Raw genomic sequence first — 56,657 nt, forward strand, 5'->3', positions numbered from 1 at the left:
GAAGGCTGCGGCGGAAGCCGAGCGCCGCCGCCGGGAAGCCGAAGCCAAGGCCCGGGCCGAAGCGGAGAAGAAGGCGCGGGAGGAGGCCGAGCGCAGGCGGAAGGAAGAGCAAAAGAAGAAGGAGGAGGCCAAAAAGAAGGACGACGGCGCCGTCGTGCCGCCGGTGACCGATGGCGGCGGCAGCTCCGGGGCCGGGGACACCGGCACGGAGACGGCCACCCCCACGGAGACGGCTACCCCCACGGAGCCGGCCACCGAGTCCGGCACCGGCACGGCACCGGCCACCGAGCCCGGGGACGACGGCGGGGACGGGGAGCTCCGGCACCGGTTCGACAGCCAGGTGGACTTCAGCTCGGACCAGCTGGACCTGGAATTTCCGGAGACCGAATTCCTGCAGCCGGCCAGCACCTCCGTGAAGCTGAAGGTTTTCGGCCGGGACCTGCGCTTCGACGACCGCGCCGAGCACGAGATGTGGTCCTTTGAAACCGAGAACGGCGAACGCAGCTTCCCCGGCCCGCTGATCCGGGCCAGGGAAGGGCAAATCCTCCACGCCACGGTCAACCCGAGCATGGGCCCGCACACCGTGCACTGGCACGGACTGGAACCGGACCCGCGCAACGACGGGGTGGGGCACACCTCCTTCGAGATCGGCGGCACCTACACCTACCAGTGGAAGCCGGAACAGGGCGAGCCCGGGGACGCCAACTGCGGCACCGCCGGCACCTACTTCTACCACTGCCACGTCAACACCACCTTGCATGCCCAGATGGGCATGTTCGGGCCGCTCATTATCGACCCGGTGGCGCACCCGGACTATCCGGTCAGCCCCGGGGCGCGGCGGGCCTTCGTGGACGGACCCGAGTACGACATCGACACCGAGGCGATCCTGATCCCGTACTCGCTGGACCCGCGGTGGCACGAGCTGGGCCATGCCGCCGGACTGTCGGGGGAGGACGTGGGGCTGAACCGCTTCCAGCCGAAGCACTTCTACCTGCTCGGCGGCGAACTGGCCCGCCGGCCCACCGGCAGGGAACGGGTGTGGGGCCTGTCCGCGCTGCGCGCCAACGTCGAGGGCAACGGGCGCAAACCCACGCTGCTGCGGGTGCTCAACGCGAACTACCTGCCCAACCTGATCCGGATCACCGACGAGTCCGGCGCCCCGGCCCGGATCGCCGAGGTGATCTCCCACGACGGCAGGGCCTACCGGGACACCTCGGTCCCCGGTACGCCGGCCCGGCCGATCGCCGAAGCGGGCGCGCCGCTGATGACCAGCACGCTGGCCTTCGGGGCGGCGGAGCGCTACGACCTGCTGCTGCGTCCGCCGGCACCGGGCCGGTACCGGTTGGAGGTGTCGTGGAAGGACTGGATCACCGGCCGGGTGGTGGGCCGGCGGACGGTGACGATCACCGCCTCGTGAGTGTGTGCAGTACGGGGCGTAACCTTTTGGCCACGACCCGCGCTGCGGCCCGGACATATTGTTCTTTTCGGTATCCGGGGAATCTAGGCTTGATGAGTGATCTTCAAAGCTGTAGGCGATTCCCGACCGTACCCCGAGCATGGCTACCTGACGCCCCGGGACTGGGCGGCAGTGCCGCCGCGCCAGGTGCGGCTGGACGAACTGATCACTACCAAGAGCACCCTGGACCTGGGTGCCCTGCTGGCCGAGGACTCCACCTTCTTCGGCGACCTGTTCCCGCACGTGGTGCAGTGGCGCGGCCAGCTCTACCTGGAGGACGGACTGCACCGGGCAGTGCGCACCGCACTGCATCAACGGGCCTTGATGCATGCGAGGGTGTTGGTGCTCGATGACTGACCAGGACACCGGCCCGCGGGACGCCAGGCGGGACCCGGAGCTCGAGCCGGAACCGGGTCCGGACGAGGAGCCCGAGGAACCTGACGACGAGTACCACCTGCAGGGCCACAAGATCATGACCGAGGAGGACCTGGACGAGGTCTTCGCGGACGAGGACGACGTCGAGGTGAAGAAGTACCGGCGCTGGCGGCACGTCCTGCACGGCGCCGTCCTGGTGCTCCTGCTGGCCGGGCTGGTCGGCGCCGTCGTGGCGGCCCTGGCGGTCATGCGCGGGGAGCTGCAGATTCCCGGCTGGGGACCGCGCACCCAGGAACCGATCACCTGCCCGTCGGCCACCTATAAGTACCCGGCCAACGATTCCTTCACGCTGAACGTCTACAACAGCACCAACGAAGGCGGGCTGGCACGCCAGGCGGCCAGGGAACTGGCCGAGCGCGGATACCAGATCGGGGAAGTGGCGTCCAAGGACCTGAACTACTACGGGCTGAGCGCCGTCGTGATGTCCGGCCCGAAGGGCGAGGCGAACGCGATGAACCTGCAGCGGAATATTGCCGGCACGGAATATGTGGCCGACGACCGGCAGGACGAGAGCGTGGACGTGATCCTCGGCTCCCGGTATGAGGGCCTGGTGCCGGCCAATAAGGTGAACAAGGAGCCGGGCACGCTCAGCTGCCCGCGGCTGGAGTCTCCGGACCCGGGCCGGCCGGTCACCCCGGACGCGGCGAAGTAGGCGGTCCGGCCGCGCCTTTCCGTGTCCCTAGTCGCAGCCCTCGGGGCCGCAGGCCGGGCCGTCGGCGGAACCGGCCGGGCCGGCGAGCACGGTCAGCGGGCTGCGTTCGGCCCACGCCTGCTTGAGTGCCTGGCTGAAGACCTCGGCCGGCTGGGCTCCGGAGATGCCGTACTTGCGGTCCAGCACGAAGAACGGCACGCCGGTGATGCCGAGCGCGCGGGCCTCGGCAATGTCGGCGCGGACCTCCTCGGCGAACCGGTTGCCCTCCAGCGCGTCGCGGACCTCGCGCTCGTCCAGGCCGAGGGCGGCGCCGGTGCACACCAGGTACTCGATGTCGCCGATGTCCTCACCCTTTTCGAAGTGCCCGGAGAGCAGGGCCTCCTTGGCCTCGGCGCCCAAGCCGTGCTCCTTGGCCAGGTGGAGGAAACGGTGGGCGGTGAAGCTGTTGGCCACCACGATCTTGTCAAAGTCGAACGCCAGGCCCTCGCCGGCGGCCTGGGCCTTGACGTGCTCGAACATCTGCCGCACCTGGGGCTCGGGCATGCCCTTCATCTGGCTCAGGTACTGGGTCTCGGTGCCGTCGAAGTGCGCCGGCAGGGTGGGGTCCAGCTGGTAGCTGCGCCAGTGGACCTCGACGCCGTCCTTGTGCTCGAAGTCCGCCAGCGCGGCTTCGAACCGGCGCTTGCCAATAAAGCACCACGGGCACGCGACATCGGACCAGATTTCAACCTTCATGTCCGGGACAACATGGTGACGCGTCATCCTATTCCCGTCCCGGTCTTCCCCGCCCCACTCCGATTTTCACTCCGGTTTTCCCCCGAATTGGGAATCTGCTCCCGTTCCAGACATGGAGCAGATTCCCATTTCGGAGGAAATGGGGGAAGGGGGAAGGGGAATCGGGGGATTGGGACCAGGGGATCACGCGGCGGTGCGGGGGCCGCGGCGCTTGCGGCCGTGGACGAACCAGTACAGCACGGCGGCACCAAGCATGACGGCGCAGACCGCCAGGTACATTCCCTCATAGTTCACCGCCGGGATGAGCATGCCCAGGAACACCGGCCCCAGCCCGGTGCCGGCGTCGAGCATCAGGTAGAAGGTCGACGTCGCCGTGCCCACCCGCAGCTCCGGCGACTCGCTCACCGCGATCGCCTGGATGCAGGGCATCAGCGCGCCGAAGCCGAGGCCGCTGAGCACCGCCGCCCCGGCCAGGGTCCAGCCCGACGGCCCCGCGGCCAGCAGGGCCAGGCCCCCGGCGAACGCGAGGATGGTCGGATACATGACCAGGTTGTCCCCGCGGCGGTCCTGGATCCGCCCCATGAAGAGGCGGGAGACCAGGACGGTGCCTGCGTAGATCAGGAAGAAGGTGGCCGCCGCCGACGGCACGCCGCGGGCCTGGGTGTAGGAGGTCAGGAAGGCCAGGACGGTCGAGTAGGCCGCCCCGGCCAGGAAGATCACCGTGGAGACCGGCAGGGCCTTCGGCTCGACCAGGGCGGCCAGCCGGGCCAGGCGTGCCGGCCGGGCGCCGTGGGCCGGGGCGCGGTGCGGCTCGGGCAGGTTCAGGGCGAAGGCGACGGCGAAGGCCGCCAGCGAGCAGGCGGCGCAGAACCAGAAGATGCCCGCGTAGCCGCCGCTGCCGGCCAGGATCACCGCCAGCAGCGGCCCGACGGCGGTGGAGAGGGTGTTGGAGAGGCCGAAGTAGCCGGTTCCCTCGCTGCGCCGGCCCGGCGGGATCAGGGTCTGGACCGAAGCGGCGAGCGCGGTGTGGCCGGCGCCGAAGGCCACCCCGTGCAGCACGCGCAGGGTGACCAGCAGGACCAGTGAGTCCGCGGCAAAGTAGAGCAGGATGGCGGCCACGGAGGCCAGCAGGCTGGCCAGGAGCAGCCGGCGGCGGCCGACGACGTCGAACAGGCGCCCGGCGAAGAGCCGGGCGGCGACGGCGCCGATGACGAAGCCGCTGGCGGCCAGGCCGGCGGCGCTGTCCGAGGCCCGGAAGCGGTCCACGGCGTAGAGCGCCATGGAGGTCATGAGCAAAAAGAAGACCATCGAGATGAACAGGCTGGTGGCAAGGGCGAGGATGAAGTCCCTGGTCCAGAGTTTCCTGGACTGTTTGCCGCTGCCGTCCATCCACTATTCCTCTCGCCGCCGGCAGAGCATGCCTCCGGCCGGTACGTCCCATTATTGCCCTCGGGCACGGGCGTTCCGGCCGCTGCCTGCCGTGGTGGTGCATACAGAAGAGAGGGAGCCGTGCGCCGCACGGCTCCCTCTCTTCTGTGCCCGGCCTCTGCTGCGCCCGGCCGGACAGATTTAGGATTCGACCTTCTTCTGTTCGGCCTTTCCTTCGACGGCATCCCGGTGCCCGGCCATCACTTCGATCTTGCGCGGCTTGGCCGCTTCCTTGATCGGGATGGTCATGCTGAGCACGCCGTTCTCGTAGTGGGCGTGAATGTTGTCCACGTCGATGTCCTGGCCCATCGTGATCTGGCGAAGGAAGGTACCGCCGGTGCGCTCGCGCAGCAGCCACTTGGTGCCTTCGCCCTCCTTCATCGTCCGCTGGGCGCGGATGCTGAGCATCTGGCCGTCGACGTCCACGTCGACCGAGCCCGGATCAATGCCCGGCAGGTCGGCGTTCAGGATGTAGTGGTCGCCTTCGCGGTACACATCCATCGGCATCATCCGCGGTCCCTGCCGCTCGCCGAACAGGGCCTGGGAGAAACGCTCCAGTTCCTGGAACGGATCGAACCTGGCCACCATTGTTGTTGACTCCTTTCCGCTGTTGTTCTCTTGAGGTGTTGCCAAAGTTGAGCGCACTTCACTCAACTATTGATATGTTAGCTCGCTCACATTCGGAGGGGAAGGGGGTAATTGGCCAATAATGGATCCCGTGCAATTAGGAGAGCTGCTGGCGGCCCTGGGGGACTCCGTGCTGACCGGCGTGGTGCACCCTCGCGGGGTGGACGTGGAAGTCTTCCGGGTCGTGGTGCCGGAGGCGGGGCCGGACGTCGGGCCTGGGGACGTCGTCGTCCTGCCGCCCAGCCTGCACGGCGGTTCCGAAACCCCAAGCCAGGTCCAATGGATCCGGACGGCCGCAGACCGCGGCGCGGCCGCCGTCGCGGTCAAACTCCGGGAGGCGGCCGACGCCGGGGAACTGGTCCGTGCCGGGGAGGCAACGGGCGTGGCGGTCCTGGAAATCAACCCGGGCGTGGCCTGGCACCGGGCCCTGGCGCAGATGTCCGCGGTGCTGGAATCCTTCGGGCCAGCGGACGCCGAATCCGGGGACGAATTCCTCCGGGACCTCTTCACCCTGGCCGATGCGACCTCGATGGCCTTGGGCGGGGCAGTGGCGATCATGAACGCCTACAGCCAGATCCTCGCCTATTCCTCGCAGCCCGGACAGCCCATCGACAAGGTCCGGATGGACGGCATCCTGGGCCGCCGGGTACCGGCCGGGTTCGTCAGGTCCCACGGGGAGGTCCGCACCTGGAAGGCCGGCGAAGTCCGGCGGATGGACTCCCCGGGAACGCTGCCCCGCCTGGTTGCGCCGGTCCGGGCGGGGGACACCTTCCTCGGGTCAGTGTGGGTCATCCTCCCGTCCGAGGAAATCACGCCGAGCATGGAAGCTGTCCTGGCTGCCGCGGCGAAGACGGCGGCGGTGCACCTGCTCCGCTACGCCTCCACGACCTCGTCCTCGGCCTGGCGGGTGAACCAGGCGCAGGTGCGGGCCCGGCTGCTGGGCCACGCCGCGGCGGCGCAGGAGCGGTGCGTGGTGCTGGCCGTCGTCCCGTGCGGGGCGGACCGGGAGGAAGACGCCGTGCTCCGCGAGCAGCTGGCCTCCCTGGCGGGCCTGGTGGTCTCGGGGTGGGCCAAGGGCGGCTGCACGGTCCTGGACGGCGTCGTGTACGCGCTGCTTCCGCTGGGCAGCCGGCGAAGCGAGGACGCGCGGGCAATCGCGGAGACCATCGTCCGGCAAAGCGCTGAAAGCCTGCACCAGGCCGTGGCCGTGGGGCTCAGTTCCGCCACCGACAGTCCGCCGGCCGGCAGGCTGGAGAGCCTGGAGGCGGTGCGCTGGATCGCCGCCAACGGCGGGGGCAGCGGCTGGTTCGAGGAGATCAGGATCCAGGCCACGCTGAAGCGGGCCTCGGACGCACTCGCTGCCGGCGGCATTTCCCTGCCTGCCGTCGACGCGGTCGCGGCCTACGACAGCAGCCACGGCACGGATTACGCCGCCACCCTGCTGGCCTACCTCGAAAGCGGCCAGAACGTCGCCGCCGCCGCAGCCGCGCTCCTGCTGCATCCCAATACGCTGCGCTACCGGCTGCGGCGCATCGCCGAACTGTTCGACCTGTCCCTGGACGAGCCGGACGCGCGCCTGGCGGCGTGGATGTTCCTCCGGCTCGGCCGGGGGACCGGTGCGCCGCCGAACCCTTAGTCCAAATCGGATAAATGGTGGCAGCTTTTTCTCACATTCGGACATAGCCCGCGCGCTGTGATGCCGGACATACTGGCACAGGATTTCACCTGAACGCCGAGCCGGAGGAACAGCATGACCATCCAGACCGCCGCCCCCACCGCGGACGCGGTGCGTGCGGCACTGCAGGAAGCCCTCCGGCCGGAGTCCGTCACCTGGGACCCGGCCATACTCCAGGCGTACAGCCGCGACTACGGGCCGGTCGACGAGCCGCACACGCCGCTGGCGGTGGTCTTCGCCGGGAGCGCCGCCGACGTGCAGGCCACGCTCCGCCTGGCGAACACCCTGGGGTTCTCCGTGGTGGCCCGCGGCGCCGGCACGGGCGTTTCCGGCGGGGCGCACGCCACCGAAAACACCGTCGTGCTCAGCCTCGAACGGATGAACCGCATCCTGGAGCTGCGGCCCGAGGACGAGGTCGCCGTCGTCGAGCCAGGCGTGGTCAACGGGGACCTGAACGCCGCGGCTGCCGGCCACGGGCTGATGTACGCCCCGGACCCGGCGAGCTTCCGGCAGGCCACCATCGGGGGCAATATCGCCACCAATGCCGGCGGGCTGCGCTGTGCCAAGTACGGGGTTACCCGGGACTCGGTGCTGGGCCTGGACGTGGTGCTGGCCGACGGCACCCTCATCCACGTCGGACGCAACACCTTCAAGGGCGTGGCCGGCTACGACCTCACGAGTCTGTTCGTCGGCTCCGAAGGAACCCTGGGCATCGTCGTGGCCGCCACGGTCCGGCTGCGCTACCTCAGTGTCGTGCAAAAGTCCGTGGCCGCCCTGTTCCCGGACACCGCGCTCGCCGCCGCCGGGGTGCTGGCCATCGCCCGGGCCCGGGTCCAGCCGGCCATCCTCGAGCTGCTCGATGCCGGAACCCTGGAGGTCATCGACCAGGCGCACGGCACCAACCTGGCCGCGCGGGGCGGCACGCTGCTGCTGGTCCGCACCGACGGACACGGGGCCGCCATCGAGGAAGCCCTCATCCGCGAGGCCCTGGGAGCCTTGGGCGCGGAAATCAGCGCACCCGGCGACCCGGTCGCCGATCAGCTGGTCGAACTGCGCCGCAGCAGCCGCGGCGACGGCCAGGACGACGAGTTCCGCGTGGGCGAGGACGTGGCCGTGCCCCGCTCCCGGCTGGTCGGCTACATCACCGAACTCGGCGCCATCGCCGCCCGGCATGACGTGAAGGTGCGCGTGGTGGCGCATGCCGGCGACGGCAACCTGCATCCGACCTTCTGGGTGGACCCGGCCGAAGGACCCTCCGGCATCGGGCGCCTCCAGGTTGCGCTGGACGAGTCGGTGCGCGCCGCCCTGGACATGGGCGGGACCATCACCGGCGAACACGGCGTCGGCCAGTTCAAGCGCCGCTGGCTCGGCTGGGAACAGCAGGCCGAGGTCCTCGAGCTGCAGCGCCGCCTCAAGGACGTTTTCGACCCCCGGGGCATCCTGAACCCCGGCAAGGCCATCCAGTAACGGACATTCACGACCACCGTCTCCGCGCCGCATGCCGCCGGGAGAGGGCGCTCGCGGAACGCGGGGTAGCGGACGCGGAGTTGTGCCGCCGACTAACGGACCTGCAGGTCCGGCAACCGTTCCCCGGCAGCCGGGGGCTCCTCAGGCAAAGCTGCCAGATGTTCCCGAAGGGTGCCGATGAAGGCCTGCAGGTTCGCGGAACGGCAGTCCCGCCGCCACATCAGCCAGGTCTCGGCCTGGCCGAGTCGGCCCTCGATGCGATGGGCACGGACCCCGTTGGCGCCCGGCAGCGTCTCGAGCAGCGACAGCGGGATCATGCTGATGCCGGCTCCGGCCGCCACACAGGCCAGCATGCTGTAGTAGGAGGAAATCTCCACGACCCGGCTGGGCACGATGCCCTCCGCTTCCAGCCAGTCCTCGAACCGCTGGCGGTAGGAGCAGACCGTGCCGAAGACAAACACCGTGGGGTTGGAAGCGCGGAACCCTGCGCCCGCGACGTTGACACTGGGCGGCGAAATGATGACCAGGTCCTCGGTGAAGGCCCTGAGGCCAGTCAGGGATGGGGCCGCCGGCTTGCCGTCGGAGAAGGCGGCAGTCAGCTGCCCGCTGAGCAGATGGTCGAAGAGATTACCGGAGGAACTAGCCTCCAGTTCAAGTTCGACGGCCGGATACTCCAGATGGAACTGTGCCAGCAGCGCAGGGATACGGACCGCCGCCGTGCTTTCCAGGGCCCCCAGCCGGAACCGGCCGCGGGGTTCGCCGCGCCGGGTGAAGGACTTGGCCTCGTGGGCCAGGTCGACGATCTGGCGGGCATAGTCAAGGAACAGCTCCCCGTCCGCGGACAGCGAGGCCTGGCGCTTGTCCCGGACCAGGAGCTTGACGTTAAGCTCGCGCTCGAGCTGCTGGATCCGGGTGGAGACGTTCGACGGCGCGCGCAGTAGTGCCGAGGCCGCCTTGGTGATGCTGCCCGCCTCGGCCACAGCCACGAACATCTCCAGCTGCGCGATCTCCATCGTTCTCCTTTTGAGAAGTAAAGCTTCCAAAACTTCTTATTCAAAGAATGATTGCAGCTCCGTAGGCTTTTTCCAACGGGCCGGCGGTGACGCGGCCACTTGGAAGGAATGAAATCTTGAGCACTACAACCTTGAGCGGCGCTGTATCCATCAACCCGGCGACGGGGGAGCTGATTGCCAGCTATCCGTTCGCCGATGAGGCGGGGCTGCGCGAAGTCCTGGACCGGGCCACCGGTGGCTTCCGGCAGTGGCGGGCCTACACCCCGGCACAGCGGTGTGCCGTCTTTGCCCGAATGGCCGGACTGCTGCGGCGCGACGCCGCGATGCTGGCCGAGCTGCTGGTGGCCGAGGTCGGCAAGCCCATCACGCAGTCCCGGGCGGAGGTGGCCAAGGCCGCGGCCGCCTTGGACTGGTACGCCGACAACGGCGCCGCGCTCATCGCCGACGTTCCGACATCAATCGGCCCGGAAGCCTACGTCAGCTATTTGCCGCTGGGTCCGGTCCTGGCCGTGGAACCGTGGAACTTCCCGGTCTGGCAGGTCATGCGCGGGGGCATCGGCATCCTGCTGGCCGGCAATAGCTATGTCCTGAAGCCTGCCCCGAATGTGGTCGGCTGCGCCCTGGCCCTGGAGTCGCTCTGGCAGGCCGCAGGCCTTCCCGAGGGGACATTCTCGGTGCTGAACGCGCAGCCGGAGGTCGTCTCCGCAGCGATTGCGGACCCTGCCATTGCCGGGGTCACGGTTACCGGCAGCGTGGCCGCCGGCTCCGCCATCGCGGCGCAGGCCGGCAGTGCGGTCAAGCGCAGCGTGCTGGAACTTGGCGGCACGGACGCGCTGATCGTGCTGGCCGATGCAGACCTCAACGCCGCCGTGGAAGCCGCCGTCACCGGCCGCTTCCAGAACACCGGGCAGATCTGCATCGCTTCCAAGCGCATCATCCTGGAAAAGCCGGTCGCGGCAGAGTTCACCAGCAGGTTCGTGGCTAAGGTGGCCGGACTGCAGGTGGGCGATCCCCGGGACGAGTCCACCTACATCGGGCCGATCGCCCGCGCGGACATCCGCGACGAGATCGAGGCCCAGGTGTCCCGGACCGTGGCCGAGGGCGCCCGGCTGCTGCTCGGCGGCAACCGCCTCGACGGTCCCGGCAACTTCTTCGAGCCCACCGTACTGGCCGGCGTGCGTCCCGGCATGACGGCGTTCGAGGAGGAAATCTTCGGTCCCGTCGCCGCGCTGGTCACGGCCGAAGACCCCGAGGACGCCATCGCCCTGGCCAACAACTCCCAATACGGGCTGAGCGCCTCGCTGTGGACCCGGGACACGCGCCGCGCGGCCGAATTTGCCAGGCGGCTGGAGGTGGGCGGCGTTTTCATCAACAAGCCCTCCGTCTCGGACCCCCGGATCCCCATCGGCGGGGTCAAGAAGAGCGGCTTCGGCCGGGAACTGTCCGCCTACGGCGTGCACGAATTCACCAACATCCAGGCCGTGTGGATCAACGATCCGGCCGGCCATGCAGAGAACTAGGAACCACTCGATGAACCAGGAACTTTTCGAACAAGGCCTCGCGACGCGCAAAGCGGTGCTGGGCGATGACTACGTGGAGCGTAGCCTGGCCGGAGCTGACGATTTCTCCATGCCCATGCAGGAAATGGTCACCCAGTACTGCTGGGGCGACGTCTGGAGCCGTCCGGGCCTGGAGCGCGCCCAGCGCAGCCTGGTCAACTTGGGCATGATCAGCGCCCTGAACCGCCCACACGAGCTCAAGGTCCACGTCCGCGGCGCCCTGAACAACGGCGTCAGCAAGGAGCAGATCCAGGAGGTCTTCCTGCAGGTGGCCATCTACTGCGGCGCCCCCGCCGCACTGGAGAGCTTCCGCCTGGCCCGCGAGGTGTTCGCGGAAATGGACGCCGAGGCGGAGGCTGATACCGAGGTGGCCAGGGCATGAGCACCATCGGCTTCATCGGCCTGGGCAACATGGGCTTTCCCATGGCCGGACGGCTCGCCGCATCCGGGCACCGGCTGATCGTCCAGGACGTGGATGCCGGAGCCGTGGAACGGTTCCTGGCCGCCCATCCGTCCGCCGCCCCGGCCTCCGACGGCGCGTGGTCCGAAGCGGACATCATCATCACCATGCTGCCGAACTCCGCCATCGTCGAGCAGGTGCTGCTTGACGGCGGCGTGGCCGCCCGCGCGGCCTTGGATACCCTGTTCGTTGACATGTCCTCCTCGGAACCCGTGCGCTCGCGGCAGCTCGGCGCCGTGCTCCGCGACAGGGGGATGCGTTATGTGGACGCTCCGGTCTCCGGCGGAGTCCGCGGCGCCGCCAACGGACAGCTGGCGACCATGGCCGGCGGCACGGCAGCGGACGTGGAGCAGGTCTCGAAGTTGTTCGGGGTCCTCGGCAAGTCCACCATCCACGTCGGCGACGTCGGGGCCGGGCATGCCGCCAAGGCCCTGAACAACCTGGTCTCGGCAGCGTCGGTGCTCAGTACCGTGGAGGCGCTGCGGATCGGCGAGAAGTTCGGCATGGCCCCGGAAACCCTGGTGGACGTGCTCAATGCCTCCTCCGGGCGCAGCAACACCTCGGAGAACAAGGTCCGGCAGTTCATGCTCAACGGCAGCTTCGCCTCCGGCTTCCCCCTTGGTCTGATGGCCAAGGACGTGCGTATCGCCGTCGGCCTGGCCGAAACCCTGGGGGTCGGGGCGGAATTCGGCCGCGGCTGCGCGGCGTTGTGGGAGGCAGCCTGCGAGGCCGGTTTTGCCGCCGACGACCACACGAAAATGTATGAAGTCCTAGCCCGGCTGCAGCCGGCGGCCGCGGGGAAGCAGTGAAAGGAACACCGATGGGTGAGACCGAGTACGGCAGGGTTGCCGTCATGACCCGTCCCCGGGAGCTCGAATTTGCCGAATATCCCGTCCCTGCCCCGGGTGCCGGCGCCTTGGTGATGAAGGTGGACCGTGCCAATGTCTGCGGCTCCGAACTGCACATCTGGAACGGCAGGCACCCGGTCAAGAAGCGCGGCGGCCTGGGTCACGAGATGGTCGGCACCGTGACCGCCATCGGCGAGGGCCGCGGCACCGACAACCGCGGGGTCCCACTGGCCGTGGGGGACCGCATCGTCGCCACCTACTTCCAGACCTGCGACCGCTGCGACCAGTGCCTGGGCGGGCAGCCGAATCTGTGCGACAACGCCTACGAGTTCTTCGGCCGCCAGCCCGAGGAGGCCCCGCACTTCCACGCGGCCTTCGGCACCCACTACTACATCCACCCGCGCCAGCACGTCTACAAGGTGCCGGACGGCATCCCGGATGCAGTGGCCGCCAGCGCCAACTGTGCCTTGTCCCAGGTGATCTTCGGCATCGACCAGATCCAGCTGCGCTACGGCGAGACCTTCCTGATCCAGGGCGCCGGCGGGCTCGGCCTCAATGCGGTCGCAGTCGCCAAGGAACGCGGCACGAAGGTGCTCGTGATCGACGGCGTCGAAGGCCGGCTGGAGCAGGCGCGCGCCTTCGGCGCGGACCACACGATCAACCTGAGCGAAACCACCTCCGTGGAGGACCGGGTGGCCGAGGTCCAGCGGCTCACCGGCGGCCGCGGGGCCGACGTCGCGCTCGAGGTCACCGGCGTCCCCGCCGCCTTCGCCGAGGGGCTGCAGCAGGTCCGCCGCGGCGGCCGCTACCTGGTAATGGGCAACCTGTCCCCCGGGGCAACCGTCCCGTTCGACCCCGGCTACGTCACCCGCAAGGCCCTGACCATCAAGCACGTGGACCGGTACGAGGGCCGCTACCTCTGGCAGGCCCTGACCTTCCTGCAGACCCACCAGCACAAGTACCCCTTCGACCAGCTCGTCGACGCCATCTTCCCCCTGGATGGCGTGGAGACGGCGCTGGAGAAATCCCTGGCCCGCGAGGTCACCCGCGCCGCCATCGTCATGAACGGATAGCCCCATGTCTACCCGCAAATCCCCGCTGACCCCTGCGCCGAGGTCAGGCGCAAGAGCCTGGTCTCCGGTACCGTCGGTGCCATCATCGAATGGTACGAATACACCGTCTACGGCACCGCCGCCGCACTGGTCTTCGGCACACTGTTCTTCCCCACGGACGAACCCGGCGTCTCCCAGATTGCCGCCCTGGCCAGCTTCGGCGTCGGCTTCCTGGCCCGACCGGTCGGCGCCTTCGTCTCCGGCCACCTCGGCGACAAGATCGGCCGCAAGTCCACCCTGATCCTCACCTTCCTGATCATGAGCGGCTCGACGGCGGCCATCGGCCTGCTGCCCACCTACGACACCGTGGGCGTGCTGGCCCCCGTGCTGCTGTGTATCCTGCGCCTGACCCAGGGCTTCGCCGTCGGCGGCGAATGGGGCGGAGCTGCCATCATCGCCGTCGAAAATGCGCCGACGGGCCGGCGCGGCTTCTTCGGCGCCTGGCCGCAGATCGGCGTCTCCTGCGGCCTGCTGCTGGGCACCGGCGCCGTGGCACTGGCCCAGGCCGTCTCCGGCGATGCGTTCAACACCTGGGGCTGGCGCCTGCCCTTCCTGGTCAGCATCGTGCTGGCCGCCGTCGGCCTCTACATCCGCCTCAACGCCACCGAAAGCCCGGCATTCCTGGCCGCCAAGGTCGAGGCCGAGCGCAAGCAGGAGGCCCAGAAGGCACCGATTCCGGTGGTGTTCAAGCACCACCGCCGTCCGCTGATGATCGCGCTGTTTTCCCGTTTTGCCGAGGCCGGCAACTACTACCTGTTCACTGTCTTCCTGCTTTCCTACGTGGCGACCACCCTGGAGCTGCCCAAGTCCTACGGGCTGGTCGCGGTGATGATCGGCTCGGCCCTGAACATCGCGATGATCCCGGTCTTCGGCGCCGTCTCGGACCGCATCGGCCGGAAGAAGACCTTCTTCTTCGGCGCCACCGTGATCATCCTCAGCGCCTGGCCGATCTTCGCGATGATCCAGACCGGCCAGCAGGTCGCCATCGTGCTCGGTGTGGCCATCTTCCTGGCCCTCGGACACGCCGCCGTGTACTCGGTGCTGCCGGCCTTTTACTGTGAGCTGTTCCCCACCAATGTCCGCTACACCGGCATCTCGGTGGGCTACCAGACGGCCGCCATCCTGCTGGCCGGCTTCACCCCGATGATAGCCAGCGCCCTGGTCCTCTGGACCGGCGGGACCTGTCCCCTGGTCGCCATCATCGTGGTCACCACCCTGATTGCCGCGGGGGCCGTCGCCGCCGCCCGTGAAACGAAGGACCTCAACCTGGCCACCATCGGCGAGGTGTCGGCGCTGGACAAAAGCCGCCGGGAAATGAGCCACAGCTGACGGATCCTTTACCACCCCGGACGCATTGAGCGGGGGCGGCGCCTGCCGGCACCGCCCCCGTCCTTGGCCTGCCCGCCCTGTTCGAAGCGAATCCGGCTGGACGAGGTGGCCGCCGTCGACATTGCTTTCTACCGCCGGACCGTGGAAGCGCTTGAGGATGCCGAAGACGTGGCAGCAGTGAAGGCGGCCCGCGACGCGCAGGTTTAACCCCGAAATGGGTTTCTGCTCCCGGTCCGGACCGGGAGCAGAAACCCATTTCGGGGATTTTCAGATGGTGGTGGCGGGTTGGGGGTTCCGCAGGGCCGCCGGTCCGCCCGGCCTTCGGGCTGCCTGTGGCGGATGGCCTGGACCGGACGGCCCTGCGGAAAAGGATTGGGGCGCTCCCGCCGTGTCGGCTGCGCCGCCACGGCGGGAGCGCCCCCTCTCTTTTAGGCGGCGACCAGTTCCTCGTCGCGCTTTTCCTGCAGGAACCGCTCGTAGGCCGGGACCGTCAGGAAGGCCGGGAATTCGATGCCCAGGGCGACTTCCTCGAAGATCTCCCGGGCCTCGTCGAACTGGTCCCCGTCGAAGCGCGGCATCCTGGCGAACTCCTCCTCGAGCAGCTCGCGCACCCAGTGCTCGGTGACGACCTCGCCGTGGTCGGTCACGGCGTGGGAATGGATCCAGTGCCAGATCTGCGAGCGGGAGATCTCGGCGGTGGCCGCGTCCTCCATCAGGTTGTTCAGCGCCGCGGCGCCGTGCCCGCGCAGCCAGGACTCGATGTACTGGATGCCCACCCAGATATTGGTGCGGATCCCGGCCTCGGTGATCGAGCCCTTGGTGCCGGCGATGTTCAGCAGCTCCCTGTCATCCGGGGTAACGTCCTCGCGCTTGCGGTCCACCTGGTTGGGACGGTCCCCGATGACGGCGTCGAACACCTCGCGGGCCACCGGGACCAGGTCCGGGTGGGCCACCCAGGAGCCGTCGAAGCCGTCATTGGCCTCGCGGGTCTTGTCCGCACGCACCTGCTCGAAGGCGATCGCGTTGATTTCCGGGTCCCGGCGGTTGGGGATGAAGGCGGCCATGCCGCCGATCGCCAGGGCGCCGCGGCGGTGGCAGGCCCGCACCAGCTGCTCGGTGTAGGAGCGCATGAACGGGGCGGTCATGGTCACCTGGGTGCGGTCCGGGAGCACAAAGCGCGGGCCGCGGGTGCGGAAGTTCTTGATCACCGAGAAGATGTAGTCCCAGCGCCCGGCGTTCAGGCCGGAGGCGTGCTCGCGCAGTTCGTAGAGGATCTCCTCCATCTCAAAGGCGGCGGTGATGGTCTCGATCAGCACGGTGGCGCGGATGGTGCCCTGCGGGATGCCGAGCAGGTCCTGGGCCAGGATGAAGACGTCGTTCCAGAGCCGGGCCTCGAGGTGGCTCTCGATCTTGGGCAGGTAGAAGTACGGGCCGCGGCCCTGGCTGATGAGCCGCTGGGCGTTGTGGAAGAAGTACAGGCCGAAGTCCACGATCCCGCCGGCCACCGGCTCGCCCTTGATCAGCATGTGCTTCTCCGGCAGGTGCCAGCCGCGCGGGCGGACCACAATGGTGGGCAGGTCGGTGAGCTTCTGGCCGCGGACCTTGTATTCCTTGCCGGCCTCGGTGGTGAAGTCGATGGTGCGGTCCAGCGCATCGCGCAGGTTCAGCTGCCCGTTGACCACGTTGGCCCAGGACGGGGTGGAGGAGTCCTCCATGTCCGCCAGCCAGACCTTGGCCCTGGAGTTCAGCGCGTTAATGGTCATCTTCCTATCCACCGGGCCGGTGATTTCCACCCGGCGGTCCTCCAGTCCCGGGGCCGGCGGGGCCACCTGCCAGGAGTCATCCTCGCGGATGTGCCGGGTCTCCTCCAGGAAGGCCGGGTCCTGGCCGCGGGCGATCCGCCGGCGGCGCTCCTCGCGCAGCTGAAGCAGTTCGCGCCGTCGTTCGCTGGTGGCCCGGTGCAGCTTGGCCACGAACTCCAGGGCTTGCGGGGTCAGGATCTCCTCCTGCCGCCGCACCGGCACCGCCGTCAGTTCAATACCGTTCAAGGTGATCGGGTCGTTCATCGGAACTCACTCCTAAGGCAAATCGAGTTGGCACTTCCCGCCCGTTCAGGGACGTGAAACGGGCGGGAAGTGCACAGTCGATGGGAAGAAAAGGAAGGGAGGGGCGGCAGGGTCCCTACGTGGCGACGAAGTCGACACGAAAGGGCCCGCTCATCCCGTTAGTGGAACTGGCCTTCTTCGGTGGATCCCACCAGGGCCAGGGTGCTGCCGTTGGGGTTGAGGGCAGTGGCGATCTGGTCGAAGTAGCCGGTGCCCACTTCGCGCTGGTGCTTGGTGGCGGTGTAGCCGCGGTCTTCGGCGCCGAACTCGCGCTCCTGCAGGTCCACGTAGGCGGTCATGCCTTCGCGGGCGTAGCCGTGGGCCAGGTCGAACATCGAGTAGTTCAGGGCGTGGAAGCCGGCCAGGGTGATGAACTGGAAGGTGAAGCCCATGGCCCCGAGCTCGCGCTGGAACTTGGCGATGGTGGCATCGTCCAAGTGCTTCTTCCAGTTGAAGGACGGGGAGCAGTTGTAGGAGAGCATCTGGTCCGGGAACTCGGCCTTGACCGCCTCGGCGAACCTGCGGGCCAGCTCCAGGTCAGGGGTGCCGGTCTCCATCCAGATCAGGTCCGAGTACGGGGCGTAGGCCTTGGCGCGGGCGATGCAGGGCTCGATGCCGTTGCGGACCTTGTAGAAGCCCTCCGGGGTGCGCTCACCGGTAATGAACTCGCGGTCCCGCTCGTCCACGTCCGAGGTGATCAGGGTGGCGGCCTCGGCGTCGGTCCGGGCGATGATGACGCTCGGGGTGCCGGCGACGTCGGCGGCCAGGCGGGCGGCGTTCAGCGTGCGGATGTGCTGCTGGGTGGGGATGAGCACCTTGCCGCCCAGGTGGCCGCACTTCTTCTCGGAGGCGAGCTGGTCCTCCCAGTGCACGCCCGAGGCGCCGGACGCGATCATGGACTTCATCAGCTCGTAGGCGTTCAGGGGGCCGCCGAAGCCGGCCTCGGCGTCGGCCACGATCGGCACCAGCCAGTCCTCGACCGTCTGGATGCCCTCGGAGTACTCGATCTGGTCCGCGCGCAGCAGCGCGTTGTTGATCCGGCGGACCACCTGCGGGACCGAGTTGGCCGGGTAGAGGGACTGGTCCGGGTAGGTGTGGCCGGAGAGGTTCGCGTCCGCGGCGACCTGCCAGCCCGAGAGGTAGATGGCGCGCAGGCCGGCCTTGACCTGCTGCACCGCCTGGTTGCCGGTGAGGGCGCCGAGGGCGTTGGTGTAGCCGCCCGTCCTGGCTTCCTCGGTCAGCTGCTTCCACAGCTTCTGGGAACCGCGCTTGGCGAGGGTGTGCTCTTCCTGGACGCGGCCGCGGAGGCGGACGACGTCGGCTGCGCTGTAGTCGCGGGTGACGCCCTCCCAGCGGGGATCGGCGGACCACTCGAGCTCCAGGGCCTTGGCAGCTTCCTCGGCGGTCTGCGTGGGCTGCTGGCGGGGCTCAAAGGTTGCGCTCATTGCTGTTCTCCTTGGCTCTCCGGGCCGGTCCGGCCTCCCTTGGCCTTATCCGTTGGTACCCGGTTCTTCTTCGTGAAAACGACTATTCCGTACGTTGCAATAGGCTATCTAGACGAAAGTGCTGGAAAGATTTGCGTTTCTTCGCGTATCCTCAAGAAATGACTTCCGCCAGCTGGACCCGCCCCGGTACGCCCCCGCCGTCGTCCGCTTCCGCGGCCGACGACGGCGACCTGGACATCATCAGCCTCGGCCGCCGCGTGCGGCACCTGCGCAAGGCGCAGGGCAAGACGCTCGACGACGTCAGCGCCGCCGTCGGCACCGCGCCGAGCCAGCTCTCGCTGATCGAAAACGGCAAGCGCGAACCCAAGCTCGGCATGCTGCAGAAGCTGGCCAAGGCCCTGGACGTGAGCATGGACCAGCTGCTCGGCGCCGAGCCGCCCAGCCGCCGCGCGGCGCTGGAAATCGAGCTCGAGCGCGCCCAGCGCGGGCCGCTGTACGAGTCCCTCGGACTGCCCAAAGTCCGCATCTCCTCAAGGCTGCCGATGGATGTGCTCGAGTCCCTGGTGGGGCTGCAGCACGAGCTTGAGCGCCGGCTGGACGAGCAAGCCGCCACCCCCGAGGAGGCCCGCCGCGCCAACACCGAGCTGCGCGCCGAAATGCGCGCGCGGAACAACCACTACGAGGACATCGAGGCCGAGGCACAGAAGCTGCTCAAGGCCGTGGACTTCAAGGGCGGCCCGCTCTCCCACCACGTGGCCGCGGACATCGCCGAGCACCTCGGGTTCAGCCTGCAGTACGTGGGGGATTTGCCGCATTCCACCCGCTCCGTGACGGATTTGAAGAACCGCAGAATTTACCTCACCCAGGGTCACCGCGCCGAGCACGACCCCCGCTCGGTGCTGCTGCAGGCCGTGGGGCACTACGTGCTCGGGCACCAGGCGCCGGCGGACTACATGGAGTTTTTGCGCCAGCGCGTGAACACCAACTACTTCGCCGCCGCCCTCCTGATGCCCGAGCACGCCACGGTGGACTTCCTGCAGAAGGCCAAGGCGGCCAAGGAGCTGGCCATCGAGGACCTGCGCGACGCCTTCGCCGTTTCATATGAAACGGCCGCGCACCGGTTCACCAACCTGGCCACCCACCACCTGGGCATCCGCTGCCACTTCCAGAAGGTCCACGTCTCCGGGATCATCCACAAGGCCTATGAGAACGACGGCGTGAACTTCCCGGCCGATCACACCGGCGCGATCGAGGGCCAGCCGGTGTGCCGGTACTGGACTTCGCGGGCCGTGTTCGACGTGCCGGACAAGTTCCGGGCCTTCAACCAGTACACCGACACCGGGGTGGGCACCTTCTGGTGCACCGCCCGGACCGAGCGGCACTCCTCCGGGGAGTACTCGCTGAGCATCGGCGTGCCCTACGCGGACGTGAAGTGGTTCCGCGGCCGGGACACCACCGAGCGCTCCAAGTCCCGGTGCCCGGAGGAGACCTGCTGCCGCCGGCCGCCGGCGGAGCTGGCGGGGGAGTGGGCCGGCTACGCCTGGCCGGCCGCCCGGGCCAACACGCACCTGCTCGCCGCCCTGCCGCCAGGGGCGTTCCCGGGCGTGGACGAGACCGAGGTGTACTCGTTCCTGCAGGCGCACGCGGGGCGTTAACGGACATTGCGATCGGCCGTGGGTCTCACGGTTCTATTTGTCATATGCGCTGAGGTGAAACCAGGCGGGCCGTTCACGCGGCCGGGGCCTCCGCGGTGACGGTGTAGCCGAGGGTCGTGAGTTCGCCGGTCAGGCGCCGTGCCCGGCGTTCGGGATTGTGCCGCCTGGTGAAGTAGTCCGGACCGGGCTCGTGGAAGGGCTCGTCCCTGCCGGGGATGTGGACCGGTGCGGCGGGGATGGAATGCTGGGCGGCGCCTAGGGGCCTTGGCGTGACCGCGTCGGCCCCTGGTGCGTGCATACTGCGCGGCGTAGTACGTGTTCTTGCTGCGGACGGTCACGCTGGCGGGCTCGCGGAGTCAGGTCCGCAGCCATGTGTTGCCCTTGCGGGTCTTTTGCGGAGGTGGTGAAGGAACGTGATGCCGGCCGTGCCCCGGGCGCGGGCCAGGACCGCCCCCGGGTCATCGATGAATGGTTGCCGAAGATTGAGGAGTGGGTTGAGAAGTCCAGGGGCCGGATCCGTGCCGATGTCGTGCACGCCAAGCTCGCCGCCATGGGATACACCGGTTCCGGTCGTTCCACCCGCCGCGCGGTTGCCGCGGTCAAGGATGCCTGGCGGCGCGGGAACCGGCGCGTGCACCGGCCCTGGATCGCGGAGCCCGGGGCTTGGCTCCAGTACGACTTCGGAGACGGCCCGGTCATCGGCGGAGCCAGGACCGTCCTGTTCGTCGTGTGGCTGGCCTGGTCCCGGTTCCCCAACGTGGTTCCGCTGGGCGACCGGACGGCGCCGAGTGTGTTCGCCGCCCTGGACCGGGCCTTCCGGATCCTTGGGGGTGCGCCGACCTACGTGCTGACCGACAACGAGAAGACGGTCACCACCGATGCACGTGGCCGGGGTGCCGGTACGCAACCAGGCCACGCTGGCGTTCGCGAAGCACTATTCCGTCCAGGTGCTCACCTGCCGGCCGGCCGACCCTGCCACCAAGGGCGGGGTGGAGAACGCGGTGAAGATCGCCAAGGCCGACATCGTGCCGACGAAAACCAACCTGCTGCCGGCCTACGTCTCGTTCGCCGAATTGGAGGCCGCCTGCAGGCAGTTCATGGAACAGGTCAATACCCGGGAGCACCGCATCACCCGGCGACGCCCGGCCGACATGCTCGCTGAGGAAGCCAAGGCACTGCACCGCATTCTGGAGGCAGCGTATACGGTCGCGTACGGGGTGGGGCGCCGGGTGCCGGAGAACACCCCGATGGTCTCCTTCGAAAACGCCCAGTACTCGGTGCCCGCGCACCTGCTCGGGGAAGAGGTCTTCGTCCGGTTCCACGGCACCGGAACCGATGCGCAGGCGGTGATCGTGCATGCCGGGCGCGACGGGCCGGTCGAGGTTGCCCGGCACGGCCCGGCACCGGGGGCAGCTTCAGTGGCCGTTTGATGAGGCCTTGCGGGCCGTCGGCGCTTTTCAAGCGGTTCGGCTAGTTTCCGGGCATCGTTCGGACTGATCAGGATGCACAATGTCGGGTTTGCCCGGCAAGTTTTTGGCGTTGATCCGGTAGCGGAAGCCCCGGCGGTGCAGTTCCTTGCGGATGAGCACCTCACCCGTGGTGTTGCGGTCCCGGATGCCGGCCCTCACCCGGGACCGCACCTCAGGGCCGACAATGTAGGCCACGGCTCAGGCCGACAGGCTCTGTGGGCTGACCGGTGCGATGATCTTGGCCACGTGCGGGGTCATGATCCGGGCGACCTCGGACATCACCGGGGTGACGACACTGTTGCCGAACTGCTTGTAGGCCTGGGTGTCACTGACTGGGATCCTAAACGAGTCATCAAAGCCCATCAGCCGGGCGCACTCGCGCGGGGTGAGCCGGCGCGGCCGGCCGGCTCCCTGGGCGACGAGGATTTCCGAGCCGTCCTTGTAATAGCGGGCCGACAGGGTGCGGGAGGTGCCAGAGGGGTGGACCAGGCCAAAACCGAAGCCGTTGCCGGCGGCCTTGTGCTTGGCTGCATACGCCTGCAGGTACGCCCACAGCTTCGGGGTTAGCGTGTACTTGGGCTGCACTTCCAGGTTGTCGTGGTCGAAGAACCGGTCCCCGTCCCACTCCAAAAACGGCTCGGTGCCGTCGGTGCGATGCAGGATCGTATCCAGCTTCGGGCCCACCGGCGGCAGCTCCAGATCCTCCCAGCTGAAGTCGGTCGGCTTGCGGAAGCCGACAATGATGATGCGTTCGCGGTGTTGAGGGGTGAAGTAGATCCCGTCAATGACCCGGGTGTGAACCTCGTAGCCAAGCTCCTCCTGCAGGGTCTCCATGATCACCGCGAAGGTCTTGCCCTTGTCGTGGGAGCGCAGGTTCTTCACGTTCTCCAGCATGAAGGCGGCCGGCCGCTTCTGGTTGATAATCCGGGCCACATCAAAGAACAGCGTGCCCTGGGTCGCGTCCTCGAACCCGTGGGCCCGGCCCAGCGCGTTCTTCTTGCTCACCCCGGCAATGGAAAACGGCTGGCAGGGGAAACCGCCCAGCAGCACGTCATGGTCCGGGACCTCCTCGGCCGGGAAGGGCTGGATGTCCCCGACAAAGGTATGGGACTCCTCGTTGTCATCCGGAAAGTTCGCCAGATAGGTCTTCTGCGCCCAGCTGTTCCACTCACTGGTGAACACGCACCGGCCACCGTGGGCCTCGAAGCCCTTGCGGATGCCGCCGATGCCGGCAAACAGGTCAATAAAGGTGAAATCCCCGGCCGACGCCGGGATATGCAGGTTCAGGATCTCCCGCAGGGCCGGAGCCACCATGGTAGGCATAGGGCTCTCGCCCTTTTCCCACCGGGCCACGGTGCGGTCGGAAACATTGAGCTGCTCGGCCAGCTGCGACTGGGTGTAGCGGGCGCGGGCTTGGGCGAGCAGTTCGGTGGGCGATTCCATCATGTCCTCTCTGGGTTATCTGTATGACATCATGTCGCATGTTTGACCCAGCGCCGGGAGTGCCACGCCGACTGTCAGCATCTGTTGGCCCTCCTAGACAAGACTTCTTGTCTAGCTACCGAAGGTGGCCAGTCCCAGGCTGGAGTGCCGTAATCCATCCATGAGCGGAGCTTATGATCTGCCACTGACAGTTCGGCCTCCGTGGGCTGGCTGCCCGAAAACGGTCGGATTCGACCTGTGATGGTCGTGGGAAGGCAGGTCATTAGTACGAGCAGTTCCAGCCCGGAGGACGTGTTGCGGCCTGAATGTCCCTAGTCGTCGATAAGCTTGGACAGCGGTAGATGGGGCTTCGGATGAAAGGGTGTTGCGGTTGGGGGACCGATGGGAGCGGGATGATGCTGGCCGGCGCATCTACCTGCGTACTTCCGATGATTACTGTATCCAGGTCAGCGCTGAGGATATCTGGGCTTGCGAGTACGAAGGCTTGACCTCAGTGCAGGGCATCGACGTCCGCAGGCCCAGCAGTGATCTTCCCGGCCTGGATCTCTCCATGTCTCCACTCGATCTATCCCTGCAGATCCGGCATGGCCACAACGACGTGCCGTTTTTGGTCGCGGTTCCCAGCGATGACCCATCAGGCCCGGAACTTACAGAGCTGCCGACGGGAGACCAGCTCATCCATGCAGACACCTGGTACTTCGTAGATGTTGAGCAGACAATGCGCTTGTCTTCCCAGCTGGAAGCCCATCAGATTCGTCTGGGCAGTACATTGTCCGATCAGGCATGGTTGTGGCTCTTATGGCAGCAGGATCTTGAAGTGGTGGATTCAAAGACGCATCCAGCTATCAATACTGCAGCAGCATCTGGAACTGATGATGGCGTCCCGGTTCCCGAAATCGCCGGCCGTCTCTATCCCTATCAGACTGACGGCTATGGCAAGCTTCTTCGTCTAAATCATCAGGGCATTGGCTGCTTGCTAGCCGATGAAATGGGATTGGGAAAAACACTCCAGGTCATTGCGACCCTAGCTGCTGTCAGGGATACCGGCCCCAGTCTGGTGGTGTGTCCGGCATCGACGATGTCTAACTGGCTCCGGGAGCTGCGCCGTTTTGCCCCCCAGTTGTCCTGTCTGGAACATCGTGGCCAGTTCCGCTCAGGAAGCCCTGCAACCCTGCGTCTGTATGACGTGGTCGTGACAACCTATGAAACGCTGAATCGCGACATCTTCATGTTCGAGGCGACCAAGTGGTCCATCGTTGCCTTGGATGAGGCACAGTACATCAAAAACGGGAGTACCAGCAGGTCCCAGAACGTAAAAAGACTGCCCCGCGTCCAAGGGATTGCAGTATCCGGAACCCCCATCGAGAACTCGCTAACAGACTTGTGGTCAATTTCGGAGTTTGTAGCCCCGCAGTTTCTCCCGAAATTCGAGGATTTTTGCGCCCAGTTCCCTGATGAGACATGGGCGGCCAAAGAAGTCGGACGAAGGGTAGCGCCACTTACCATCCGCCGGACCGTCGATCAGGTTGCCGATGATCTTCCCGAACGGACCGACACCTATTTTCCGATTCACTGCGGGGGACCACTTGCCCATGAGTACCAAAGCATCCTTACAGCCGGGGAATCACCGCTTGCCACCGTTACCCGCCTCAGGGTTGCATGTGCTTCCCTGGTTCCGGAGAAGCTGGACGCTTTAGGGTCAATTCTTGAAGGAGCATTCGCCAGAAACGATAAGGTGATCATTTTCGCACCGTTTACAGAGACGATCGATGGTCTGCTCACCCATGCGCGGCAAAATTTTCCAGGAATTTTCGTCGAGAAAATTGACGGGCGCACAAATGTGCGGGACAGGCAAAAGATCATCGATGAATTTACTGGATATGGGGAGCATGCCATTCTGGTGCTCAACCCTCGCGCTGCCGGTGTCGGAATCAATATTCAGGCAGCCAACGTGGTGGTTCACTGGTCGCCTGAGTGGAACCCCGCGATCATTGACCAAGCTTCGGCTCGAGCCTACAGACGCGGCCAAGCCAAGCCCGTTTTTGTTTACTACTTCTATTTCGAGCAAACGGTTGAGGAATACATGATTGACAAGCTATCCGGCAAGAGAGAACTGAGCGCCGCGGGTTTGACTGCGGCCACGGACACTCCGGAAATATCAGAGCTGAAGTCGATGCTGTCAATGTCTCCGGTGGAGGATTCCGATGAGAGTTAGCATCCATACCGTCACCAAGACCCTGTCTAGGAACGACATTGGATTAACCGGCGGTCATCAGGCAGGCATTACAGTCCCGAAGGTCTCCCGGATGTTAGAGTTCTTTCCCCAGCTCGACGCGACGGAATTCAATCCCAGCGTGAAACTCACCGGCATAGATACGGCCGATGGAACGGAGTTTCTGATGACTTACATCTATTACAACGGCAAGACATTGGGCAGGAGCACGAGAAACGAGTATCGACTGACCGGCCTTACCGCGTTTATGCGCCGCCATCAGGCAACCGAAGGCGACGTGTTATGGATTGAACGAGTCCGTACATCTATTTACCGCCTTTCACTGGAGCGCATGCTCATGCCCCGGACGGAACTGCCGCAAAAGATATTGCTGAAAGGTACCTGGTCAACCATACGAAAGGCCGCACGATGAGTGAAGAGTTCTACGAAGTAACACCGGACCCGGCACGTATCACCGAGAGCCTGCGGGATACTGGATACGTACTCAACACTGCTGTCGCGGACATCATTGATAACTCGATCGCGGCCGAAGCGGACACGGTTCATATTCAGCTTGCCCAAGACATTAGGGGAAACGTCCTGTTCAGTGTGGCGGATAACGGCCACGGCATGACGGGAGAAGGACTGGTAAATGCCCTGCGCTATGGTTCGGCGCACCGGGAGGATCCTGCAAGTCTGGGAAAGTTCGGGCTGGGACTGAAAACAGCCTCCACAGCGTTTGCCAGGAGGATCCGGCTGACTTCTCGGACCGCGACTTCCGAGGACATTCTTACTGCTGTCTGGGATTTGGACAGGGTGGCCGAGCTTGGGTGGAGAGTACCCTTGGGGAACTCCCCGATACCCGCCGACAGGAAACTCCTCGATAGCGTCAGCAACGGCGGTCCTGGGACCGTCGTCCGTTGGGAAACAGTCGACCGCGTAATCCGGGAATATAAAGAACCCGGAGGACAGCGTGCAAAGAACGCCCTAAAGAAGGCCGCCCAGCAGCTCCGTGACCATTTGGCGATGGTCTTTCAACGGTTCCTTGACCACTCCGACCACCGTGCGCCGAATGTCACCATGGTGTTAAACGGAGAACCGATTCAGGCGTGGAACCCCTTTGGTTTTGGCGCGGAACTGCTCCTGAACCTTGACACCCCCGTTGATACGGGGAACGGCGATGCGAACCTGACCGTTCGTGCTTTCGTATTGCCCAGAAAAGCAGAGATGCAGGCCCAACTCGGCGAGGGATCGTACGCAGAGTCCCGGTCGGGTAACAAGACCCAGGGCATTTACGTTTACCGGGAGAACCGCCTCATTCATGGCCCGGACTGGCTGGGAATGTGGGTTCAGGAACCGCACTTCACTCTCTGCCGGGTCGAGTTGTCTTTTGACCACCGCTTGGACCTAGCATTCCAAATCGATATCAAGAAATCCCAGATCGTCCTAGACTCCGGCCTGACCGAATTTCTCCAGCAAGCCCTTACTCCGCCGCGGCGCGAAGCCGAGATCCGCTATCGGGCCGGCCAGCGGAAAGTTGTCGAAGCTGCCAGTGACAAGACCATGCACAATCCCTCGAACGCGGCCATCGAAGAAAAGTCCCAAAGCATTCCCAAACCTGAACTGAAGTCAACTGACAAGACCACTGGAAAAGCGGAGATCCGCAACCCCCACGGCATAGTCAAGGTCGATTTTGTCGAGTCCGAGAATCAAAGGATCTTTCTGGAGACAGTCGAGCAGCTGGATGATGGACTTCTATACAAGCCCTCGTACATTGGGCCGAATCCTGGCGTTCTGATCAGCCGCTCTCATCCGTATTATGAAAAGGTTTATCTTCCTAATAGGGCTTCCGGTGTCACCGTTCAGGCCTTAGACTCCCTGTTGTGGGCCTTGGCAGCGGCCGAATTCCGTTCAGCTCAGGAATCCACTCGCGAAGTCTTTGAAGACATTCGATATGACGTCTCCAAGGCGCTCCGGAAGCTGGTCGAGGACCTGCCATCTCCTGAACTGGACAACTAGACGTGTTCTCGTCAGCGAGCTTGGTCAACAGTCTGGCGGATCGCCTTCAATTGCCGCTCAGCCATACTCTGGCCGACACAGGAGGCGCATTTGATGTTCGGGTGGCCGGTATTGATCGGCCTCACGGCTTTCGAATCCATACCCGTCTGATGCTTTCATGGGTTGATTCAACACTGGTGTACGACTCGTTGGCAGCAGACATCCGCGTTGCACTGGAAAATAAGAATTCTCAGGGCAACGCACGGCTTGGCGCCATAGTGGCCGACTTCCGGGAACTCGGCGTAAATTACATTGCCGGAACAACCAACAGCGGCCAGCATGAAACTGAAAATCGCGTGCCAACAAGGTCCAAGGTTTGGATCGAGGACCGTGCACGCGTTGACGCAGCGGTTCGGCTAGCCATTGAAAGTTTGTTGATTCCGCTCGTCGCGGTCCTGCAGATCGAGGGAACAGACGACGTACTGGACGATGGAGTGCAGGGTAGGTTTGAGGTAGAAGGCGAACAATACACAAAAATTTCAAGAGCCTACGAGCGAAGTCGCGCCAATCGAGCGATTGCTATCGAGTTCCATGGAACAACATGCAAAGTATGCGGATTCAACTTCACAGCCGCGTTCGGTCCCGCTGCCAAGGATTACATCGAGATACATCATCTCGTCCCAGTCAGCAGCATGGAAGGGCCAGGCATTGTGAATCCCCGCTCCGATCTGGTTCCGTTATGCGCCAATTGCCATCGAATGGCCCACCGTAGGTGGCCCCCGTTTACGCCCTCCGAACTCCAAAGGATGCTACACGCTCCTGAACCCGCCAAGGAGAACGATCCGCGGTGAACAATTTCTTCGATCCTGAAAAAACCGCCGAGCCCATTCGGTTGTCCGGAGAATATGGCACTACACGTCGGAGAGCCTCTCCATCTGCTGCCCCTAATCAGCCCCATGCAAGTGGAGTTCCTGTGACTGATGAGCTCGTTCCGAGCCAGCGCATCACAGAAGTCGACCGGGCAGCAGGCCGCATACGCTTCCCGAACGGTTCGAAAAGGATCTTTCCCGAGGTGCCTTCAATCGTCGACGTAGAAATCGAGGGGAAGCGTGTTAGCTGCCGCTGGAATCCACGCAACGGGCCTGACCGGTCGCGCTCAGGTGTCCTGTTCGTCGGGAAAAGCTGGGCCACGTCACGCGCGCTGTCCGTCGACAGGCTGCACATTCGGCGGTCAGGTTCACGCTACCTCATCGAGACATAAGGGTGTCCTTGCTACGCGAGGAATGACTTGGCCTTCATTTGCAGCCGAGGCTAGTAGTCCTGCTCGCAGAGGGTAGGCGAGAGAAAACGCCGCTTCTTAGGACAGTCACAGATTCCGAACTTGTTCCTCTGCAACAGCCAACCCTAAATCCAACATTACCCAGTGGGGTTTTGTAGGCCCTTGACGGAACTTGCAAACGTTACGGATAAAGTAACAGTCGGGGCAGTTCCCAGCTCTCTTAATCAAGGCAAAGCTGAATCAGTCTGTTAATGGGGCAAAATTCTAAGCATCCTCAACAGGGGACGGAACTCAGCAGGGTCGAATTGAAAGCCATGCTGTTGAGCGACTACCTTTAAAGGCTCTTCGCGCTTCGTGGGGAAATCCCTGGTGAATGAGCATTCATGCCGCCGTTCTGGCGGCACTGGTCATCAGGATACGTGATTGGTAGTTCCACCGGTTACGGTAGCCTCGCGCTTTGCGCTTGATGTTCTTGATCGTGGTGTTGTTGGCCTCGACCTTGGCGGTGGTGGCCCCGGTGACGATGAGGACCTCGATCTCCTTCCACCACTTGTTCGCCGTGCGCCAGAGCCTGTTCGTTTCCGGCATCGCAGCGGCCTCGACGTAGCCGTGCAGCTTCTGCTTCGCCGCGGCGGCGTCGGCCAGGGAGCCGGTGCGCAGCAGCAGGCGCAGCTGTTCCTTGACCTCCCAGGCCGCCTGCAGCTTTCCGGTGGGGTCGTCGGCGGCGAAGACGCCGGCCAGGCGGTCCAGGCCGGCTGCGGAGAGATCGGACCCGGCGCGCAGCAGCAGCTGCCGGTGGGCCTAGGCCGGATCCGCTGCCCGGCCGCGGCGTCCGCGCACCTCTTGGGAGAGGCGCTGACGGACCCCGGTGAGGCGTCGTTGGCCAGCTTGATCAGATGGAAGGCATCGACCGACACGGCGGTGCGCGGCAGCCACATGGCCAGCGTCCTGCGGAACGCGGCCGACGGGTCGATCGCCACGACCTGCACGCCGAGCCGCCAGGCTAGGGGACGCTTGAACAGCCAGTTCCCGACGCCGGTGCTGTCCCGGCCGTCCACGATGCCCAGGACCTGGCCGGTGTCCAAGTCCACGATGGTGCTCATCCAAGGCTCGTACCGGGTCCAGGCCCCGGTGTCCGGGTAGCGGAAGTAGTGCACGGAACGGAACCGGTGCTCGTCGATGCCGAGCATCCGCGGCCGCAGCCGGTCCACATCCGGCAGCTGCAGGGCTGCCCTGTCCCGGGCGTCCTGGACCATCCACCAGGACACCCCGTAGGCTGCAGCGGTCTCGGCGAGCACCCGGCCGGAATCGATGACTGCGGAGACCAGCTCCTGCTTCAGCCGTTCGGCGGAGCGGGGGTAGCGTGGCACCTGCGGCGGGGCCTCGCTGAAGGACTTGCGGACACAAGGGAACTCGTCGCAGAACCAGCGCAGCTTGGCCCAGACCAGCTCCACCGCCCCGGCCACCGGAATGTCCCTCACCCGCTGCAGCCGCCGGCCCTTGCGCCGGGAGGAGACCACCCCGCACTCAGGACAGCCCGGCGGGTACGTGGTTTCGACAATGACCCGGCGCAGACCGGAGTCCGAAAACCCGGTATCAACGACACGGAAATCGGGCAGGTTGAAAATGACGGTGGCAGCATCAGACGCCACCCCGGTACGCTCTAACAAGGCTCGTGGTTCCTGTCGGTGATGAATGCGTCGAGAACATCCATCACAGCAGGGCTACGGGCCCCTTCCGCCTAAAGACACGAACCCCTCTTCACCACGAACCACGAAGAGCCGATTTAACAGACTCGCCCGCGACACGGCCTTCCCTGCGACGTATAGGTCAGGCAACGTGCGTTGCGAGAACTTTCAGCTTTAGTACCGCAGAAGCCTTCCAGATATGGAACCAAAGTGATGCCAGCCCACGGTCCATCACACTTAACCACCACGTGGCGGGCCACGCAGACTAGAGGTTCGCCCGGAAGAACTGCTGCAGGCTGTAGGTTAGCCAGTACGGTCATCAGCGAGGAGGAAGTGTGTCCGCATACGAGCAGGACGACGCGTTTCAGGAGACACTCGATTTGGAGAGCACTCCATTGGTCCCTGACCAGGGAGAAGACGAGGGAGACCTCACGGACCCCGCATCGGCTTTCCACGCGTCCATCGGAGGCAAGGATTGGACGGTCGAAACCCTTGTTTCACAGATGCGCAAAGGCCGTATCGATCTAGATCCCTCATTTCAACGCCGAAACGCATGGCTCGGGGATCGCAAGAGCAAGCTTATCGAATCGATCATGCTCGGCTTTCCCATTCCGCAGATCGTCCTCGCAGAAAAAAGGGACCAACCCGGCCAGTATTTCGTGCTGGATGGGAAGCAGAGGTTGCTTGCCCTTAGGCAGTTTTTCGTGGACCCGGACGACCCTCGTGATGAAGGATTTAAAGCTATTCGGCTTACCGGACTAGAAGTTCTTTCTGAACTTAACCGCAAGGATGCTCAAGCGCTCGAGGAAGTCCGCCCTGAGCTGTTCGCCGCCCTTGAAAACCACAGCATTAGAACGGTCGTGCTTGGTAAATGGAACTCCGAGAGGTTACTGCTTTCCTTGTTCTTACGTCTTAATACAGGGAGTGTAGCACTTTCGCCCCAGGAGCTCCGCCAAGCTCTTATTCACGGCGACTTCATGAAATGGCTCGATGGAAGGTCTGGTGAGTTGCCCGCCCTCCGGGTCCTGCTAAACAACTCGCATCCGGATCGAAGAATGGTCGACGCGGAACTTATGCTGCGCCACCTCTCGTTTGCCATTTCCCCGGTTCAGTACAGGGGAAATCTAAAACAATTTCTTGACGATACATCTCGTCACCTCAATAAGAATTGGGAATCGGCACAAGGTGATGCTAAAAACGCCTTGGGGGAATTTGAGGAATCTCTGGCCGCCGGGTTGAAAATCTTAGGCAGGGATAGATTCTGCCATAAGTGGTCCAATGATCCAGCTACTCCAGCTGAGGGGAAGTTCGAGCGAGCCCTTAATCGGGCAGTGTTTGACATACAAGTGCACTCGCTCAGCTTCAAACATGTGCGGGAGGCTGCATCCGACCGAGGTAACGAGCTGCTGGAGGCTTTCAAGACGGCGTGTGAAAAGGATGAGACGTTCGTGCGGTCCATTACATCTACCACCAAGACAGTGGATGCGTTCATTACTCGTCATCGTGTGTGGAAGCAGATAATTCACGACACCTGCGGGGTCGGATATGATCTTCCCCTTCCCCTTCGCCGGGTCTAGTCGTGAAGCTCCGGAATCAGTTGGGGCATTTGGACAAGACTCTCCTTTCTTCTGTGGAGACCGTTTTCCCTGATCCGCTCAAGGACGAAGAGCGCGCGCAGATCAATGCTTATCTAGTACTTGCCCATGCAGTGCTGGAGGAGTACCTCGAGGACGTTTTCACAGCTCATTACGATCGTCTTGCCGGTTGGTTGACAGCTGAAATGGTGCCTCTGGAGTGTGTTCGTCTGGTATATGCGGTGCGTGAGTGGGTGCCAAATAACCTCGTAGTTGATTACAAGAGCCGCCAGATATATCAGCAGATTGCCAAATCGGCCCGTAAGGAATTTGAGAAACAGGTAAAGCGAAATAACGGAATAAAGCCAGCGGACATTCAGAAGCTCGCAAAGCTTGTTGGTTTAGACTGGAAAGAGTTTGAAGACGCACTTAATCTGGGGTTGGCCGATCTCGAACATCTAGGAGTAAAACGCGGATCTGCGGGGCATCTCTCGCCATATACGGATAAGGCGACGAGCTTGCAGTCAATCGACTATCCGGATGATATCAGAGCTTGGGTTGATGCAGGTTGTGATGCGGTGGAATCAATTGAGGCGTACCTGGACGGCCTAGTGCGGAGCCAGCAACCACTGTCACTAATTGGGGACTGGGACGGTAATTAGGTCTCAGACTTGCTCGAATAAGCGAATTAGCCCGCGCACTCATGCCGTGGCCAACGGACGAGGTTCATGGGCTGTTTGCCTAGGGTCTGCCTCAATCGACCGAAGGTGTCTCGCCTGTCCACGATGTTTTTATCTGTCCAGGGTGACGACGCGTCTCCGAGGATTTAGAGACGAGTGTCCGGCATGTGCAGTAGTTTTGGTGGCAGAACTGACTTGGGTCGAGCCGCGGATCATGAGCGTGAATGCCGTCGGGGTATGCACCGCAGTCGGCATTCGTGGGTTGGAACCTCGTGACCTCTTGCCTTGACCGCCGTCCTCCAACCACGGCCGTCACCTGAATTTCGACCTTCATACCCTCGGCCAGCAGCGCGCCGACGCCAACAGCGGTGGAGGCGGGGAAGGGGTGGGACAGGAACCCGGTCCGCACCTGCTTGAACACCTCGTAGTCGGCGGGCTCGGCGATGTAGACGGTCATGGCCGCGACGGCGTCCAGGGTTTCACCGAACTGGGCGAGCACGGCTTCGAGGTTGCGGAAGGTCTGGCGGGTCTGCTCGGCGGTGTCGACGCTGACTAGGTTGCCGTCCTTGGCGAAGCCGCCCTGTCCGCCGGTGAGGATGGTGTCCCCGATACGCACGGCCTGAGCGTACTGGGCGTCCTTGGTCCAGGGCCAGAGTCCGTGCAGAGTCTGGATGGTGGTTTCGGTTGTCATAGCGGGCAGGTCCTTCCGTAATTAAGAGTTAAAGCGGGCGGCGAGCTGCAGGGCGGCGTGTTCGCCGCTGCGCAGGGCGCCTTCCATCAAGCCGATGAACTCGTCCCCGGCGTATTCGCCGGCGAAGTACAGACCGCCCACGGGCCGGCGCAGCAGTTCCAGATCCGTGTCCTGCCAGGCGGGGCCGGGTTCGGCGTAGGCGCCGCGGGCCAGGGGGGGCATCGGCCCACGTGGACAGCACCGGGTCGGCATCGGCGATGTCCAGGTCGGTGCGCATTTTCCGCACCAGCTCGGCCCAGGTTCCGGGCCCTTGGGCCACGTCCATCCGGTCCAAGGCGCTGGGGGAGCCGGCGAAGCAGTTGATCACGGGCGGGACGGCCTCGCCGAGCCGGCGGACGGTCCGGGTCCAGAACCGGTTGTGCACGCTCATGATGGCGCTGGTGTCCGGTGCGGCGTCGAGCAGCAGGTGCAGCTTGGCGGCGTGGCCCTTGGTGAGCTTGCCGAAGGCCTGCTGCTTCCAGGCCGGCATGTCGATTTCCACGCCCCCGCCGGTCAGCGCGCCGAGGGGCAGGGCGACGATCATGGCGTCGAAATCAAAGGTTCTGTCGGCGGTAACCACGCGCACGCCGTCGGCCGTCTGCCGCACGGCCTGGACGGGGGTCTGCAGGCGGACCCGGCCGCCCAAGAACCGGTGCATGGCGTAGGCCAGGGACTGGTTGCCTTCGCTGATCCGCCAGCTGGGCACCTCCTCGAAGGAGGAGACGTTCTGCAGCACGGAGGCGTTGACACTCCCGGCGGCGCTGGCGGCGGAGATCTCCACCCGGGCGGTGAGGCACTCGCGTACGTCGTCGTCGACCTCCAGCCGCTTCAGCAGCTCCCCGGCGCTCTCCCCGGGCGCGCCGGCCATGCCCGCCACGCGCTGGCCGGCGGCGGCCGGCTGTCCGGTGGTGATGTCGGGGTATTCGAAGGTTTCGCGGATGTAGTAGCTCATGCCGGTTTGGGCCAGGGTGAGCCCGAAGCGCCCGCACAGGGCGGTCAGGCGTTCGTAGCCGGTGAGGACGAATTCGGCGCCGCGTTCGATGGTGACCGGGCGGGCGGTGAGGCCGGCGAAGCCAGCGCCGAGGACGGCCACGGAGGGGGAGTGGGGCTGGGGGTTGTGATCCTGCGCACTTAATCTGACCCCGTGCGCACTGTCGGCCCAAGAGGCTTCTCCAGGCTGTGACCCCGGCCATAGCGTAACCGTGACGGCGTGATCAAAGCTGATCCGCAACTCAAATTCTCGGGCGCCTCTTTTGAGTAGGAGGCGGTCCTAGGTGTGTCACTTCAATGGCGAAAGTCACTGACAGAACGGACAGAAGAATGACCAATCTCTCCCAGCAGGACGGCACGCGGGCCAGGGCCAACAAGCGTCTGCGCGGGCGCATCCTGATGTCACTGGCGCTGCCCGCGGTCCTGGCACTGGCAGCCTGCGGCGGCGGCGGCTCGTCGAGTGCCGGCGGTGCCGCGGCGGGGGCGGCGGAGCCTTTGGCCAATGCGACCTGCGGTGACGTTCCCGTCGTCGAGCCGAACGATCCGGAGGGCCTGCTGGCCGGTCTGCCGGAAAAGGTCCAGGCCTCCTTCAACGGCTGGCCAGACAAGGTCGAGGCGAGTGCCTGGGCCGATCTTGAGTCGAAGGTCGATTCCGGTCCGGTCACTGTCGGGTACCTGCAGCAGGATTCCGGCAGCCCTGTCGCGGCCGCGCTCAGCGCGGATATCAAGCGCCTGGCGAAGGAGTCACAGGCTGCAGGCGACGTCAAGGAGCTGCTCATCGAGACGCCAGGCGGTGCCGGCGGCGAAGTGACCGCCGCGGACCAGGTCCGTGCCTTCGAACAGCTGGTCCGCAAGGGCGCAGACATCATCATCGCGCAGCCGCTGTCCGGCGAAGCGCTGGTCGGGGCGGTGAATTCCGCTGGCGAAAAGGGCGTCCCCACCGTGACGTTCACGGGCTACGTTGCGTCGCCGTACGCGCTGAACATCAGCCCCAACGGCTTTGATGCTGTTGCCCAGACCGTGGCACGCGGCGTGGACATGATCGGCGGCAAGGGCAATGTGCTTATTGTCCAGGGGATCGAAGGCATGACCGTGAACACGACGTCGGTTGCCACGGCGAAGAAGGTCCTCGAGCCTTGCGAGGACATCAAGGTGGTCGGCACGCCGGCTGGTGACTTCAGCGATCCGGGCGCAAAGTCCGCCGTCATGAGCTTCCTGGCCTCGCATCCCGAGGACGTCGACATGGTCTACCAGGTTGCCTCCATGGGGGCCGGCACCTTCGCCGGTTTCGCGGACGCCGGGCGGGACAAGTTCCCGGTCATCCTCGACAACCTGCCCACCGCCGCGTCGCTGGCCTGGTGGCAGCAGCTGAGCTCCGACGGGTACAAGGGCCTGGCCATCCCGGGCACCGGAACCCAGTTCGGCGAGGCGCTGTGGGAGGTGGCGATGCGCACCATGAAGGGCGAGGGCCCGAAGATCAACCAGATCGCCCTGGAAACCCAGTTCATCACCGACGAGAACGTCGACAAGTACGCGGTGCCCGGTGCCACCACCTCCGCCGAGGAAACTGCGACGGTCGGCTCGCTCCTGCCGGCGGACTACTTGGACGGGTACTTCACCAACCCCGGCCAGTAGGTGCGGAACCGGTGCGGTCTGCCGCAGTGACAGGCCCTGCCCCGTCCTAGGACGGCTTTTCGTCGCGTCATCGGATGTTCGCGCAACAGGGGAGCAGACAGGTCGACGGCGGTGCCCGGAGGCGGGTACCGCCGTCGTCATGCTGCCTTGCCCCCCGACACGGTGCACCGCCAAAGCTGGTGCATGCCCGAGCCTGAGGCAGTCCGCCCGCCGATGGAGTCATTCACGCTCCCGATCAGCCACCGACGGACGCCGATGAGGTGACGCGCGGACCGCGGCCGCAGCCCGCCGTCGTACCTCAACTGCCGCAGGCGACCGATAAGCTGGCCGCCTGCCGGACAGCGTCGGCAACCTGCCTGCCGGCCTCCCGCATAGCTTCCCGATCCGAAGCGACAAGGATGCCGGCGAAGTTCCCGGCATAGTCACCGAGGTCCGGGCTGACCGAGCCAACGACGGCGTAGACCGGTTTGCCGGGGTTGCGGTCCAAGATCGCGGAGATGATTTTCCCCTGGCCGGTCTGCGAATCCAGTCGGCCCTCGCCGACGATGACGGCGTCAGCGTCGACTGCGTGCCGGTCGAAGCCGACGGTGTCGAGGACGAAACCGGCGCCGGACACGAGTTCGGCGCCGTACCGGGCCCACATGCCGCCGCTGAAGCCGCCGGCGGCGCCGGTGCGCGCGATGCCGCGGGGGTCGCGGGGGAAGGCTTCGGCCTGCCGGTGCAGGCGCCCGGTCAGCTGGCGCACCTGCTCCGGGCCGGCGCCCTTCTGCGGGCCGAAGACGGCGGCGGCGTCCTCGAAGACAGTGGTGACGTCGCTGAGCACAATAACCTGCGCGCCGCGGAGCCCGCCGTGCTCCTCGATGGCGGCGACGGCCCCGGTGCCGCCGTCCGTCGTCGCGCTTCCCCCGGCGGCCACCACAATCCGGTCCGCTCCGCGCCGCGCGGCGTCGGCCATGAGCAGGCCGGTGCCGTAGGTATCCGCGGTGAGGGCGCTGCGCTCGCCGGAGCAGGGGAGCGTGATGCCGCTGGCGGCGGCCAGTCCGATCACTGCCGTCCCGTCCGCGGCGAGGGCATAGGACGCGCGGAGCGGATCCCGCCAGGGGCCGACGGTGTCCGTCTCGATGAGCCCGCCGCCGAGGGCGTCACGCAGGATTTCGTAGGTGCCCTCGCCGCCGTCGGCCACCGGGAGCTGGACGGAAGAGGCGCCCGCCGCGCGCACCCCGGCGGCGATGTGCGCGGCGACCTCGGCGGCGGCGTAGGTGCCCTTGAAGCTGTCCGGGGCGATCAGGATTTTCACGGGGGCTCAGAACCCGACGTTCTCGCGGCCCTTGAGGTCCAGCATCTCGCGGGCCTCGTCCGGGGTGGCGACCTCGAAGTTCAGGGCTTCGAGGATGGTGCGGATGCGGGTGACCTGCTCCGCGTTGGAGGCGGCCAGCTGGCCGGGGCCGATCCACAGCGAGTCCTCCAGGCCCACGCGCACGTGGGAGCCCATGGCGGCACCGATGGTGGCCAGCGGCATCTGGTTCCTGCCGGCGCCAAGGATGGACCACTGGTAGTCCGCCCCCAGCAGCCGGTCCGCGGTGCGGCGCATGTGCATCAGGTCCTCCGGATGCGCGCCGATGCCGCCGAGCAGGCCGAAGACGGACTGGACGAAGAGCGGGCCGCGGGCCAGGCCGCGTCCGTGGAAGTGCGCCAGGTTGTTCAGGTGGGAGATGTCGTAGCACTCGAACTCGAAGCGGGTGCCGTTGCCGTTGCCGATGGTCAGGATGGTCTCGATGTCGGCGAAGGTGTTCTTGAAGACCAGGTCCCGGCTCTTCTCCAGGCCTTCCCTCTCCCACTCATGCTCGAACTGGGAGAAGCGGTCCAGCATGGGGTAGAGGCCGAAGTTCATCGAGCCCATATTCAGCGAGGCCAGCTCCGGCTTGAAGGTGGCGACCGGGAGCATCCTCTCCTCGACGCTCATGTGCGGGGAGCCGCCGGTGGTGATGTTGATGACCGCGTCCGTATTGGCCTTCAGCTTCGCCAGGATCGGCTCGAAGTGCTTCGGGTCCTGCGAGGGCCGGCCGTTCTTCGGATCGCGGGCGTGCATGTGGACGACGGCGGCGCCCGCCGCCGCGGCGCCGATGGCGGCGTCGGCGATTTCCTCCGCGGTGACCGGCAGGTGCGGGGACATGCTGGGGGTGTGGATGGCGCCGGTGACGGCGGAGGTGATGATGACTTTGCGCTTGCTGGTCATGGTGAATTCCTTAGTAGAGCTTTTCGGTGTTGCCGTCCACGGCCATCGCCTGGCCGTTGACGTTGCGGGCCAGGTCGCTGGCCAGGAAGGCTGCCATATTGGCGATGTCCTCGGCCTCGACCAGCCGCTGGAGCGAGGACTGCCTGTGATACAGGTCCGCGACCTCCTCGACCGGCCGGCCGAGCATCGCGGCCTTGGCCCCGATCACCGCGTCGATGCGCGGGCCGTTGACCGCGCCGGGGCAGATGGCGTTGGCGCGGATGCCTTCGGGACCGAGCTCGATGGCCAGGGTCTTGGTCAGCCCGACCACGGCCCACTTGGACGCGGAGTAGGGGCTGCGGCCGGCCATGCCGAGCCGGCCGGCCGCGGAGGAGAGGTTCACGATGGATGCGTCCCGGGCCTCGCGCAGCAACGGCAGGGCGTGCTTGATGCAGAAGAACTGTCCGTGGACATTGACATCGAACGTGGCCTTCCAAGCGTCCGCGTCGAGGGTCTCGATGGGGCCGGTGGGCCCGGCGATCCCGGCGTTGTTGACCAGCACATCCAGGCCGCCGAGCGTGCCGCGCACCTCCTCCATCAGGTGGCGGACCTGGGTTTCGTCTGAAACGTCGCTGAGGGCGACGGCGAAGCCGTCCTGCTTCGCCGCATCCACGGCCTCCGGGTTGATGTCCGTGACCATGACGGTGGCGCCGAGGCCGCGGAAGCGGGTGGCAATGGCGCGGCCGATGCCTGCCGCGCCGGCGGTGACCAGGACCTTGCGTCCGGTGAAATCCATGGGTGCTGTACTCCTGTGCTGCGCTAACGGTGGTGATGGGTGCGGAAGGGGGCGTACGACGGCGGCGCGCACCGCCGTCGTACGCCTTGCCCTTGGGGTCAGTGGGCGCTGACGGCGGCCATGGCCGGATCCTCGCTGCCCCGCTTGAGGCGAAGGGTCAGCAACGCCCCGAGGACGCACATGGCGATGACGAACCAGAGGCCGGAGAGCTTGCTGCCGGTCAGTTCCTCCATGAAGCCCATGACATACGGGCCGAGGAAGCCGCCGAACAGGCCCACAGTGTTGACGAAGGCGATGCCGCCGGCCAGGGCCGCCCCGGAGAGGCGGGTGGCGGGGTAGGTGAAGAGGATCGGCTGCAGGGCGAAGAAGTTGAACGCGGCCAGGCAGAAGCCGATCAGGCCCAGGACCGGGCCGCCGGCGGCGCCGAGGGTGAAGCCGGCGACGATGCCCACCATGGTGCAGGTGGCGATCGTCCGGGAGCGGGTCGCATTGGTGGCCAGGCGCGGCAGCAGCATGGCTCCGGCCGCGGAGAAGATCCACGGGATCGAGGTCAGCAGGCCGATCTGGATGCTGTTCAGCTCGCCGTAGGTGCCAATGATCGACGGCAGGAAGAAGCTCAGCGAATAGACGGCGATCTGGTGGGTGAAGTAGATGCCCACCACCAGCAGGATCTGCTTGTCCTTGAGCACGTGGCGCAGCTTGGAGTTTCCGGCTGCCTCGGCGCCGGCCTTTTCCTCCGCGGCGATGCGGGCCTCGAGGTCCTCGGCCTCGGCACGGGTGAGGAACTTGGCGTCCGTGGGCTTGTTGGGCAGGAACTTCCAGACCACGAAGGCCAGGGCGCAGGCGGGCAGGCCTTCAATGATGAACATCCACTGCCAGCCGTGCAGCCCGCCGACCCCGTCCATGGTGAGCAGCAGGCCTCCCAGCGGCGCGCCGACAATGTTGGCAATGGAGACTCCGAGCAGGAACATGCCGTTGGCCTTGGCCCGGTCCTGGACGGTGAACCACTGGGTCAGGAAGTACATGACCCCCGGGAACAGGCCGGCTTCGGCGACGCCGAGCAGCATGCGCAGCAGGTAGAAGGACCACTCGCCCTGCACGAAGGCCATTGCGGCGGAGATCAGGCCCCAGGTGATCATGATGCGCATGATCCAGAAGCGTGCGCCGACCTTGTGCATGATCAGGTTGGAGGGCACTTCCGACAGTGCGTAGGTCAGGAAGAACAGGCCAGCGCCGATGCCGTACGCGGTGGCCGAGATGCCCAAGTCGATCTCCAGGCGGTCCTTGGCCATGCCGATGTTGGTGCGGTCAAGGAACGCCATGACGTACGCGGCGATCAGCAGCGGCATGATGCGCCGGAAGATCAGCTTGTTGATGAGGGCCGGCGGCCTCATCGCCGTGGCCTGCAGGGTGGGGGACATGGTGGTGACCTTCCTGTTGGAGGGCATAGTCGGGTACAGCCGGCTGGGATGCAGGCTCAGGTGTTCTGTGGTTGTTCAGGGGCGGCGGGCAGCCGCCGGCCGGCAGCCGCAGGTGCGGCCGATATGCAGGCGGTGCTCGCAGAGGGTTTGGGTGAAGTTGTTGCTGGGGTGGGTGATCTGGCCGAGCAGGAGTTCGAAGGCTCTCTCCGCCATCTCCTGCACCGGCTGGACAATGGTGGTCAGCCCGACCAGGGCCGACCTGCTGTGCGGCAGGCCGTCGCTGCCGACCACCGCAAGGTCTTCGGGGATGCGCAGCCCGAGCGAGAGCGCGTGCTCCATCACCCCGATGGCGATTTCATCCGAGCCGCAGACAATGGCCCGGGGCGGATTGGCCGCGGCCAGCAGCTTGTCCGCCGCGACGCGTCCGCCGTCCCGGTGCAGGCGGGTGCTGATCTTCCGCTCGCCCGAGATGGTGACGCCGGCCGCCGCGGCAGTCCGGACGAACGCCTGCTCCCGGGCCAGCGACGCCGTGGAGAAGCGCGGCCCGATCACCGTGGCGATCTCCCGGTAGCCGTGGCCCAGCACGTGCTGCATCAGCTGCGCAGCGGCCGTATCGTCGTCGATGCCCACGAAGTCACCGGGCAGGTGATCCGAGCGGCGGGACAGGCAAACATACGGAATGCGGCGCTGGCGCAGCGTCCGGAGTGCCCGCGAGTCCTCGCGCAGTGCGGCGGCGATAATGACGCCGTCCACCTGGCGCGCCGCCAAGGTGGCAGCGACCTGGGCGAGGGTGTCCGCATTGTCCTGGGTGGTCGCCACGAACACCTCGAAGCCGTCGCGTGCCGTGGCGGAAATGATGTTCTCCGCCCAGCCCGTGTACATGTGGTTCACGATGTTCGGCAGGATCAGCCCGATCACCCGGTTCAGGTGCGGATCGAGGCTGTGCTGCCCGGAGTGGCCGTTGGGCCGGAACCCGAGCTCATTGGCGATCTTGATGATGTGCCGCCGCGTTTCGGGAGAGACCCCGGCTTTGCCGTTCATGACGTAGCTGACGGTTGCCGGTGATACACCGCAGGCGCGGGCGACTGCGGCCGCGGACACCTTGGGAGGGCGGACGGTGGCTTCAGCGGTTGCCTGTTCCATGGCGTCCTCCCCCCCCCTTTTCCAGTGGCTTGATGAGGTCCGGCGTCCCTGTCTGGCCGGCCGCAGGACTGTGCCTGCTGTGATGTCCATTACACGGGCAGGCGGAGGAATTAAGCAACGTTAAGTGGTTCAGCTCAATATTGATGAATGCGGGCAATCGGGCTGTAAGCAGGCAGCGGGCTGTCGTCGGCTCCTGGCAAGAATTGGCAGGGTTCAAATTTCGAGTCCGCAGAGAAGCAGGCACGGCACTTCACGTCCAGGGATGGTCCGGCCCCGTTCGGCCTGCTGCCGAGCTGCGGGACGCCGGGATTCCGGGTCGGCAGGCGGCCATGGCGGCCACCCCGCCCCGCACCAGGTGGGGCGGGATGTCGACGGCGTGAACCTGGACCGGCTGCGGACGCTGGTGAAGCGGCTGAAGACCCGGCAGGACCCCGCGTGCGAACTCCGGGCGACAGACGACACTGCGGCGCGGCTGCTGGCCGTCCTGGTCTGCCGCCCGGAGGCCTTCGAACCCGGCGAACTCGTCGCCCTGCTGCATGGGTCGCGCGCCCGCAAAGTGCACGACTGGCTGGTGAACAGCGAGGTCAGGAAGAGCCCCCGTGCCGAAGAACTGCGCGTGGCCTGGCTGGCGGATGCGGACCTTGCGGTCGCCAGCGCCGGCTGGGCGCTGACCCCCGAACGGGTGGCGAAGAAGCTCGAGGGACTCGACCTCCCGGGCCTGCTCGACACCGTCGAGTCCAGATGAAGGAAGCGCCGGACCGCTTACCGCCTCCTGCGGATGTTGCGGAGTATCCCGCCGAGGCCTCCGGCCCCAAGCCTGCCGGTCCCGCTCCCGCCGGGAGTGTTCAGCCCACGGGTCCCGGTCCGGCCTCCGGTGGTGCCGGTGGTCCTGGTGCCAGACCACTTCCGGCTCTATGCGCGTCACCGGAACACCGCCGTCGGCCGAACGTACCGCGGCAGCGCCGCTGGGAAGGATCCCGGCACCATATCGGCGCCGAGGGGGAGGATCAGCTGGATTGCTGACCGGAACATTATTGGTTAGGCGGGAGGCCGGGACATGCCGGCAGGACATATGGCCTCCTGCGGAACTGGTGCCTCCTGCCCCGCCCGGCCGCCGGATTCCGCAGGGTTGTTCCCCGGCCGCGACCATGCGCAGATGATAACCAGGACACCGGCTATGGCCAGTAAAACTACCGCCGCCGAATATACAGACGAGGCCAACTGGGGATACGGCTGGTGATCCTGCGCATGCTTGCGCGGCAGGTGACCTTTGTTGACCTGCTCCTGGATGAGGGCGAGTTTGTTGTGCGAGCTTGTGTACTGGATCTGGGCCCAGCCGACACATCCCCCGGCAATTACCGTGAGTGTGACTACCCACGCCTTAAGGGCATGGGGAGCCACTTCGATTCCCCCTCCGCCCAGACCCATCAGCACGAGGATGGCACCGAGCCCGCCTGCCACGAAGGTACATTTCTTGACCTGCCGGTCATACCGTCCAATGCGTTGTTCGATTGTGTCGCCGAGATAGTCCGGCCGCTCGCTGCCCATGGGAAACTCACGGCTCGAAAATGTCGTTCATGATTTTCTCGATGATGCGCTTGATCTCTTCGATGAATTCAGCCGTCAAGGGCTGCTCGCCCCTGCCTGCCCTGATGATCGAGCCGAAGGCAACCACCTCGGCCGCTAATTCCACCACCACGCGATGGGTGGCTTCGGGTTCACGAAACTCCATCATCCCTGAAAGCGTTTCGAGCGCTCCCCGCACCGGCTCCGAATCCACGTACTCGTAGGCGCTGAAACCGACCTCGGCACGACCCAGCTTTTCTGCTGCTGCCTCAGCCCCTGCCCGGAACGGGTTTCGTCCGGCGGCTTCTTCGCTCATGGTGACTCCTGCCGTTTTAAGTAACGGGTGCGAGGAAAGCGGTTTCAAGGATGGCACCAGCGGAACAGATCGACAAGGTCCCGGCAGCACGTGGTCCGGTAGCTCAGGAAACTTAGGAAATCCACCGCGCGTAATCCTCCCTGGGTACCGCCGGGCAGCCAGGAGCCGGTGCGGATGACGCCGGGGAGGTCGAGGAGGCCGTCTTTGTCGTCTGCCAGGTTCATCCCGACCCCCATGGACAGCTGGCGGCCAGGGCCGGTCTGGCACCCGCAGGTGCTCTGACCGCTCTGCCCCTGGTGCGGCCACGTCCCAGGAGGGGCGCGGCCGCACCTGTGCCTAACGGGCGGCATGCCGGCGGCGTACCGGCAGGGCCCCTACCAGCAGTTGCCACCGCAGGCCTGCGGCCAGCGCCGGACCGGCCGTAGTGGGGGCATGAACGACACCCTGGCCGGATCGGGATCGGGCACGCAGAGCACCGCGCCCGCGCGATCGGCATAGGCGAGCGGCTGGAAGTGCTCAAGGACTACCCGACGCCGCCGAACTGCACCTCCCCGTTCGCCCGTTTGGATCAACGAAAGGGTGGGCTGGCGGGGCGGGACCTGAGGCAGTCCGCCCGTCGATGAAGTCGTCCTGTCTCTCAATGTGGTCCCAGATAACATCGTTGAGGTGACGGAGGAACCGCAGCCGCAGCCCGCCGTCGTACCACAGCTACGAAAGGCTGCCGGCTGGTGAAGAACGTCGCAGAGCTAGTCCGTCTCGGGACCGTGGCAGTAGTGGCAGCCGTCTTCACCTTCATAATCCCTGCAAGGGCTTGGAAGCCCGGGCATAAGACGGACATGTTGTATCGCGTATGCCTTCGGCCGGCCATCTATGCGGGCGGTGGGCTTCGAAGGGTGGCTCGAGGTGCTTGGCACTATTCCTCCTGTGCACAGGGGTTCCGTCAGGCGTAGTGCTCTTACGTTACGGTCCGGAGCTGACCAAGACAAGAAACATCTGATGATCACTTGATCCGATGGATTTGCATGCCTAGGATGACTTACGTTGGTGACGCAGATCTCAATGTTCCTATCTGTTGATGGGGAGAGAAGTGCGGGCCACCAAGAGCTCTCTGGCCGGCATTCGCCGGCAAGGCAACTGCCAATTACACCTATCTAAGGAGGGGGCATGGCGAAGACGCCAGCAAAGCCCGCATGGTACAAGCTGGCTACGGCACTGGCCGGTGCGTCACTGCTGTTGACAGCCTGCGCAGGCGGAGAATCATCAGCTTCCGAGGTAGATCCACAGGCCCGTCAGGCTGCCGTTACGAAGGCAGAAGAAGGCGCCATGGAGCTGATTAATGCCGCGACTCAGGAGAACAAGTGGACCGGGCCGGCCGAAAGCCCGGAACCCAAGAAAGACCTGAACATCACGATCATCCCAGAGCAGATGGCCTCCACTGGTTCGAGCCGCCCGGCTGAAGCCATCGAGGCGGAGGCGAAGAAACTGGGCTGGAACCCGAAGATTTCCGATGGCCAGGGTAAGCCGGAAGTTCAGTTGAACGCCTTGAATACCGCCGTGGATGAAAAGGCCGACGCCGTTGTGTTGATCTTCGTTGACACCACCCGCGTCCAGTCCGCGCTCCAGCGCGCCATCGCCGCCGACATCCCGGTTGTTACCTTGGGTTCCCTGAAGAACACGCCGGAAACTGTGCCTGATGTTTCGTTCGACTGGGTGCGCTCGGGCGAGGCCCTTGCCCAGTACATGGTGTGGAAGAGCGAGGGGGACCTGAACCTCCTGCAGATGAAGAACACCGACCTCTACATCACTGTCAACGGGCAGTACAAGGGCAGCCAGGAGTACCTGGAGCAGGAGGAAAACTGCCCGGGTTGCAAGATTGTGACCAAGGACTGGAGCCTGGCCAGTTTCGAGGATCCGACGACCGGGCCGGCCGCCCAGGCCGTCGCGACCCTGCAGTCCGATCCCTCATTGAACTGGGTGTCATGCTTTGACTCCTGCCTCTTCCGCGTCACCAACGCCATGGAGCGGGCCGGGCTCACCGACAAGGTCTCCGGTGCCGGATTCGACTGCAACCCGGAGAATATCGCCATCATCCGTGCCGGCGGCAGCCAGAAGGTCTGCTTCGCCGACCCGCGCGAGTGGCTTGCTTACGCCGCGGTGGACAACATCAACCGGATGACGAACGGGGAAGAGCCTTTCGACTACACCAAGTCGATCCCGATCGCCATGTTCGACAAGGAAACGCTCGACAGCCTGCCCGCGGAAAAGAGCAAGGAGCTTGAAGAGCTGGGCTGGCAGGGCAACTTCGACTTCCGCGCCAAGTTCGAAGAGCTCTGGGGCATCCAGTAAATCCCGGACACGCCACGGATTAGAAAGAATGCCATGACTGCATCTGTATTGCCCGAAACAAGCGTCGAGCTCCTGGGGCTGACCAAGGACTTTGGGATCAACCGGGTCCTGAACCACGTGAACCTGAAGTTTCAGGCGGGCACCATTCACGCCCTCCTGGGCGCCAACGGCTCCGGCAAGTCCACTCTCATCAAGATCCTTGCCGGATACCATGTTCCCACTTCAGGGGCGATCAGGCTGCACGGCGAGGATCTCGCCCTGCCGGCCACCCCGCGGGTCGTGCACGATGCAGGCGTCCGCTTCGTACACCAGGACCTGGGCCTAGTCAGCTCCATGTCGGTTGCCGACAACCTGGCCCTGGCCCTGGGGTACGAGCGGAAGGCGCAGACGATCAGCTGGCGCAAGCAGCGGGAGGCGGCCAGGCGGGACCTGGCCGCCGTCGGCCTTGAGGACGTTGATCCGGATACAACAGTGAAGGACCTGGGCCCGGTCCAGCAGACACTGGTGGCCATGGCCAGGGCGATCCGCGGCCTGGAGCCCGGGCGCGGGGTGCTTGTACTCGATGAGCCGACCGCCCGCCTGCCCAATGCACAGGTTGATGAGCTCCTGGACCGGTGCCGGGCCCTGCGCGACCAGGGTGTGGCCTTGATCTACGTTTCCCACCGGCTTGACGAGGTCTTCGCGATGGCAGACAAGGTCACGGTGCTCCGTGACGGCAACATCGTTTTCGACGACGTCATCGGCGCCACCAACGAGGACCACCTGACGGCGATCATCACCGGACGCACGGGGGACGCCGAAGCCGGGTTGCCGGCTGCACGCGCTGCCAGGAAGTATTCACCGGGGCCGGCGAAAGTCCGCCTCCGGGGTGTCTGCGGAACCTTGGTCAAGGACATCGATCTGGACCTGCACCGTGGCGAAGTGCTGGCCGTAACCGGCCTCATCGGCTCCGGCCGCAGTGAACTCGGCAGGCTCATTTTCGGCACGCAGAAAATTACTGCCGGAACTGTCGAGCACAACGGGCAGCTGCTGCAGAAGATTACACCGGAATCAAGCATCGGCCGCGGGATCGGCTACGTGCCGCAGGACCGCAGGCAGGCAGCGGTGCCGGGCTTCAACCTCGCCGACAACCTGTGCCTGGCCGGCCTTGAGCGGCATATGCGCAAGGGGTTCCTTTCCCGGGCCAGCCAGCGCCGCGCTACCCGGCAGGCCATCCAGGATCTGGATGTCCGCCCGGCCGACCCGGACCGGACGCTCAAGGAACTCTCCGGCGGCAACCAGCAGAAAGTCATCCTCGGCAAGTGGCTGCAGCTGGACCTGGATGTCCTGATCCTCGACGAACCGACCTACGGCGTCGATGTAGGCGCGAGGACCAGCATCCTGGCCAGTGTGCTTGAGCGCGTGGCCGCCAGCGGACTCTCGGTCCTGCTCCTCGATTCGGATATCGACCTTGTCGCGGAATACGCCGACCGGGTGCTGGTCATGAGACGGGGGCAAATAGTGAAAGAACTCAGCGGGGACGATATCACCGTGGACGGCATCGCTGCAGCAAGCTACGCCGTTCAACCGCAGACGCCGGACCTTGTCACGGCCGGAGCTGAAAAATTGGAGGAAAAGTGAAGAAGATAGACGCACCGGCCAGAAGCGGTGCCGTGCGCAGAATTTTCAGCAATTACGGGATCGTGTTCGCTCTGCTGGCGATCATCCTCCTGTTCTCCGCGCTCCGGCCGCAGACCTTCCCCACGCTGGGCAACTTCGGATCGATCCTGCAGGCCAATTCGGCCATCGTCTTCATTGCCTTTGGCCTCATGCTTCCGCTCATCGCCGGCCACTTTGACCTCTCGATCGCGGCAATGGCAGGGTTCGGAGGCATCCTTGCCACGGGCATGATGTCCCGCGGCACCATCGAACACTGGCCGCTGGCCGTACTCATCGTTGTCCTGGTCTCCGCCGTCGTCGGCCTGATCAACGGCGTCCTGGTTGCGTACGTCAAGCTCAATGCCCTTGTCGTCACGCTCGGCACGCAATCGGTGCTGTTCGGCGCCATCCTGCTGTATTCGCAGGGCGCGGTGATCTATGACGGCATCCCCGAGGGCTTCAAGGCGATGGGCCAGTCCAGGCCCTTCGGCATTCCGCTCCCGTTCTTCTTCGTCATCGCTGCCGGCCTCGTGCTCTGGTACATCCTGTACTTCCGCCCGATCGGCCGCAAGCTCTATGCCATTGGCGGCAGTGAGGACGCGGCGCGCCTGACCGGCATCAAGGTTGACCCTATGGTGGTCGGTGCCTTTGTCTGCGGCTCGGTCCTTGCCGGGATCGGCGGCTGCATCCAGGTTGCGCAGGTCGGTTCGGCTGCGCCGACCAGCGGATCCGAGTTCCTGCTGCCGGCCATTGCCGCCTGTTTCCTCGGCGAGACGTCCATCCGCAAGGGGTTCTTCAACGTCTGGGGGACCATGACGGCTGTATTCCTGGTGGCCGCCGGAACCACGGGCCTGTTCATGCTGGGCGCCCAGGCATGGGTCCAGCCTGTGTTCAACGGCGTGGTTCTCGTCGGTGCGATCCTGGCCGCCAAGTTCGGCGGATCCAAGACCCGTGCGCGCAATAAGGTCCTGAACATTTCACGCAAGCCGACACCGGAACAGCCCGCTACCGCTAGCGGCCTCTCCGCTCCCGTCGGAACATCGGCCCACTCGTGAGGAAGAAGCCTTGACCATACTGGACAGATTTAGACTCGACGGCAGGGTCGCAGTCGTTACTGGAGCGAACCGCGGGCTGGGCCGGTCTATCGCAACCGCGCTGGCAGAGGCGGGAGCACATATCGGCCTGGCTGCCCGCGATACCGGAAGCCTGCAGGAGCTGACGGCGCTTCTTGCGCAAACCGGGGCCAAGACGGCGGCAGCACCATGCGACGTTACCGATCCGGAATCGGTCGAGGCCGCAGTCGCCCGTTTCGAGGAAACCCTTGGCCCGGTAGACATCTGGATCAACAATGCCGGGATCACCTATTGGGGCCCGACGTTGGAGGCAGACCCGGCCGGCGGCTGGGAGACCATTCTGGCCACCAACGCGGGAGGGGTTTTCAATTGCAGCCAGGCGGTCGGCAGGAGAATGGCGGCCCGCGGCAGCGGGACCATCATCAACATCGGGTCGATTTCCGGGCTGATCGTCAACCGGCCCCAGTGGCAGGCTGCCTACAATGCCTCGAAGGCCGCAGTGCACCACCTCACCCGGTCCCTGGCTGTGGAACTGGCTCCTGCCGGGGTCAGGGTGAATGCGCTCGCGCCTGGGTTCATTGCTACTGACATGGTCTCGGAAATGTTCGACGTGCCCGAGTACAAAGAGGAATGGATCGACCGCGTCCCCCTGAAGAGGGCAGCCGATCCTATGGAAATCAGCAGCGCGGCAGTGTTCCTGGCCAGCGAGGCCGCCAGCTTCATGACCGGCTCGGTCGTCGTGGTGGACGGGGGATACACCCTGACATGAACGGACAGACAAACACCGCAGCTGTCATGACATCGGTGGGTGCCATAGAAGTAGCAGAGCGCCCGGTTCCCAGGCCCGGTGCCGGCGAGGTGCTGGTGAGGATCCACACCGTCACGGTCTGTGGATCCGACATCCATTACTTCGAACACGGCCGGATCGCCGATTTTGTCGTGGACGGGCCGATCATCCTGGGGCATGAGGCATCGGGGACAATCGTCAACGTCGGATCCGGCGCCGACCCCGGCCGGATCGGCCAAAGGGTGGCCCTCGAGCCGGGCATATCCTGCCGTACCTGCCGGCACTGCCTGGAAGGTAGGTACAACCTCTGCCCGTCCATGGCTTTCCATGCCACGCCTCCTTACGACGGGGCCCTGCAGACCTTCGTGGCGCTGCCGGCCCACCTTGCTCACCCTGTTCCCGATGATGTGTCCTTCGAGCGGGCTGCGCTCGTCGAGCCGCTGGCCGTCGCGGTGCAGGCATGCCGCAGGGCCAGACTGCGGGGTGGTGAACGGGTCCTGGTGGCCGGAGCCGGAGCCATCGGGCTGCTCTGCGCCCAGGTTGCCGCATCCATGGGGGCGGCGGAGGTGGTGGTTACCGACACTGATCCTGGGCGGGTGGAGACGGCCAAGGCCGCATTCGGGGTCCAGGCGGTCCTGGCGGATGAGGTCCAGGGCGATTTTGACTGCTTCCTCGAATGCAGCGGCGCCAACCGTGCCCTGGTGACCGGGCTCAGGATACTCCGGCCGGGGTCAGTTGCCGTCCTCGTAGGCATGGGGCAGCAGGAGATGAGCGAGCTGCCGCTGGGGTGGATGCTCGTTCGCGAGATATCCCTGTTGACGACTTTCCGCTACGCCAACGCCTATCCGGCGGCGATCGCGCTGGCGGCAAGCGGACAGATACGGCTTGACGGCTTGATTGGCGCCAGCTTTTCCCTCGAGGATTCGGCCGCGGCGTTCAATCAGGCACGAACAAACAAGAAAATTCTGCGTTCGGCTATCCGGATGCAGGCGCGAGGAATGGGGATGACGTGCGCGGGCTGAACGGGAAAGTCATGGCGGTCACGGGCGCTGCCGGAGGCATCGGCGAGGCCATCAGCCTTCGGCTGCAGGAAGAAGGGGCAACCGTCTATACCTTGGACTATAAAACGGCGGCTGTTGGCCGTCCGCTGACGATCGACGTCACCGACAGGACCACCGTCGACGACGCTCTGAACCGCATTCTGGCCGGTGAAGGGAGGGTCGATGGGGTCGTCGCAGCGGCCGGCGTAGTGGAAAACGACGTTGCCGCCGAGGACATGAGCCTAGAGACCTGGGACCGCATCCTGGACGTCAACCTGCGCGGGGTGTTCATCACCTGCCAGGTCTTCGGAAACCAGATGCTGCAGCAGGGACACGGCAGCATCGTGAATATCTCATCGATGAGCGGGAACCACGTCGTCAACGTCCCGCAAAAACAATGCGCCTACAACGCCTCCAAGGCGGGAGTGACCGCCCTGACGAAGTCGCTCGCTTCCGAATGGGCTGGTCGGGGCGTCCGGGTCAATGCCCTGGCACCCGGCTACGTCGCCACGCCCCTGTTGAAGGAAAAGAAGCACCAGTTCGCGCAATGGCTCGCCGCCACACCTCAGGAGCGAATGGCGGAACCGGCAGAAATAGCTGCGGCGGCGGCCTTCCTGCTCAGCGACGAAGCGGCCTATTTCTGCGGCAGCGAACTCCTCCTCGACGGCGGGTACAGCCTGCGCTGAAGCCGGCAGGAGACTTGCCCCGGAAAGACGATTCCAAACGAAGGTGCCTGCCGGCTGAACCGGCAGGCACCTTTTCTATGCGGGGGAGGCAGTAGCCGAAAGCGACCGGTTGCGGGGAACCAGGTCCCCTCCCTCGTCGACAATCCGTGACAGATGCCATTGGGTGGCCGCCGCTGCCGCCTCCGGATCGGAGCGGCTGATCGCCTCGAGGATATTCCGGTGTTCGTCCAAGGTGCGCGGCTGTGCCGCCAGGTAGGCGGTTGGCTCTTTGTACATATCCCGAAGCGCGCTGTTGATTGGTTCGGCCAGCCGGGCCAGCAAGCCGTTCTTCGTGGACTCGGACACCTTGTGGTGGAAGGCAAGGTCCAGGGCCAGACACTTTTCGAAGTCGTCTAGGTTGGCCGCCGCATCATCAAGGATCGTCTGCATCTCCTCGACGTCGCTGTCCGTACGCCGCTGTGCGGCAAGCCGGGCAATGCCGGGTTCAAGGATCTTGCGGATCTCCATTAGTTCGGAGAAATTCTCCGGCTGGAAGCGCAGGAGCAGTCGGTAGATATCCGTCACACCCTCCGTTCCCAGTTTCGAGACGGTCATCCCGCGGCCGGCCCGGATCTCCACCAGACCGCGCTGGTCCAGCAGCCTGGCCGCTTCGCGGATCACCTGACGGCTGACGTCGTACTTCTCGGCCAGCTCCGGCTCCGTCGGCATCTTGTCCCCAGGCTGCAGGTTGCTCGCCAGAATGAACTCCTGCATTTGCTCCGCCACGACTTCAGGCAGCCGGCGCGGCCGGTTCGTCCTTTCGGGTATCATCCTGCTCACCCCTTTCTCTGTACTGGCCTTGCCAGTTCCCGACAAACATATTATGTTATGACCATCCTGAGACAAGGATAGCTCTTATCGCCCGGCCCGGCTACGGGTGAGAGCCAATTTCGACTTCCTGAAGGACACCATGCACCTGGTTAACAACAACGATGATGTTTTGCCTGCAGATGCTGATACGGCCACCCTCGTGGGGCGGATCTTCGACCCGGCAGTGGGCGGCCCCTGCGTCGTAGCCGTCCGCGGGCGGGAACTGGCTGATATCACCGAAGCATTTCCGTCAATCAGCGACCTTTTCGAATCCGAGGATCCGGTGTCCGCAGTGCGGTCCGCCCAGGCCGCCCGCACATGGAACCTTGACGAGGTCCTGGAAAGCTCTCTGTCCGAGGGAACGGCCGGGCCCTACCTGCTGGCTCCGGTTGACCTGTCGGTGCTCAAGGCGGCAGGGGTCACTTTCGCGACTTCCCTCATGGAACGGCTGATCGAAGAGCGTGCCGGAGGAGACCCGGCCAAGGCGGACCAGCTGCGCGGCGAACTGGAATCGGTTCTTGGAGCGGAAATTTCCTCGATCGTCCCGGGAAGCCCGGAGGCAGCACGCCTGAAGGCCGACCTGCAGGAGCGCGGGCTCTGGTCCCAGTACCTGGAGGTCGGGCTGGGCCCCGACCCGGAAGTGTTCACCAAGGCGCCGGTGCTGTCGGCGGTCGGCTGCGGGCAGCAAATCGGCGTGGCGGAAGTCTCGTCCTGGAACAACCCCGAGCCCGAAGTCGCCGTCGTCATTACTTCCACCGGGCGCATCGTAGGTGCCACGCTGGGCAACGACGTCAATCTGCGCGACGTCGAAGGCCGTTCGGCCCTGCTGCTGCCGAAAGCAAAGGACAACAACGCTTCGGCAGCGGCTGGCCCCTTTGTCCGCCTGCTCGACGAGAACTTCACCCTTGACGATGTCCGCAACGCGGAAGTCCGCCTGGAAGTGCTCGGCGAAGACGACGGATTCGTCATGGACGGCGTCAGCCATATGGACCAGATCTCCCGGGACCCTGCCGAGCTGGCCTCGTATGCAGTGGGAGACTCGCACCAGTACCCCGACGGTATCCTCCTCTACACCGGCACCCTCTTTTCCCCCACGCAGGACCGCGACGGCGAAGGCATGGGCTTCACTCACCGGCTGGGGGATGTTGTCCGTATTTCAAGCCCGCAACTGGGTATGCTGGCCAACCGCGTGAACCAGTCCGAAAAAGCGCCCCGCTGGGAATTCGGCCTGCGCAGCTTTATCCGCAACCTCCACGAGCGGGGCCTGACCGGAAAGGTTGGTGCCTGATGGTCCGGATGGTAGTCACCGACCACATCTTTGCGGACCTCGAGCAGGAGCGCTCCGCCGCGGCGGCGTTGGGGACCGAACTTGAATCCTTCAATGTTGCGACCGAGGAAGAAACCGTGGAGGCCCTGCGCGGGGCAAACATCGCGCTCGTCAACTTTGCCCCCGTCACCGATGCAGTGCTCGCCGCCATGGCACCGGGCGCGGTCATTGTCCGCTACGGCATCGGTTACGACAACATCGATCTCGAAGCGGCCGACGCACGGGGAGTTTCGGTCTGCAATGTCCCGGACTACGGTGGGGATACCGTGGCAGACCACGCGGTGACCCTCGCCCTGATGCTGCTGCGCAAGGTCACCCAGTTCGACCGTGTCCTGGAGGCGGGTGAATGGACGTCGCCGCCGGCCCTGGCGCCGATACTGGCATCGAGCCAGACAACCGTCGGGCTGTTTGGAACGGGAAGGATCGGCCTGGCGGTTGCCCGCCGGCTGCAGCCCTTCGGCTTCAAAGTCATCGCCTACGACCCGTTCGCAAACCAGGAAACGGTCCGCGAGTACGGCATCGAACTGGTGCCGCTTGATGAGCTTTTTGGGCGGGCCCACCTCGTCTCCCTGCATGCGCCGGCAACGTCGGCAACCTACAAGATCGTCAACGCCGGCAATCTCGCGCGCATGCGTCCCGGATCGTTCATCGTCAACACCGCGCGCGGTTCCCTCGTGGACCAGGATGCTGTCCTGGGCGCGCTCGAATCAGGCCAGCTGGCCGGTGTCGGCTTGGATGTTTTCGACCCCGAGCCTCTGCCGCGGGAACACGGCCTGCGCAGGCACCCCAACGCCATCCTCACCCCGCACGCCGCCTTCTATTCCGAGCAGTCGCTGCAAAACCTGCAACGGCTGGCAGCGGAGGAAGCCATCAGGGCCGGACGTGGAGAAAAACTGCGCTGCCTCGTAAACAGCCCCGCCCTCACCACCTCCAATTTCTAACGGAAAGGTCAGACCATGACGGTCCTTCCTCAGATCAGGAACTACATCAACGGCCAGTGGCAGGACGCCGCAGAGCAGTTCCAGCCACGCAATCCGGCCACGCAGGAACCGATCGCCACGGTGGCAAACTCGAAGGAGTCCGACATCGACGCCGCTGTCAAGGCCGCACGCCAGGCCTTCCGCAGTTGGAAGCGCCTCAACCCGACCATCCGGGCGGAATACCTCCACAAGATCGGAGACGCCGTCGCCGGCCAGGAACAGAAGCTGGCGCGGGCCATCACCTTGGAAATGGGAAAAACCATCGGCGAATCCACCGGGGAGGTGCAAAAACTCGCCAAGGCGTTCCACTACTACGCCGAAGAAGCCACACGGATCAATGGCGACCTTATCCCGAATGACGCGGACGGGTTTGCCAGCATGATCATCCATGAGCCGATCGGCGTCATCGGAGCCATCACCCCTTGGAATTATCCGCTGGAATTGATCGGGTGGAAACTCTGCGCGTCCCTCGCCGCCGGATGCACCATCGTGGTGAAGCCCTCCGAATACTCGCCCGTCTCCGCCGCTGCGCTCTTTGAATGCCTTGAATCGGCAGGCCTTCCCGCCGGCGTGGCGAACCTGGTCCTCGGCAGCCGCGGCCCCGGCCCCATGCTCGTTGCCCATCCCGGCATCGACAAGATCGCCTTCACCGGCTCCACGGCCACCGGCACCGCCATTGCGAAGAACATCCCTACGGCGAAGCCGCTGTCCATGGAACTGGGCGGCAGCTGCCCGATGATCGTCACCGACAAGGCCGACGTGCAGATGGCAGTCAAGGGAGCGGCTCGCCGCGGGTACCGCAATGCGGGACAGATTTGCATCGCGGTGAACAGGATCTATGTCCACGAAAACGTCTACGCCGGGTTTGTCGACGGCCTGACTGCGGCAGTGGCCGCGATGAAGACCGGCGACGGTATGGACCCCTCCACCGATGTGGGCCCGATGACGACGCCGGACGGCGTCGACAAAGTGGAAGCGCACGTCAAGGACGCCGTCGGACGAGGCGCGATGGTCACCACCGGCGGATCACGCATCGCATCCTTGGCACCGGGAAACTTCTACGAACCCACCGTCGTCACGGAGTGCACTCCCGACATGCTCATCATGCACGAGGAAACGTTCGGACCCGTCGTCGGCGTCATGCGGTACAACGACCTCGACACTGCCATCGAGCTGGCCAACGGAACGGAAGCCGGCCTGGCCGCTTATGTCTACACCCAGGACCTGACCGAGACGTTCGAGCTGGGCCACCGGCTGGACTTCGGCAACGTAGCGGTGAACAACGTGGACGCAGGGATCATGAACGCACCCTACGGCGGCCGCAAGGGCAGCGGGTACGGCTACGAGCACGGCCGGGAAGGCCTGCACGGATACCTGCAGCTGAAGCACCTGCGGATACAGCACGGAGCATAGGCCATGGCAGCAACCAGCGTATCGCTCGGCATCGACATTGGAACCTCCTCCTGCAAAGCGGTGGCGGTAGGTCCCGATGGTTCGGTTGTCGCGGCCGCCTCGGCCGACTATCCCCTGTACACGCCTGGCCACGGCAGGAGCGAACAGGACCCCGAAGACTGGTGGACTGCCGCCAACCAATGTGTTCGACAGGTCACCCGGGCACTGTCCGCAGAAGGGGCCGAGGTCACAGCCGTCGGACTCAGCGGGCAGATGCACGGGCTGGTAGCACTGGACAGCGATAACAAGGTCATTCGCCGGGCCATCCTTTGGAACGACCAGCGCTGCGACCCGGAATGCACAGCCATCACGGAGAAGGCCGGAGGGATCGAGCGGGTCATCGAGGCCACGAACAACCGCCTCATCACCGGCTTCACTGCCGGGAAGATCCGATGGGTCCGGGACTACGAACCGGAAAATTTCGCACGACTGGCCAAAGTCCTGAATCCCAAGGATTACCTGAGATTCCGTATGACCGGCGTCTTCGCTACGGACGTCTCCGACGCATCCGGCACCGGCCTCTACGATGTCGCCGCCCGGCGCTGGTCGGAACTCATGCTCGAAGCCACCGGTATCCGCGCCGAGATGCTGCCGCAGGTGGCCGAGTCCACAGACGTGACCGGGACCCTGCTGCCGCAAGTGGCCAGGGACTGGAACGTCTCCAGCGATGTTCCGGTCTTTGGCGGCGGCGGTGACGCCGTCATCCAGACCCTGTCCATGGGCATCACCCGGCCCGGAGACATCGGGGTAACCCTCGGTACGGCCGGGATTGTGGCAGCGGCCTCCGACTTCTGCCCGGACAACAAGCAAGGAAAGGTCCAGGTCTCCTGCTACAACCGTCCCGGCTACTGGCATGTCATGGGGGTCTCGCTGACAGCCGCCGGCGCCCTGCAATGGCTGGCTGATACGTTGCAGGAGCTGGGCCCCGATGCCGGGATATCCTTCTCGAAGCTGGTCGGCCTCGCCCGGAACACGCCGCCGGGGGCCGACGGGCTGCTCTTCGTGCCCTACCTCGCAGGTGAGCGCTCGCCCCACTACGCGCCCAGTGCCAGCGCAGGCTGGGTTGGTCTGACCCGGATGCACCGACTGGGGCATTTGGTGCGAAGTGTCATCGAAGGCACTGTGTTGAACATGCGTGAGATCCTCGAGACCCTCCAGGATCTCGGCATCACCTGCGAGCGGATCATCGCCTCCGGCGGTGCCACGCGTGAACCCTTCTGGCTCCAGACGATGGCGGACATCTTTGGACGCGAAGTCGTCACCTTGACCGGGTGCGCCGAAGGAGGTGCCTACGGAGCAGCCATCACGGCAGGAGTCGGAGCA

At 65.2% G+C, this 56,657-nt stretch carries 50 protein-coding genes and 3 pseudogenes (1 of these 53 only partly in view); 30 read left to right on the plus strand and 23 right to left on the minus strand.

All coding sequences use genetic code 11. The features are described from left to right. The 3 genes from HGG74_RS07305 to HGG74_RS07315 form a co-directional block, all read left to right on the plus strand. Positions 1–1,417: multicopper oxidase domain-containing protein (locus HGG74_RS07305; RefSeq protein WP_205761546.1), on the plus strand; the 1,417-nt coding region annotated here is incomplete at its 5' end. Between the two features lie 96 nt (positions 1,418–1,513). Beyond that, positions 1,514–1,813: a type II toxin-antitoxin system VapB family antitoxin gene (locus HGG74_RS07310; RefSeq protein ID WP_168485702.1), complete on the plus strand. Its 300-nt coding sequence runs from the start codon at positions 1,514–1,516 to the stop codon at positions 1,811–1,813. After that, positions 1,806–2,543: a LytR C-terminal domain-containing protein gene (locus HGG74_RS07315; protein ID WP_168485703.1), complete on the plus strand. Its 738-nt coding sequence runs from the start codon at positions 1,806–1,808 to the stop codon at positions 2,541–2,543. The genes HGG74_RS07310 and HGG74_RS07315 overlap by 8 nt, the downstream gene beginning before the upstream one ends. A 27-nt stretch (positions 2,544–2,570) precedes the next feature. Here the strand turns inward: HGG74_RS07315 and HGG74_RS07320 are convergent, their stop codons facing one another. The 3 genes from HGG74_RS07320 to HGG74_RS07330 form a co-directional block, all read right to left on the minus strand. Beyond that, entirely contained in the window at positions 2,571–3,278 is a 708-nt protein-coding gene (locus HGG74_RS07320) for a DsbA family oxidoreductase (RefSeq protein WP_168485832.1), read from the minus strand. A 183-nt stretch (positions 3,279–3,461) separates the two neighbouring features. Next, positions 3,462–4,667 carry an MFS transporter gene (locus HGG74_RS07325; RefSeq protein ID WP_168485704.1) on the minus strand — a complete coding sequence of 402 codons (1,206 nt, stop codon included), beginning with the start codon at positions 4,665–4,667 and terminating at the stop codon, positions 3,462–3,464. A gap of 180 nt (positions 4,668–4,847) precedes the next feature. Then, positions 4,848–5,294 carry an Hsp20/alpha crystallin family protein gene (locus HGG74_RS07330; protein WP_205761548.1) on the minus strand — a complete coding sequence of 149 codons (447 nt, stop codon included), beginning with the start codon at positions 5,292–5,294 and terminating at the stop codon, positions 4,848–4,850. A gap of 130 nt (positions 5,295–5,424) precedes the next feature. On the opposite strand from HGG74_RS07330, the gene HGG74_RS22120 reads away from it, so the two are divergent. Further along, positions 5,425–6,969 (plus strand): PucR family transcriptional regulator, encoded by a 1,545-nt coding sequence (locus HGG74_RS22120; protein WP_168485705.1) that lies wholly within the window; start codon positions 5,425–5,427, stop codon positions 6,967–6,969. A 114-nt stretch (positions 6,970–7,083) separates the two neighbouring features. Then, positions 7,084–8,475, plus strand: a complete 1,392-nt coding sequence (locus HGG74_RS07340) for an FAD-binding oxidoreductase (protein WP_168485706.1) — start codon at positions 7,084–7,086, stop codon at positions 8,473–8,475. A gap of 92 nt (positions 8,476–8,567) precedes the next feature. Here the strand turns inward: HGG74_RS07340 and HGG74_RS07345 are convergent, their stop codons facing one another. Then, complete coding sequence (locus tag HGG74_RS07345) at positions 8,568–9,488, minus strand: LysR substrate-binding domain-containing protein (RefSeq protein WP_168485707.1); 921 nt, start codon at positions 9,486–9,488, stop codon at positions 8,568–8,570. A gap of 116 nt (positions 9,489–9,604) precedes the next feature. On the opposite strand from HGG74_RS07345, the gene HGG74_RS07350 reads away from it, so the two are divergent. From HGG74_RS07350 to HGG74_RS07370, 5 genes are all read left to right on the plus strand, one after another. Beyond that, positions 9,605–11,008 (plus strand): aldehyde dehydrogenase family protein, encoded by a 1,404-nt coding sequence (locus HGG74_RS07350; protein WP_168485708.1) that lies wholly within the window; start codon positions 9,605–9,607, stop codon positions 11,006–11,008. Between the two features lie 10 nt (positions 11,009–11,018). Further along, positions 11,019–11,429 (plus strand): 4-carboxymuconolactone decarboxylase, encoded by a 411-nt coding sequence (gene pcaC / locus HGG74_RS07355; RefSeq protein WP_168485709.1) that lies wholly within the window; start codon positions 11,019–11,021, stop codon positions 11,427–11,429. Then, complete coding sequence (locus HGG74_RS07360) at positions 11,426–12,316, plus strand: NAD(P)-dependent oxidoreductase (RefSeq protein ID WP_168485710.1); 891 nt, start codon at positions 11,426–11,428, stop codon at positions 12,314–12,316. The genes pcaC and HGG74_RS07360 overlap by 4 nt, the downstream gene beginning before the upstream one ends. 11 nt (positions 12,317–12,327) lie before the next feature. Further along, complete coding sequence (locus tag HGG74_RS07365) at positions 12,328–13,428, plus strand: zinc-binding dehydrogenase (RefSeq protein WP_168485711.1); 1,101 nt, start codon at positions 12,328–12,330, stop codon at positions 13,426–13,428. 81 nt (positions 13,429–13,509) lie between these two features. Further along, positions 13,510–14,796: an MFS transporter gene (locus HGG74_RS07370; RefSeq protein WP_376766125.1), complete on the plus strand. Its 1,287-nt coding sequence runs from the start codon at positions 13,510–13,512 to the stop codon at positions 14,794–14,796. A 428-nt stretch (positions 14,797–15,224) separates the two neighbouring features. On the opposite strand, the gene aceB is transcribed toward HGG74_RS07370, so the two are convergent. Together aceB and aceA are read right to left on the minus strand one after the other, a co-directional pair. Then, entirely contained in the window at positions 15,225–16,862 is a 1,638-nt protein-coding gene (gene aceB, locus HGG74_RS07375) for a malate synthase A (RefSeq protein WP_168485712.1), read from the minus strand. A gap of 158 nt (positions 16,863–17,020) precedes the next feature. After that, positions 17,021–18,346 carry an isocitrate lyase gene (aceA, locus tag HGG74_RS07380; RefSeq protein WP_168485713.1) on the minus strand — a complete coding sequence of 442 codons (1,326 nt, stop codon included), beginning with the start codon at positions 18,344–18,346 and terminating at the stop codon, positions 17,021–17,023. Positions 18,347–18,477: 131 nt separating this feature from the next. On the opposite strand from aceA, the gene HGG74_RS07385 reads away from it, so the two are divergent. Then, positions 18,478–20,001, plus strand: a complete 1,524-nt coding sequence (locus HGG74_RS07385; protein WP_168485714.1) for a helix-turn-helix transcriptional regulator — start codon at positions 18,478–18,480, stop codon at positions 19,999–20,001. Between the two features lie 73 nt (positions 20,002–20,074). Here HGG74_RS07385 and HGG74_RS07390 read toward each other — a convergent pair whose 3' ends face one another. Further along, positions 20,075–20,299 (minus strand): hypothetical protein, encoded by a 225-nt coding sequence (locus HGG74_RS07390; protein WP_168485715.1) that lies wholly within the window; start codon positions 20,297–20,299, stop codon positions 20,075–20,077. On the opposite strand from HGG74_RS07390, the pseudogene istA reads away from it, so the two are divergent. Beyond that, a pseudogene (gene istA, locus HGG74_RS22125) lies at positions 20,294–21,422 on the plus strand (IS21 family transposase); the annotation flags it as partial. The gene HGG74_RS07390 and the pseudogene istA sit on opposite strands and share 6 nt — an antisense overlap. A gap of 36 nt (positions 21,423–21,458) precedes the next feature. Here the strand turns inward: istA and HGG74_RS21475 are convergent. Together HGG74_RS21475 and dcm are read right to left on the minus strand one after the other, a co-directional pair. After that, positions 21,459–21,665 (minus strand): PDDEXK family nuclease, encoded by a 207-nt coding sequence (locus tag HGG74_RS21475; RefSeq protein ID WP_168485716.1) that lies wholly within the window; start codon positions 21,663–21,665, stop codon positions 21,459–21,461. Between the two features lie 3 nt (positions 21,666–21,668). Then, on the minus strand, positions 21,669–22,913 hold the full coding sequence (gene dcm / locus HGG74_RS07405) for a DNA (cytosine-5-)-methyltransferase (RefSeq protein WP_281356089.1): 1,245 nt from the start codon (positions 22,911–22,913) through the stop codon (positions 21,669–21,671). Between the two features lie 493 nt (positions 22,914–23,406). Between dcm and HGG74_RS07410 the strand changes: the two genes are divergently transcribed. From HGG74_RS07410 to HGG74_RS07425, 4 genes are read left to right on the plus strand one after another with little or no spacing between them, the layout of a single operon-like run. Beyond that, the gene (locus HGG74_RS07410; RefSeq protein WP_168485718.1) at positions 23,407–25,128 is read left to right on the plus strand and encodes a DEAD/DEAH box helicase; all 1,722 of its coding nucleotides are present in this window, start codon (positions 23,407–23,409) and stop codon (positions 25,126–25,128) included. After that, the gene (locus HGG74_RS07415; RefSeq protein WP_168485719.1) at positions 25,118–25,558 is read left to right on the plus strand and encodes an EcoRII N-terminal effector-binding domain-containing protein; all 441 of its coding nucleotides are present in this window, start codon (positions 25,118–25,120) and stop codon (positions 25,556–25,558) included. Before HGG74_RS07410 ends, HGG74_RS07415 begins: the two co-directional genes overlap by 11 nt. Beyond that, entirely contained in the window at positions 25,555–27,144 is a 1,590-nt protein-coding gene (locus HGG74_RS07420; protein ID WP_168485720.1) for an ATP-binding protein, read from the plus strand. The genes HGG74_RS07415 and HGG74_RS07420 overlap by 4 nt, the downstream gene beginning before the upstream one ends. Before the next feature lie 20 nt (positions 27,145–27,164). Further along, on the plus strand, positions 27,165–27,974 hold the full coding sequence (locus HGG74_RS07425) for an HNH endonuclease (RefSeq protein WP_168485721.1): 810 nt from the start codon (positions 27,165–27,167) through the stop codon (positions 27,972–27,974). 809 nt (positions 27,975–28,783) lie between these two features. Here HGG74_RS07425 and HGG74_RS21910 read toward each other — a convergent pair. Both HGG74_RS21910 and HGG74_RS21915 read right to left on the minus strand, forming a co-directional pair. Continuing rightward, entirely contained in the window at positions 28,784–29,191 is a 408-nt protein-coding gene (locus HGG74_RS21910; RefSeq protein ID WP_312856786.1) for a transposase, read from the minus strand. Between the two features lie 143 nt (positions 29,192–29,334). Then, a pseudogene (locus tag HGG74_RS21915) lies at positions 29,335–30,054 on the minus strand (transposase family protein); the annotation flags it as partial. A gap of 371 nt (positions 30,055–30,425) precedes the next feature. Between HGG74_RS21915 and HGG74_RS07435 the strand changes: the two are divergent. Both HGG74_RS07435 and HGG74_RS07440 read left to right on the plus strand, forming a co-directional pair. Further along, positions 30,426–31,667 carry a DUF262 domain-containing protein gene (locus tag HGG74_RS07435; protein WP_168485722.1) on the plus strand — a complete coding sequence of 414 codons (1,242 nt, stop codon included), beginning with the start codon at positions 30,426–30,428 and terminating at the stop codon, positions 31,665–31,667. A gap of 53 nt (positions 31,668–31,720) precedes the next feature. Beyond that, positions 31,721–32,326 carry a HEPN domain-containing protein gene (locus HGG74_RS07440; RefSeq protein WP_168485723.1) on the plus strand — a complete coding sequence of 202 codons (606 nt, stop codon included), beginning with the start codon at positions 31,721–31,723 and terminating at the stop codon, positions 32,324–32,326. A gap of 91 nt (positions 32,327–32,417) precedes the next feature. On the opposite strand, the gene HGG74_RS07445 is transcribed toward HGG74_RS07440, so the two are convergent. The 3 genes and pseudogenes from HGG74_RS07445 to HGG74_RS22240 form a co-directional block, all read right to left on the minus strand. Further along, positions 32,418–33,035, minus strand: a complete 618-nt coding sequence (locus tag HGG74_RS07445; RefSeq protein WP_168485724.1) for a RidA family protein — start codon at positions 33,033–33,035, stop codon at positions 32,418–32,420. Positions 33,036–33,056: 21 nt separating this feature from the next. Continuing rightward, positions 33,057–33,287 carry an FAD-dependent oxidoreductase gene (locus HGG74_RS22235; RefSeq protein ID WP_376766123.1) on the minus strand — a complete coding sequence of 77 codons (231 nt, stop codon included), beginning with the start codon at positions 33,285–33,287 and terminating at the stop codon, positions 33,057–33,059. A gap of 205 nt (positions 33,288–33,492) precedes the next feature. After that, positions 33,493–34,026: pseudogene (locus tag HGG74_RS22240) on the minus strand (FAD-dependent oxidoreductase); the annotation flags it as partial. A 368-nt stretch (positions 34,027–34,394) separates the two neighbouring features. Here HGG74_RS22240 and HGG74_RS07455 point away from each other — a divergent pair. Next, positions 34,395–35,699 carry a substrate-binding domain-containing protein gene (locus HGG74_RS07455; RefSeq protein WP_168485726.1) on the plus strand — a complete coding sequence of 435 codons (1,305 nt, stop codon included), beginning with the start codon at positions 34,395–34,397 and terminating at the stop codon, positions 35,697–35,699. Positions 35,700–35,997: 298 nt separating this feature from the next. Here the strand turns inward: HGG74_RS07455 and HGG74_RS07460 are convergent, their stop codons facing one another. The 5 genes from HGG74_RS07460 to HGG74_RS07480 all read right to left on the minus strand — a co-directional run bounded on the left by HGG74_RS07460 (position 35,998) and on the right by HGG74_RS07480 (position 41,274). Continuing rightward, on the minus strand, positions 35,998–36,996 hold the full coding sequence (locus HGG74_RS07460; RefSeq protein WP_168485727.1) for a glycerate kinase: 999 nt from the start codon (positions 36,994–36,996) through the stop codon (positions 35,998–36,000). 6 nt (positions 36,997–37,002) lie between these two features. Further along, the gene (kce, locus tag HGG74_RS07465; protein ID WP_168485728.1) at positions 37,003–37,935 is read right to left on the minus strand and encodes a 3,5-dioxohexanoate:acetyl-CoA acetone transferase; all 933 of its coding nucleotides are present in this window, start codon (positions 37,933–37,935) and stop codon (positions 37,003–37,005) included. Positions 37,936–37,945: 10 nt separating this feature from the next. Beyond that, on the minus strand, positions 37,946–38,710 hold the full coding sequence (locus HGG74_RS07470; RefSeq protein WP_168485729.1) for an SDR family oxidoreductase: 765 nt from the start codon (positions 38,708–38,710) through the stop codon (positions 37,946–37,948). Positions 38,711–38,808: 98 nt separating this feature from the next. Next, complete coding sequence (locus HGG74_RS07475; protein ID WP_205761550.1) at positions 38,809–40,131, minus strand: MFS transporter; 1,323 nt, start codon at positions 40,129–40,131, stop codon at positions 38,809–38,811. A 75-nt stretch (positions 40,132–40,206) separates the two neighbouring features. Beyond that, complete coding sequence (locus tag HGG74_RS07480) at positions 40,207–41,274, minus strand: LacI family DNA-binding transcriptional regulator (RefSeq protein WP_168485730.1); 1,068 nt, start codon at positions 41,272–41,274, stop codon at positions 40,207–40,209. 376 nt (positions 41,275–41,650) lie between these two features. Here HGG74_RS07480 and HGG74_RS07485 point away from each other — a divergent pair, with 376 nt between their 5' ends. After that, positions 41,651–42,019 carry a hypothetical protein gene (locus HGG74_RS07485; protein ID WP_312856780.1) on the plus strand — a complete coding sequence of 123 codons (369 nt, stop codon included), beginning with the start codon at positions 41,651–41,653 and terminating at the stop codon, positions 42,017–42,019. Positions 42,020–42,312: 293 nt separating this feature from the next. Here HGG74_RS07485 and HGG74_RS07490 read toward each other — a convergent pair whose 3' ends face one another. From HGG74_RS07490 to HGG74_RS07500, 3 genes are read right to left on the minus strand one after another with little or no spacing between them, the layout of a single operon-like run. Then, positions 42,313–42,822 (minus strand): hypothetical protein, encoded by a 510-nt coding sequence (locus tag HGG74_RS07490; RefSeq protein ID WP_168485731.1) that lies wholly within the window; start codon positions 42,820–42,822, stop codon positions 42,313–42,315. Between the two features lie 7 nt (positions 42,823–42,829). Continuing rightward, a complete protein-coding gene (locus HGG74_RS07495) occupies positions 42,830–43,156 on the minus strand; it encodes a hypothetical protein (protein ID WP_168485732.1) in 327 nt (108 codons plus the stop codon). Between the two features lie 44 nt (positions 43,157–43,200). Then, entirely contained in the window at positions 43,201–43,380 is a 180-nt protein-coding gene (locus tag HGG74_RS07500; protein ID WP_168485733.1) for a hypothetical protein, read from the minus strand. Between the two features lie 940 nt (positions 43,381–44,320). Here HGG74_RS07500 and HGG74_RS07505 point away from each other — a divergent pair. From HGG74_RS07505 to HGG74_RS07530, 6 genes are read left to right on the plus strand one after another with little or no spacing between them, the layout of a single operon-like run. After that, the gene (locus HGG74_RS07505; RefSeq protein WP_168485734.1) at positions 44,321–45,502 is read left to right on the plus strand and encodes a sugar ABC transporter substrate-binding protein; all 1,182 of its coding nucleotides are present in this window, start codon (positions 44,321–44,323) and stop codon (positions 45,500–45,502) included. Between the two features lie 33 nt (positions 45,503–45,535). Then, positions 45,536–47,122, plus strand: a complete 1,587-nt coding sequence (locus HGG74_RS07510; protein WP_168485735.1) for a sugar ABC transporter ATP-binding protein — start codon at positions 45,536–45,538, stop codon at positions 47,120–47,122. Continuing rightward, entirely contained in the window at positions 47,119–48,195 is a 1,077-nt protein-coding gene (locus tag HGG74_RS07515) for an ABC transporter permease (protein ID WP_168485736.1), read from the plus strand. The genes HGG74_RS07510 and HGG74_RS07515 overlap by 4 nt, the downstream gene beginning before the upstream one ends. Positions 48,196–48,205: 10 nt before the next feature. Continuing rightward, positions 48,206–48,982 carry an SDR family NAD(P)-dependent oxidoreductase gene (locus tag HGG74_RS07520; protein WP_168485737.1) on the plus strand — a complete coding sequence of 259 codons (777 nt, stop codon included), beginning with the start codon at positions 48,206–48,208 and terminating at the stop codon, positions 48,980–48,982. Continuing rightward, positions 48,979–50,022 carry an NAD(P)-dependent alcohol dehydrogenase gene (locus tag HGG74_RS07525; RefSeq protein WP_168485738.1) on the plus strand — a complete coding sequence of 348 codons (1,044 nt, stop codon included), beginning with the start codon at positions 48,979–48,981 and terminating at the stop codon, positions 50,020–50,022. Before HGG74_RS07520 ends, HGG74_RS07525 begins: the two co-directional genes overlap by 4 nt. Further along, complete coding sequence (locus HGG74_RS07530) at positions 50,010–50,726, plus strand: SDR family oxidoreductase (protein WP_168485739.1); 717 nt, start codon at positions 50,010–50,012, stop codon at positions 50,724–50,726. The genes HGG74_RS07525 and HGG74_RS07530 overlap by 13 nt, the downstream gene beginning before the upstream one ends. 75 nt (positions 50,727–50,801) lie before the next feature. Here HGG74_RS07530 and HGG74_RS07535 read toward each other — a convergent pair whose 3' ends face one another. Next, entirely contained in the window at positions 50,802–51,536 is a 735-nt protein-coding gene (locus HGG74_RS07535) for a FadR/GntR family transcriptional regulator (RefSeq protein WP_281356098.1), read from the minus strand. Between the two features lie 139 nt (positions 51,537–51,675). On the opposite strand from HGG74_RS07535, the gene HGG74_RS07540 reads away from it, so the two are divergent. The 4 genes in view from HGG74_RS07540 to xylB are tightly spaced (at most 15 nt apart) and all read left to right on the plus strand, a layout consistent with a single transcriptional unit that may run on beyond the window. Beyond that, positions 51,676–52,863: a fumarylacetoacetate hydrolase family protein gene (locus HGG74_RS07540; RefSeq protein ID WP_168485836.1), complete on the plus strand. Its 1,188-nt coding sequence runs from the start codon at positions 51,676–51,678 to the stop codon at positions 52,861–52,863. Positions 52,864–52,871: 8 nt separating this feature from the next. Next, positions 52,872–53,843, plus strand: a complete 972-nt coding sequence (locus tag HGG74_RS07545; RefSeq protein WP_205761551.1) for a C-terminal binding protein — start codon at positions 52,872–52,874, stop codon at positions 53,841–53,843. Between the two features lie 15 nt (positions 53,844–53,858). Continuing rightward, positions 53,859–55,295, plus strand: coding sequence for an aldehyde dehydrogenase family protein (locus tag HGG74_RS07550; RefSeq protein ID WP_168485742.1), 1,437 nt, complete (start codon positions 53,859–53,861; stop codon positions 55,293–55,295). Positions 55,296–55,298: 3 nt separating this feature from the next. Continuing rightward, positions 55,299–56,657, plus strand: the 5' portion of a protein-coding gene (gene xylB, locus HGG74_RS07555; RefSeq protein ID WP_168485743.1) for a xylulokinase. Its footprint extends 174 nt past the window's final position; only the first 1,359 of its 1,533 coding nucleotides appear in the window; it begins with the start codon at positions 55,299–55,301; its stop codon lies off the right edge, out of view.

Origin of the sequence: Arthrobacter mobilis, assembly GCF_012395835.1 — a bacterium.
GTDB lineage: Bacteria > Actinomycetota > Actinomycetes > Actinomycetales > Micrococcaceae > Crystallibacter > Crystallibacter mobilis.

What these genes read in the sequence shown, in the direction of transcription:
- HGG74_RS07315 (WP_168485703.1), top strand. Translation starts at nt 1,806, where the DNA reads ATGACTGACCAGGACACCGGCCCGCGGGACGCCAGGCGGGACCCGGAG.
- HGG74_RS07320 (WP_168485832.1), bottom strand. Translation starts at nt 3,278, where the DNA reads ATGAAGGTTGAAATCTGGTCCGATGTCGCGTGCCCGTGGTGCTTTATT.
- HGG74_RS07325 (WP_168485704.1), bottom strand. Translation starts at nt 4,667, where the DNA reads ATGGACGGCAGCGGCAAACAGTCCAGGAAACTCTGGACCAGGGACTTC.
- HGG74_RS07330 (WP_205761548.1), bottom strand. Translation starts at nt 5,294, where the DNA reads ATGGTGGCCAGGTTCGATCCGTTCCAGGAACTGGAGCGTTTCTCCCAG.
- HGG74_RS07340 (WP_168485706.1), top strand. Translation starts at nt 7,084, where the DNA reads ATGACCATCCAGACCGCCGCCCCCACCGCGGACGCGGTGCGTGCGGCA.
- HGG74_RS07345 (WP_168485707.1), bottom strand. Translation starts at nt 9,488, where the DNA reads ATGGAGATCGCGCAGCTGGAGATGTTCGTGGCTGTGGCCGAGGCGGGC.
- pcaC (WP_168485709.1), top strand. Translation starts at nt 11,019, where the DNA reads ATGAACCAGGAACTTTTCGAACAAGGCCTCGCGACGCGCAAAGCGGTG.
- HGG74_RS07360 (WP_168485710.1), top strand. Translation starts at nt 11,426, where the DNA reads ATGAGCACCATCGGCTTCATCGGCCTGGGCAACATGGGCTTTCCCATG.
- HGG74_RS07365 (WP_168485711.1), top strand. Translation starts at nt 12,328, where the DNA reads ATGGGTGAGACCGAGTACGGCAGGGTTGCCGTCATGACCCGTCCCCGG.
- aceB (WP_168485712.1), bottom strand. Translation starts at nt 16,862, where the DNA reads ATGAACGACCCGATCACCTTGAACGGTATTGAACTGACGGCGGTGCCG.
- aceA (WP_168485713.1), bottom strand. Translation starts at nt 18,346, where the DNA reads ATGAGCGCAACCTTTGAGCCCCGCCAGCAGCCCACGCAGACCGCCGAG.
- HGG74_RS07390 (WP_168485715.1), bottom strand. Translation starts at nt 20,299, where the DNA reads ATGCACGCACCAGGGGCCGACGCGGTCACGCCAAGGCCCCTAGGCGCC.
- dcm (WP_281356089.1), bottom strand. Translation starts at nt 22,913, where the DNA reads ATGGAATCGCCCACCGAACTGCTCGCCCAAGCCCGCGCCCGCTACACC.
- HGG74_RS07415 (WP_168485719.1), top strand. Translation starts at nt 25,118, where the DNA reads ATGAGAGTTAGCATCCATACCGTCACCAAGACCCTGTCTAGGAACGAC.
- HGG74_RS07420 (WP_168485720.1), top strand. Translation starts at nt 25,555, where the DNA reads ATGAGTGAAGAGTTCTACGAAGTAACACCGGACCCGGCACGTATCACC.
- HGG74_RS07445 (WP_168485724.1), bottom strand. Translation starts at nt 33,035, where the DNA reads ATGACAACCGAAACCACCATCCAGACTCTGCACGGACTCTGGCCCTGG.
- HGG74_RS22235 (WP_376766123.1), bottom strand. Translation starts at nt 33,287, where the DNA reads ATGCCGACCCGGTGCTGTCCACGTGGGCCGATGCCCCCCCTGGCCCGC.
- HGG74_RS07455 (WP_168485726.1), top strand. Translation starts at nt 34,395, where the DNA reads ATGACCAATCTCTCCCAGCAGGACGGCACGCGGGCCAGGGCCAACAAG.
- kce (WP_168485728.1), bottom strand. Translation starts at nt 37,935, where the DNA reads ATGACCAGCAAGCGCAAAGTCATCATCACCTCCGCCGTCACCGGCGCC.
- HGG74_RS07470 (WP_168485729.1), bottom strand. Translation starts at nt 38,710, where the DNA reads ATGGATTTCACCGGACGCAAGGTCCTGGTCACCGCCGGCGCGGCAGGC.
- HGG74_RS07475 (WP_205761550.1), bottom strand. Translation starts at nt 40,131, where the DNA reads ATGTCCCCCACCCTGCAGGCCACGGCGATGAGGCCGCCGGCCCTCATC.
- HGG74_RS07480 (WP_168485730.1), bottom strand. Translation starts at nt 41,274, where the DNA reads ATGGAACAGGCAACCGCTGAAGCCACCGTCCGCCCTCCCAAGGTGTCC.
- HGG74_RS07490 (WP_168485731.1), bottom strand. Translation starts at nt 42,822, where the DNA reads ATGGGCAGCGAGCGGCCGGACTATCTCGGCGACACAATCGAACAACGC.
- HGG74_RS07495 (WP_168485732.1), bottom strand. Translation starts at nt 43,156, where the DNA reads ATGAGCGAAGAAGCCGCCGGACGAAACCCGTTCCGGGCAGGGGCTGAG.
- HGG74_RS07500 (WP_168485733.1), bottom strand. Translation starts at nt 43,380, where the DNA reads ATGAACCTGGCAGACGACAAAGACGGCCTCCTCGACCTCCCCGGCGTC.
- HGG74_RS07505 (WP_168485734.1), top strand. Translation starts at nt 44,321, where the DNA reads ATGGCGAAGACGCCAGCAAAGCCCGCATGGTACAAGCTGGCTACGGCA.
- HGG74_RS07510 (WP_168485735.1), top strand. Translation starts at nt 45,536, where the DNA reads ATGACTGCATCTGTATTGCCCGAAACAAGCGTCGAGCTCCTGGGGCTG.
- HGG74_RS07525 (WP_168485738.1), top strand. Translation starts at nt 48,979, where the DNA reads ATGAACGGACAGACAAACACCGCAGCTGTCATGACATCGGTGGGTGCC.
- HGG74_RS07535 (WP_281356098.1), bottom strand. Translation starts at nt 51,536, where the DNA reads ATGATACCCGAAAGGACGAACCGGCCGCGCCGGCTGCCTGAAGTCGTG.
- HGG74_RS07540 (WP_168485836.1), top strand. Translation starts at nt 51,676, where the DNA reads ATGCACCTGGTTAACAACAACGATGATGTTTTGCCTGCAGATGCTGAT.
- HGG74_RS07545 (WP_205761551.1), top strand. Translation starts at nt 52,872, where the DNA reads ATGGTAGTCACCGACCACATCTTTGCGGACCTCGAGCAGGAGCGCTCC.
- HGG74_RS07550 (WP_168485742.1), top strand. Translation starts at nt 53,859, where the DNA reads ATGACGGTCCTTCCTCAGATCAGGAACTACATCAACGGCCAGTGGCAG.